The following is a 57671-nucleotide window of genomic DNA, read 5'->3' on the forward strand; positions in this document are numbered from 1 at the left end:
GCCGGGTGCCTTGCTGCGGTTTTCTTCCCGGCTTGCGCTGCGCTTAGCCGGGCTAAAGGTTCACAACCGTCTGCGGATCGGTAGCCCGGACAGGCGCAACGCGCCGCCTCCGGGGAAGGTGCGCTGCCTGGTGCCTTGCTGCGGTTTTCTTCCCGGTGGCGCTGCGCTTAGCCGGGCTACAGGTTCACAACCGCCTGCGGATCGGTAGCCCGGACAGGCGCAATGCGCCGCCTCCGGGAAAGGTGCGCTGCCGGATGCTTTGCTGCGGTTTTCTTCCCGGCTTGCGCTTAGCCGCGCTACGGGTTCACAACCGCCTGCGGATCGGTAGCCCGGACAGGCGCAACGCGCCGCCTCCGGGAAAGGTGCGCTGCCGGATGCTTTGCTGCGGTTTTCTTCCCGGTGGCGCTGCGCTTAGCCGGGCTACGGGTTCACAACCGCCTGCGGGCCGGTAGCCCGGGCAAGGCGCTTGCGCCGCGGCCCGGGGAAATTGCCGCCTACAGCCGCACAACGCCCCTGGCCGCCGCCTCATCACGCCACGCCAGCAGGGGCTGATAGTCCGCGCGCCGCATATCGCTGTAGCCGCAGATAAACAGCGCTTCGCAAAGCGGCCGGTAGCGTTCATCGCTCACCAGCTGCTGCAATGCCTCTCTCAGCAGCCCCAGCGTCGCCGCGGACGTCGTCGCCGACGTAATCAGCGGCAGACCCGGGGCGAGCGGGCTGCGCGCAATCACCGCCAGCCCCGCCAGCGCCTCCGGCTGATGACGCTGCAGCAGCGCCCAGGTCACGCAATCAATAGCGGCAATATCCGCCGTCCCCTGCTGAAGTTCACGCAGCGACTGGCGATGGCTGCCGCTAAACGCGACCGCCGAGAAGAAACGCCCATCGCGCGACAGCGGCGCGACCATTTTTAACAGCACGTTATAGCCGGACTGGGAATCCGGCGAATTGCACACGACCCGGCGCCCGCGAAAATCCGCCAGCGTCTGACCACCGTCCGCCTCACGTACCGCCAGCAGGCTGCGGTAGTTCCGCCCTTCGCATCCGGGCGCGGAATAGTGAAAACAGCCGACCGTTTGCACTGCCGGCAGCCGCGTCATCAGCGGATAACCGCAGGTCTGGCTCAACAGCAGCGCCGGATGGCGCCAGTGCGTCAGCAGATCCTCAGGTACCTGATACGACAGCGTATCCTCCTCCACCACGCCGCGGGCCGCCAGCAGCTGCCGCACCGCCCGCCAGAGCGCCTGAGTATCCTCGTCATTCACCGCGTACATCGGAAACGCCAGCCTTTCACTCATGCTCTTCATCCGCCTTACCCTGCTGGTTGAAGCCGGGATGGGCATTCACCGCCACCGGCCTGGCAAAAAAATGCCGCAGCCATTCACCGTAGCCGCGCACCACAAACCCGGCGTTGCGCCGCTGATACTCCGCCTGATTATGCAGATAGATTTTTCGCAGCCCGTACCACGGTACCCCCGGCAAATCGTGATGCACTGAATGGTAGTTGAGATTGAGGAACAGCACCCGCCAGACCAGCCCCGCCTCGTTAATCACCGAACGGGCCAGCGGATCGTCCGCGGCGCGGTGTTCAAGGAAAGAGCGCACTTTGGTCAACGCCAGCGCCGGGTAGCTGATAGCCAGCACGAAGTAAAGCGGCGAAAAGCCGAGGTGATTCATCCACGCGAACAGCGCCGCCAGCAGCAGGCCGTGAACCAGCCACATCGCTATTGTGTTCACCCGCCGGTGTCGAAATGCCGCCAGCGCGCTGCCGAGCGTCTGGGCAATATCCAGCAGCGGCGCCACCAGCAGCCTGCCGATAAACGTATTGCGCAGATGAATAAGGCTACGCTGCCAGGGGGCAAAACGCTGCCAGCTCTGCGGCGTAAAATAGTAGGATTCCGGATCGTCAACCGGCTGCGTCAGCAAATGATGATGATGGTGCGCCAGGTGCGAGTCGCGGTACAGCCCGTAGGGATACCAGACCGCCAGCGGCAGGGTCCCCAGCAGCTGGTTAAACCATGGTCGCGACGTGGGGTGACCGTGAATAAGCTCATGCTGCAATGACATATACCAGGCGGTGAACCAGATGAGCAGCAGCGTGGCGGGGAAAATGCCCAGCTCGCGCCACCAGGCCAGCGAGGCAAACCAGCCGCCGTAGACGGCAACGATCAGTAGCCAGGTGGGCAGCTCGCTGCGCCACAGCCAGCTACGGGAAAACTGATGAATCCGCTCGCGCTGCTGCGGATGCAGATAGACCGACCTGCTTTTTGCCATTCCTGCCACTGCCTTTTCGCGTTATCGTTTGATCCTCCGAAGATGTGAGATAACGCGTTAAATAACAAAGAATTTAAATCGCTTAGCTTTGCCAGAAAATCACCTTAGCCCTCGTTGAGCACGATGATATAACGCCACCCGGCGAGCATACTCACGCCCGCGCACGCCAGCAGCGACGCACCCAGCGATTGCCCCCACCCGGCCGCCAGCAGACCGGCGCCAATCAGGACATAATAAAACAGGCCGAAAAAGGCGCCGGCGGTGCCCCGACAGTCGCCGTAGGCGCTCAGCGCCGACCCCAGCACCAGCGGGATCGCCATGGCCCAGGCAAGGGTGACCAGCGCAACCGGCGCCACAAACCAGATTGATTCCCGCAGCACGTACACCGCGACGCCGCCGGCTAAGTGCAGAATGCAGGCGATGGCGAGTATCCGCCCCAGCGAGACATTCCGACGCAGCAGCCGGTGGTTAAGCAGCGCGCCGAGCAGCGAACCCGCGGCAAGCGCCATACCGCTGTAGCCAAACGTCAGGGCATCAAGATCGAATCGGGCGAACAGAAACGGAGCCAGGCTGTAGTAGCTGAACAGGCTGACGTTAAATGCCGCCACCAGGATTGCCGCCAGGGCGATACGCGTATCGCCCACCATCCGCCGCAGCACGTGAAGAAACGGCCCTCTCCTGAGGTTTTGCGGACGCGTTTCCGGCATCAATGGCAGGCAGCCCAGCAGAAGCGCGGCGGCCAAAAGCGCCAGCGCGCTGAATACGCCGCGCATCCCCCAGAGGGCGGTCAACCCGCCGCCGATATAGACCCCGACGGCCGGGCTCACCGCCAGCGCCAGGCCGATAAACGAAAAAATTCCCGCCAGCTGCCGCCCGCGATAGCAGTCCCGCAGGACCGTCTGCGTCACCACTGAACCGGTTGCCGCGCCAGCGGCCGTGACGATCCGCGCCGCCAGCAGCAGCGAAAAATCCGTCGCCCACAGCGCCATCAGGCATCCCAATGCGTAAACCCCTAACCCCGCCAGCAGGGCCGGACGCCGGCCGTAGCGATCGCTGAATCCGCCCCACAGCAAAACGCCGACGGCAAAACCGATAAAGTACACGGAAAGGGTTAGCGCCGCCTGCGGCGCGCTCACGGAAAAACGGGCGCTGATATCGGTCAGCGCCGGGCTATAAATCGTTTCCGCTATTTGCGGAAACATCAGTAGCGCGGTCACCAGCACCAGCGCGGCACGTCCCAACATATCCACCTCCTGATTAACAAGAGGCGCTATTGTAGGGAAGCCGTTTATCGAACATTATAAACATAATGACTTTAAATATCGGAAATCAGACATTATGGCCTGGCTTGACGCTGACGCGGCATTCGATCCGGATGCGTTGAAAAGTAGCCTGATTGGCGTGCAGTCGGCGCTCGGTAACCACGACTCCGGCAGCCACCGGCATAAGATGGCGCAGATCCTGTTTACCCGTCAGGGATGCGTGCGTTTAACGCTCGACGATGGCGCCCTGCTGTGCCTGCTGCCGCCGGGGCGCGCGGCGTGGATCCCCGCTGAAGTCAGCCATCGCGCGGAGATGAAAAACATTGTCGACTATCGTTCCGTCTGGTTTCAGCCGCAGCGTTACCCTCAGTTGCCAACGCAGTCGGCGATACTCAACGTGGTGCCGCTGCTGCGCGAACTATTAGAGCGCATCAGCGCCAGCCCCTGGGATACCGACTGGGAGGCCGAGCAGGCACGGCATCTCGCCGCCCTGTGCCAGGCGGAAATTCGCGCCGCCGCGCGGGAGCCGATGATGCTCGCGCTGCCGCAGGATAAACGGCTGGCGATGGTTTGCGGCGACGCGCTGCCGCCGCCGCTTGGGACGCTCGCTGCCCGCTGCGGCGCCAGCGAAAAAACCATCAGCCGACTGTTTCGCCGCGATACCGGGATGTCCTACCAGCAGTGGCGTCAACAGTGGCGATTAATGAAAGCGGTCGAGATGCTGGCAACCGGGGAGCGGATTACCGATACGGCGCAGGCGCTCGACTTCGCCAGCGACAGCGCCTTTATCTACTTCTTCCGCACCATGACCGGCATGACGCCGGGGCGTTATTTTTCCGCCTGATTGTGGCCGCCCGGCGTGAACGGCGGCAGCTTCAGAAAGGTGCTCTGCAGCCCTTCGGACCACGCTTTGCGAATGGTATTGAAATAGGGATCGTTTTCGGTGATCCGATGCTGTTCGGCGCTGCTCAGGCTACCGCTGCGGTACAGCAGGGTGTCCAGCGGCAGCCCCACCGAAAGATTGCTGCGCAGGGTGGAGTCGATCGAAATCAGCGCGCAGCACATCGCCTGCTCCAGGGGGGTATCGATGGTCAGAACCCGGTCGATAATCGGCTTGCCGTATTTGCTCTCGCCAATCTGGAAATAGGGCGTGTCGCGCGTGGCTTCAATAAAGTTGCCTTCCGGATAGATATGAAACAGCCGGTGCGTTTCGCCGGCGATCTGCCCGCCGAGCAGCAGGTTGCAGTTGAAGTTGGTATTGCCGCAGTTCTGCTGGTTGCTGCTGTCGCGCTGAATCACCTCCTGTAAGGTTTTGCCGATCAGCATCGCCGCGTCGTATAGCGAGGTCACCTGCATCAGGTTAGGCTCCTGCTGGGTGCGAATGCGGGCGCTGAGCAGGCTAATCACGCTCTGAGTGGTGGCCAGGTTGCCCGCCGACTGCAGGACCATGACCCGTTCGCCATCCTGATGGAAAACGTGCAGTTTTTTAAACGTTGCAATATGGTCCACTCCCGCGTTGGTGCGGGAGTCTGAGGCAAATACCAGTCCATCTGACAAACACATGGCCACACAGTAGGTCATCGTTTTTTGTTCCTGCCGTTATTGCTGCTGCGCCTGCTGCGAATGCTCGCGCACTTCAGCGTTAGTTAACATGATTTCCCCCCCGCCGCCGAGGCGGGTGCCGCGTACCGGGCACGCATCAAGATAGTCCAGCCCGGTCGCCAGCCGCAAATGTTGATTCAGGCTGCGCGTGTTATTGGTGATATCAAACGACTGCCAGCGCTCGTTGAGCCACACTTCGGCCCAGGCGTGCATGGCGACGTGCTCGGCGTTATCGCTGTAAACGTAGCCGCTGACGTAGCGCGCCGGGATCTCTAGCGCCCGGCAGCAGGCGAGAAACACGTGGGTGTGATCCTGGCAAACCCCTTTCGCGCGCGCAAAGGCATCGGCGGCGGAGTCCTGCACCTGGGTGGCGCCCGGCGAATAGGGCATTCTCAGCAGCAGCTCGGCCATTAACCGGTTCAGGCTCTCCTCCTGCGCCTCCGGCTGATACCAGCGCTGGGCGAATTCGCGGATCGGGCCGTCGGCGCGGGTGAGCGGCGTACAGCGCAAGAAAACCAGCGGCGACAGCAGCTCCTGCGGCTCCGCGCCGATGTCGTCCCCCTCTTCCGCGATATCGACGATCCCGCTGGCGCGGATGGTAATCTCTTTATGCGGATTATCCAGCGTCAGCACGTGCAGCACGTTGCCCCAGGCGTCGGTGGTGGCGACGGCGGAACCGTCCGGCAGGGTTAATGTCCAGGCGGTGATCTTCTGCCGACCGCTGCTGCGCGGCGTCAGGCGCAGATACTGGGTCGAAAACTTCACTTCTTCATCGTAGCCGTAGCGGGTCAGGTGATCGATAACCAGTTTCATAACGCCTCCAGATAGGTTTGTCTGATGCTGTCGGAAAGCGCGTTAATCCGCGCCAGCAGTGCATTAAGGGTGACCTGTAAATCGGCCTGCGCCAGATCGTCGCGGGTGCTGAAACGCAGGTCGACGTTGAGCTGGTGCGCCAGCCGCAGCGGCAAGTGCGAGCGGTCGTTGGCAATCTGTTCCAGCTGCCCGACGAGGTCGGAAATACTCGCTCTCAGCGATCTCGGCACATCGTTGCGCAGGATCAGCAGCTCCATCACCGTTTCGCGGCTGACCGGCTGGCGGTAAATGCTGTTGTAGGCCTCGCGGGCGCTGACCGCATTAAGTAGCGTATCCAGCCGGTAGTACTCGCGTACCGGATCGGGATCGCTGTTCAACTGCTGATCCTTAATCAACAGCAGCTGCGCGGTGGCGGATGCCCGCTCGATCAGCGTCCCGATCCCGATAAAGCTCAGGGCGTCGTTACGCAGCAGCGTGCCGAGGATCGCCCCGCGAAACAGATGTACCCGCTCTTTTACCCACTCAAAGAAAGCGTCGTTGCCCAGCTCGCCGATCCCCTGCTGGCGCAGCTTTCGCAGCTCAATGCGCGTGGCGTTGATGCTTTCCCACACCTCCGCCGACAAGCTGCCGCGCACCGCATGGGCGTTGTTCCACGCCATCTCGACGCAGCTGAAAATGCTGTACGGGTTGTTGCCGTCGAGCGCGAAAAAATTAAGCAGGTTGCTCATAGTGAAACGCGCGTGCCGCGCCTGAAACAGCTCATGGGTCAGCGACAGATTCAGCGGCAGGGCTAAATCCCGCGACTGCTGGCTGTGACGGGGGATCATCGACAGCTTCCAGGTCACGTCCAGCACCCGGGCATAGCTTTCTGCGCGCTCAAGGTAGCGCGCCATCCAGAAGAGTTCACTCGCTGTGCGGCTTAACATGATTCATCATCCTCCATCACCCAGGTATCCTTGGTGCCGCCGCCCTGCGACGAGTTCACCACCAGCGAGCCTTCGGTTAGCGCCACCCGCGTCAGCCCGCCGGGAACCAGGCGGATCTCCTGGCCGGAAAGGACGAAGGGACGTAAATCGATATGGCGCGGCGCCAGCCCCTCATCGACAAAGGTTGGGCAGGTCGACAGCGCCAGGGTGTCCTGGGCGATATAGTTGGCCGGATTCGCCAGCAGGCGCTGGCGAAACGCGTCGCGCTCCTCTTTGGTCGAGCGCGGGCCAACCAGCATGCCGTAGCCGCCCGCGCCGTGAACCTCTTTCACGACCATCAGTTCAAGATTGCTCAGCACGTAGCTGAGATCTTCCGCCTTACGGCACTGCCAGGTGGGAATATTGCTCAGGATCGGCTGCTCGCCCAGATAGAAGCGGATCATCTCCGGTACGAAGGGGTAGATCGATTTATCGTCGGCGACGCCGGTACCGATGGCGTTGGCCAGCACCACGCCCCCGGCGCGATACACCGACAGCAGCCCCGGAACGCCTAGCATGGAGTCGGCGCGGAAGGCCAGCGGGTCAAGGTACGCGTCGTCGATACGCCGGTAAATGACGTCCACGCGCCGCGGTCCTTCGGTGGTGCGCATATACACCGCCCCGGTTTTAATAAACAGATCCGCGCTTTCCACCAGCTCAACGCCCATCTGCTGGGCCAAAAAGCTGTGTTCAAAATAGGCGCTGTTAAACCGCCCCGGGGTCATCACCACCACGCACGGATCGTCCACCGGCGAGCTTTCGCGCAGCGTTTGCAGCAGATAGCTGGGGTAGCGTTCTACCGGCGCAATATGGTGCTGTTCGAACATTTCGGGATACAGCCGCATCATCATTTTGCGGTTTTCCAGCATATAGGAGACGCCGGAGGGGGTGCGCAGATTATCCTCCAGCACGTAGTACTGGCCGTCGCTGTTGCGCACCATATCGACTCCGGTGATATGGGCGTAGGTGTTATTGGGTAAATTTATCCCCTGCATACAGGGTTGATACTGTTCGTTCGCCAGCACCTGTTCGGCCGGGATCAGCCCCGCGCGAAGGATATTTTGATCGTGGTAGATATCGTAAAGAAAAGCGTTGAGCGCTTTCACCCGCTGGCGGATGCCGCGGTCAATTCGCTGCCACTCGCCGGCGGGAATAATACGCGGCACGCTGTCGAAAGGGATCAGTCGTTCGGTGCCCTCATCCTCGCCGTAGACGTTAAAGGTGATGCCGATGCGGTGAAAGAGCAGCTCCGCCTGCTCTTTCTTCTGCCGGATAGAGAATTGATCGGTACTGCGAAACCATTGCCACCAGGCGTTATAGTGCTGACGCTGCTCTCCCTGTGCGGTAAGCATCTCATCATAATAATGCCCGTCAGGAAGCGTTATTTTTATCATGGCCGTCTCCTCCGGTTGTACTCACTTTGAGGTAATCCCGGTAAGAGATAAGCATTAATTATGCCAGGTAACGCAGCGCGGCGGCGCGGCGTTACGCTGTTATGCCATGGCGCTGAATTGAATAAAAAACAATCAGACGCTTTGCTTATTTATGGCCTGTTTTTCGCTTAAAGCGCACCAATTTGGGGCAAGTCGATTCACGCGATACTAACGCGCCGCGAGCCACGCAGCGTAGCGCTCGGGCCACTCGACGCTAGGCGTACCGGCCCGGCCCAGCGCAAAACCGTGACCGCCGCTGGCGTAACGATACAGGGTGACCGGGACCTGATGCTGACGGCAGGCGGCGGCCATTATCAACGTATTGTGCGGATCGGAGACATTATCGTCCTCCGCCTGAACCAGAAAACAGGGCGGCGTCCGCGCGCTGACCCAGGTTTGTACCGACCAGGCGCGATCGACCGCCTCCGCGGCGTGAGGCCCGGCGAGGAGCCGATGGGTGGCGGTATGGGTGTACGGAGGTTCGAGGGAAATCACCGGATAAATCAGCGCGGCGCCGTCGGCCCGGGGCGGGGTGTCGTCCACGCCGTCGATCGGCGGGTAAGAGGCAAAATCGGCGCGACAGGCAGCCATTCCCGACAAATGTCCGCCGGCGGAAAACCCCAGAAGGCTGACTTTGGCTTCCCGCTGACGAATCAGGCGCAGCGCCCGCTGAGCGTCCTGCAGCGGAGCAAGGCCGCCCGCTTGCCACCCCTCCCCGGGAAGACGATAGGTCAGCACGTACGCGGTATAGCCGCGCATCGTTAGCCAGCGCGCGGCGGGCCAGGCCTCCTTCGCCATTTCAATGCGTCGATAGCCGCCGCCGGCAGCAATTAATACGCCGTGGCCGCGTGGCGCTGCGGGACGCCATACCGTCAGTTCAGGCTGGACGATATGGCTTAGCGCGCCGCGTGCCGATAAGCGAACGGGGCCGTCCGGTCCGCCGCCGCCGGGAGGCACGCCAGGCCACAGGCGGATCGTTTGCTGGCTTTCAGCGGCGCGAAGACGACCGCCCGCCAGCAGCGCGGCGGCGCTTAAAAACAAAAAATGGCGTCGGTTCATCGGCGGCTCCTGAGACGGAAATTAGTCATTAACGAGCCTGAGCTCCAGCCAGTCCACCACCAGACCCGGCTTGATAAAATCAAAGTCTACGCGATATTTCCCCGACTGTAGCTCAATCCGACACAGCTTCTGCACAATCTCACGACCGAGCGTACCGTTGGTCTGGATCGTCGCCACAAATTGTTCATTAAGCAGCAGGTTGCAGGCGGTTTGTGCGAGCGGCGCACCGTTAGCGTGAACGCTCACCAGCACGTCATATACCGCTGTTCGCTCAACGCTCAGCACCAGCTCCTCGTCGTAGCGCAGCCGCGACTGCTCGGCAATTTTAATTGCGCCAGGACAGGCCCCATCGCTCACAGGATCCGCCGCCAGGCGAATAATCCCCGCCCGCGGCATCTCCCCGCGCTTAAAGACCTGCGTCTGCATCATAAAGTCGAGGATGTTTATCGCGCAGCGCTGAAGCTCACCGAGCGTTAGCTCGCCTGTCGCCAGCGCCGCCAGGGTATTATCTCCCCCCGCATTAACTTCCGCGCCGTTATTATTGACCACCATATAAAGGTCGTTCTGCGCGCGGATCATCGCCGCGGTGTTGTGGGTGCTCGCCGCGCCGCCATCGATGGGATCGTTCATCGTTGCCCACCAGTCGGTCATCACGATCCCGCGAAAGCCCCACTCCTCGCGCAGTACGGTGGTGGTGAGATCGTAGTTGGATGCGGCATGGTGGCCGTTGACCGGGTTATAAGCGGTCATTACCGCATTTGCGCCGCCGGATTTCACCGCATACTCAAAACCTTTGAGATAGATTTCACGCAGCGCGCGCTCTGACACCACCGAATCCGCTTTGGCTCTGGCGAACTCCTGATTGTTGCAGGCAAAGTGCTTGAGGGTGGCAATCCCGCCGCCGCTGCGAATGCCGCGAACCACCGCCGCCGCCATCATCCCGGTGAGCAGCGGATCTTCGGAAAAGTACTCAAAATTACGCCCGTTCAGCGGATGGCGCTGGATGTTCATCCCCGGCCCTAACAGCAGGTCGATACCGTTGCGCAGCAGCTCTTTGCCTTCCATCACGTATAAGCGTTCCACGAGGATCGGGTCCCAGCTGGAGGCCAATAATGTACCGCTGGGAAGCAAAGTGGCCTTCGCGCCGTTATCCATGCGAATCCCGGATGGGCCGTCGGCGGTCGATGCCAGAGGAATGCCTTTTTCCAGCAGGCTGTCGGCTACGCCGCCAAAAGCCGATGCGACGCCGGGCGTCACTTTGTGGCTACACATGCCTTCTCCGCGCACCAGGCAGGCCAGTTCCTCAACAGACAGCTGAGCAACAAAGGCATTCATCGTGGTACGCCCTTCAGCCACGTCGTTGAGCGTCAGTCCCTGGTTACCGGTAAGGGTGATAGCCTCTGGCAAACGCTCCTCAATGCGCGCGCGCAGATTAATCTCCCGCCGCGGCACGTCCTCCCACTCGATCTGATAGCGCCCATCATCGCCGTCCGCGACCGGTTTTATACGTACGAAAGGCACCGTCGGCGCCAGCACCTGCTGATGGCAGGAGAGGATCCGCAGCGTTTTCTGCGCGTACCCCGCCTCGCCGTCAACCGGCAGCGGCTGTAAATCGCGCACGCTGTTACCAAGCAGCAAGCGATAAAGCCCTGGCTCCATCACATAACAGTGTGGATGCCCGGTCGCCCCGCTATCGTCCAGAGAAGCAAAGCGTTCCAGCGGAATTGATAACGTTAAGGTCTCGCTTTCCCCCGGTTGCAGCAGGCGAGTTTTGGCAAAAGCCACCAGCGCTTTGGCCGGTTTGCCGAGCGCCCCCTGCGGCGCCTGGAGGTAGATTTGCACCACTTCTTTTCCCGCGAAGCGCTCCCCGCGATTGGTCACGGTGACGGTCGCCTTGATCAGGTCGCCAAAGGTCTCCGCCCGCGCCGATTGCAGGGTGAAAGAGGTGTATGAGAGACCAAAGCCAAAGGGGAACTGCAGGCTCTGCGCAGAGAAGGTTTCGAAATAGCGATAGCCAACGTAGATATCTTCCTGGTAGAGATTTTTTTCTTCCGCACCCCAGCAGGGGGATGCCGGATGATCGTCCAGCGATATCACAATGCTGCCAACCAGCTTACCTGAAGGGGTCACATCACCGTATAGCAACGAGGCTGCGGCCTGTGCGCCGTGCGCGCCACCGTGCCAGACATACAGAAGCGCGCGAATGCGTTGACGCAGCAGCGGATCGTCAGCCCATGAGAGATCGATAAGCCCGGCGGTATTCAACACGACTGCCACTTCATCAAACTCTCGGCATACCTGGTGTAGCATGTGCTTCTCATCGGCCGTGAGCCGGTACCCGCCTTCAACATCGGCATTATCCTGATCTTCACCCGCGGTACGACCGAGGACAATAACCGCCTGGGTCGAGACGGCGCGGGCCTGACGAATCTGCTCATCGCTCAGCGGCATCTCCTGCTGGTACCAGGGTTCCGCTGCCCAGCCCCCTCCGCCGTTGTCGAAGGGATGTTGTTCAATCCAGCTTTCGTAAAGCGCAGCCAGTTGCTCATTGAGCCTGCCCCTGCTTCGCTCCCGCATCGCCTGCAGCAAGGTTGTGCTGCTCACCACGTTAACCGCCCCGCCGGAACCGGTACCGCTGCGATAGTAGTCAATCTGCGTACGGCCAAATAGTGAAACCGGCTGCAGAGGATTAAGTGGGAGCATTCCGCGATCGTTTCTCAGCAATACCGCGCCTTCGGCGGCAGCGGCAGTGGCAAATTCGGCAAACCCTTCCAGCGGAGTGCCCGCTTTACTGTCAAACATGGTGTAGTCCTGTTAACTCGAGCCTCCGCAGGAGGCGTAATGGCATAATGAACAGAGCCCGCACAATGCGGGCTCTGCTTTGATCAGAAGAAATATTTGAAACGTAGACGGCCGCCGTAGCGGGAGTCTTCATGTTTGTCGCCATCCGTTGGTTTCGCTTCAATCCACGAGGCGTAAGCGCCAAGGTAGATGTTGAAGTTCTTCATATCCATGACATTGGGGAACAGGTACGATGCGTGAATGGTGTGGATATCGTAGTCACCCACGTTGGAGATCCAGCAGCCATCGTCGCAGGTAGAGACATAATTAGCCGAGTTAAACTTGTCGATTTTGTTGTGGGCGTAGATGTAACCCAGTTCAAAACGATGCCAGAGGGAGTTAATAGCTGCGGTGAAATCCTTCTCATCGGAGGCATCCATATAGGCCACGTTCAGGTTAGTGGTGACCCCATCTTCCGGATCGGTTTTTTGTCCATTCCATGACATCGTCAAGCCATAGCCGGTACGGTCCGACTGGTCGACCCAACTGCCGCGATTGTCGTAATAACCGTAAGCATTCTTCACGACGTTCTTTTCCATCGCTACTGCGGTAGAGAAGCGACCGCTATTCCACGCAATCACCGGACGTAAATAGGCGACGTTTTTCTCATTTTCCAGGGTATTGCCGTGATAGCTGGAGTCCTGGAACAGCGTACTGCCGTTTTCCACCAGGTTATTAAGTTCGAAATACCAGTTATCTATCGTTTTACTGAGCAGGAAGTTGCCGCCGCTGCTGCTACGGCCGCGGCCCTCTTTCATCATGTAAATATAGCCGTAGCCATCGCTATAGAGGTCGTTAGCCGTGTTGCCGGAATATTCGATAAACGTATCCTGATTCAGCGGGAACATATCGTAGGCCTCGAAACGACCAACTTTTACCTTCCAGTCATCTTCCCTGCCAAAGAAGAATACCGCATCGTCAAGGTTCATTTTACCGGTCATATCAGCCAGCGGCTGGGCGGAGAAACCGGCAAAATTGCCGTTATCCATTTTGCGCATACCATCGAAGCCCAGCAGAATACGGCCGTTAATATCCCAACGTTCTTTAGTACCCGGCGCCCAGTTTTTATTCGAAGAGGTTTTTACCGACGTCAGGCTACCGCTACCGCTGGCACCATCCATATTGAATTCCACATCACCATAAAACTTCAGGTCGCCATAGCCTGAGAGCGTAAGTTTCGTAGGAGTCGCGCCGGGAACGACCGGCTCAGCGGCATCGACTTTCACCGCCGGCGCGGTTTTTGCTGGCGTTGTTTGCTGTTGTTTAAGCGTTTGTATCTGCGCTTCAGCGTCCGCGGCGCGCTGTTCAGCGTTAATTAATCTTTGCTCCAGTTGCGCAAGGCGCTGGTCAATATCGGCAGAGGTATTATTTTTTGCTGCTATCACATTAGAGGACATAATGGCGCCAATAGCCAAAGCCATATATTTTATTTTCATTTGAATATCCCTAAATTAATTATTGTTTATTTCATTCAGGATACACCTGTGGCTATGTGAAGATGAATTCACAACGCCACAAGTGTTATTCTGTTATTTTCAGGACTCGGCAAAAGTTCCTTTTTTCAAATCATCAACAATGCCATTCATTCTATTTTCTGTTAAGCCATAGAATTTAATAGAGACTGCGGTAAGAACATAGAAAATTGACGGTACCAGGGTGAACAATAGCACTACGCCATGTACCGCAGAGGCTGGTTGCACCGTGGTGTTAGCCGCGTAATGGTAGTAAGCCAGCACCCATCCAAGAATCGCACCACCAACGGCTACGCCGAGCTTAATCACAAAAATATTCGCCGCGACGTTCATTCCAGTGATACGACGCTGGGTTTTCCATTCACCATAGTTATTCACGTCGGTAATCATCGACCACTGCAGCGCGCCGTTGCCGCCCTGAATAATAGAGATCAGAATATGCACGCCGAGCACCAGCACCCAATATTGTACCGGCACCATAAAGCATACGACGCCCAGCGCAGCGGTGACGAGATTTATCCAGAAAGAGAGTCTGACCTTACAGAAACGCGTACCAAACGGTTTTGCCAGCACCGAACCCAGCATGGAGGCAAACATCCCGCCGAGCATGAATATTGTAATAACGTCCGCACCTTTATTCAGCACGCTATTGACGTAATATACCACCGCCCCGCCGCGAATCACCACGGCAACCAGCATCATAAAGTTGTAAACGGAGAGAATACGCCACTGATCGTTGCGGAAAAGAATTTTCACATCTCGGGCAATATTCAGATTTTCTTCTTTGATCGGCTGGACGCGCTCTTTAGTGGTCGCGAAACAGACGACAAACATCAGGCAGCCGATAACGCCAAATATCGCCATGGAGACCTGAATACCCGTCGCCCGATCGCCAGGATAAAGAAGATCAGCCAGCGGTAAAATAAACGCGGTACCCAGCGCGCCGCCAATCGGCGTGATGGCAAAACGCCAGGATTGCAGAGAGAGGCTTTCACGCGGATCGGAAGTCAGCGCCGCACCCAGCGAGCAGTAAGGAATATTAATGGCGGTGTACATCAACGTCATAAATATATATGCCGCAACCGCATAAACCACTTTCCCCGAGTCGGAGAAAGACGGTATGGAGTAAACCAGCACGCAGCTCACGGCAAAAGGTACGCAGATAGCCAGCAGCCACGGACGGAAGCGCCCCCAGCGGGTTGAGGTGGCATCCGCAATCGCCCCCATAATCGGATCGGTAATCGCATCCAGCAGACGAACCAGCAAAAACATCGTCCCCATCACGGCGGGCGGTAGACCATAAATATCGGTATAGAAGTAGGCTAAGATGGCAACGGAGGAGTCAAATACAATATGGCTCGCTGCGTCCCCCAGGCTGTAACCTACTTTTTCTCTGACAGAAATTTTGTCGCCAGCAGACATACATCACTCCTTTACGAAAAAATGAAACCGGTTTCTGTAATGTCTGCATTTTTTACTTTTCTCTCCTACAGATGCCATTATGTTTTTTTATTAATTATTTATGTTTTTTTATTTATGTGATCCTGTCAGCCTTCAATGGTATTAGAACCCGTTTTTTTGTTTGGCAGATCACATGTTTTAATACTTCGCTAACTTTTTTCAGGCGACAGGGATGAGCAGATAAAAATGCCATATAGGAATACCATGCCGCTTGTCTATTTATTTTTCTTATTCGCGGATTATGTTTTTTATCAATTGCCAGATATTCAGCGAAAATATCCCCCGAAGTACCCTACAAGACAGCGCTGTTTTAACCGCCAATATTTTGTCGGTGCGGAACAGAGCAGCGCCCGGTAAATACTCTGTTTTCGCGTAAAATGTTACCTCGGACACGCGCAGCGGCGGATATTCGTCTAAGGTTTTCTGATGGCCGAATGCAGTGGCACATAGTCTGCAATGATAAGGAGAACAATCTATGACGAGCCCCGTTTCCCGTCGCCCCGCTACCCTGCCTTTTGCTCTTCGTCTGGCGCTAGGAGGCGCGTTTGTCGCCCTGGCGACGTTGACGGCTCAGGCTGAAGAAACCCGTCCCACCCCGCAATCACCCGATATCCTGCTCGGTCCGCTATTTAACGATGTGCAAAGCGCGAAACTTTTTTCTGACCAGAAAACGTTTGCTGACGCCATTCCGAACGGCGACCCGCTGATGATCCTTGCCGATTATCGTATGCAGAAAAGCCAGACCAGCTTTGATTTGCGGCACTTCGTCGAACTCAACTTTACCCTGCCTCGCGAAAACGACCAGTACGTTCCGCCAAAAGGACAAACGCTGCGCCAGCATATCAACGGATTATGGCCCGTACTGACCCGCAGTACCGTCGACGTCGAAAAATGGGATTCGCTGCTGCCGCTGCCAAAGCCCTACGTGGTGCCCGGCGGACGCTTTCGCGAAGTCTATTACTGGGACAGCTACTTCACCATGCTCGGTCTCGCTGAGAGCGGCCACTGGGATAAAATTGAAGATATGGTGACCAACTTCGCCGCGGAGATCGACGCCTGGGGCCATATTCCCAACGGCAACCGCACCTACTATCTGAGCCGCTCGCAGCCGCCGTTCTTCCCGTTTATGGTTGAACTGCTGGCCACGCACGAGGGCGATGAGGCGCTCAAAAAATGGCTGCCGCAGATGGAGAAAGAGTACCAGTACTGGATGGATGGCGCTGAGGCGCTTGAGCCCGGCAGCGCCAGTAAGCGCGTGGTGCGGATGGCCGACGGCGCCCTGCTCAACCGCTACTGGGACGATAACGACACGCCGCGTCCGGAATCCTGGCTGGACGACGTCACAACCGCCAAAAACAATCCCAACCGCCCGGCCACTGAAATCTACCGCGATCTGCGCTCCGCCGCGGCATCCGGCTGGGACTTCAGCTCCCGCTGGATGGATAACCCGCAGCAGCTCGGCACCATCCGCACCACCTCGATTGTTCCGGTCGATCTGAACTCGCTGATGTTCCACATGGAAAAAACCATCGCCCGCGCCAGTAAAGCGGCAGGGGATAGCGCTAAATCCGCGCAGTATGACGCATTAGCCAACGCCCGTCAGAAAGCGCTGGAGAAATATCTGTGGAACGATAAAGAGGGCTGGTACGCCGATTACGATCTGAAAAGTCATAAGGTGCGCAATCAGCTGACCGCCGCGGCGCTGTTCCCGCTGTACGTCAACGCCGCCTCCAGCGAACGCGCCGCGAAGGTCGCCGCCGCCACCGAAGCGCGACTGCTCAAGCCCGGCGGCCTGACCACCACGACCGTCAATAGCGGCCAGCAGTGGGATGCGCCGAACGGCTGGGCGCCGCTGCAGTGGGTCGCCGCTGAAGGCCTGCAAAAGTATGGCCAGCAGAAAATCGCAATGGAGGTGAGCTGGCGGTTCCTCAGCAACGTTCAGCACACCTACAACAGCGAACAGAAGCTGGTGGAAAAATATGATGTCAGCTCGACCGGAACCGGCGGCGGTGGCGGAGAGTATCCGCTACAGGACGGCTTTGGCTGGACCAACGGCGTCACCCTGAAGATGCTGGACCTGGTGTGTCCGAAAGAGAAGCCGTGTGACTCCGTCCCCACCGCGCGCCCGGCGGCGAATGACGACAACGGCAAAGCAGCGGACGCCTCGGCGCAGCCTGCCGCTCAGCAGCCGGCTGCGGTAGAGGAGAAAAAAGTCGCGCCGTAAACCTCCGCGCGGCGGGGGCCCGCCGCGCGTCTTTATCAATGTGCAGTTCCAGAATCGGCCGGGCCGATGGCTCCCCGGCAAGCTGAGCCTGCGGGGAGCGCCCTTTACATGGCGTCCAGCGCCTTCTGCAGCTTCCAGATATAGCGCGGCGCCTGCGGTGCCGGGTGCTTTTTCACCACGTGCTCAAAGAAATCATCGGCGTCCATATCGTTAATCTCTTCAATCGCATCCTGGCGATTGGACGAGAACGTCCGCAGCAGCGCGCCCGCGCCGTTGGCATAGGACACCACCACCGCATAGCGCATCACCTGCGGGTCTTTAATCCCCGCCAGCGGACCGTTTTCGAGGATGCTGAGGTAGGCCGCCCCCATCGAAATATTGCGCTCGGGATTCTTCAGCTCGCTCACCGAAGGATCTCCGCTCCAGCCCATCCGCCGGTAAACATCGCGACCGGAGGTCGAGGGCTTCAGCTGCATCAGGCCAACCGCGCCGGATTTGCTAACCACCGTCGGGTTACCGCCGGATTCAATGGCGATGATGGCGGTAATCAGCTGGGGATCGACGCCCCACGCCGCACCGGCTTTTTCGCTGATTGGCATCCACTGCATCGCCCGCTTAACCGGGACTTCCGGGTTCCACGGCGGGTTACGATAATCGTGTTTTGAACTACAACCGGCCAACAATACACATAAAAAAACACACCATCTCAATTTCACACATCTATCCTTATTGGCTGAAGTTTGCCGCACGGAGATGACAATAAACGCTCCAGGCGGCATGATAACCCTTTCATTCTTAGCAAGGAATTGTCATGTCTCAGTTTTATCTCGTCGCCCCTTCCGGTTACTGCATCAACCAAGAGGCGGCGTATCGCGGCGTGCAGCGTCTGCAGGAGGCCGGGCACCAGGTCGCGCACCAGGAAGTCATTCCCCGCCGGGCGCTGCGCTTTGCCGGAACTGAGAATGAACGCCTTGCCGATATCAACCAGCTCGCCGCCCTCGCCGGTAAAAACCGCATCGTGCTGGCGGTACGCGGCGGCTACGGCGCGACTCGCCTGCTGCCGCAGATTGACTGGCAGGCGCTGATCGCCCGCCAGCAGCAGGATCCGCTGCTTATTTGCGGCCACAGCGATTTCACCGCCATCCAGCTGGGGCTGCTGGCAAAGGGTAGCATAATCACTTTTAGCGGGCCGATGCTGGCGGGAAACTTCGGCGCTGAAACGCTGAACGAATTTACCGAGCACCATTTCTGGCAGGCGCTGCGCAACCCGGCGTTTACGCTTGAATGGCACGGTGAAGGCCCGGACTGTCGCGCCGACGGCACGCTGTGGGGCGGCAACCTGGCGATGCTGACCTCGCTTATCGGCACCCCGTGGATGCCGCAGATTAGCGACGGAATTCTGGTGGTGGAAGATATTAACGAACACCCGTTCCGCGTCGAACGCATGCTATTACAGCTGCTCAACAGCGGTATTCTCGCGCGCCAGCGGGCGATTATCCTCGGCAGTTTTACCGGCGCAAACGCCAACGACTACGATGCCGGATACGATCTGCCGATGGTATACGACTACCTTCGCCAGCAGCTTAACATTCCGGTCATCAGCGGCCTGGATTTCGGTCACGAGCAGCGTACGGTCACCCTGCCGCTTGGCGCCAGAGCATTGCTGGTCAACAACGCATCCATCACCACGTTAAGCATCAGCGGCCACCCGGTTCTAGCGGAATAAAAATTCCTCTAACGCATATCCCGATCGGCGTCAGATTGTTAAAATGGTGTAGTTTTTAATTTATCTTCACGCCGGTAAGGAGTACGTCAACATTGGACGCCGCTGCGGTCATCAGTCTGTTTATCCTGGGTTCTGTTTTAGTAACCTGTAGTATTTTATTAAGTTCCTTTTCCTCACGCCTCGGCATCCCGATTCTGGTTATCTTCCTGGCGATTGGGATGCTGGCGGGCATTGACGGTATCGGCGGCATTCCGTTTGACAACTACCCTTTCGCCTACATGGTGAGCAACCTGGCGCTGGCGGTTATCCTGCTTGACGGCGGGATGCGCACTCAGGCCAGCTCTTTTCGCGTGGCGCTGTGGCCCGCCCTCTCGCTCGCCACGGTCGGGGTGCTGATCACCTCGGCTCTGACCGGACTGATGGCGGCCTGGCTGTTTCATCTCAACCTGATTGAAGGGCTGCTGATCGGCGCTATCGTCGGCTCAACCGATGCCGCGGCGGTGTTCTCACTCCTCGGCGGTAAAGGGCTGAACGAACGTGTCGGCTCGACGCTGGAAATTGAATCCGGCAGCAACGATCCGATGGCGGTGTTCCTGACCATTACCCTTATCGAGATGATTCAGCAGCACGAGACCGGCCTGAGCTGGATGTTCGCGGTGCATATCGTGCAGCAGTTCGGGTTGGGTATCGCTATTGGCCTCGGCGGCGGCTATCTGCTGCTGCAGATGATTAACCGCATTGTGCTGCCGGCCGGGCTTTATCCTCTGCTGGCGCTGAGCGGCGGGATCATGATTTTCGCCGCCACCACCTCGCTGGACGGCAGCGGCATCCTCGCGGTCTACCTGTGCGGATTCCTGCTCGGCAACCGGCCGATTCGCAACCGCCACGGTATCCTGCAAAACTTCGACGGCCTGGCGTGGCTGGCGCAGATCGCCATGTTCCTGGTGCTCGGCCTGCTGGTCACCCCGTCCGACCTGTGGCCTATCGCCATCCCGGCGCTCATTCTGTCGATGTGGATGATCTTTATCGCCCGTCCGCTGTCGGTGTTTGCCGGTCTGCTGCCGTTTCGCGGCTTCAACCTGCGCGAGCGGATATTTATCAGTTGGGTGGGCCTGCGCGGCGCGGTGCCGATTATTCTCGCCGTCTTCCCGATGATGGCGGGCCTGGAGAATGCGCGGTTGTTCTTTAACGTGGCCTTCTTCGTGGTGCTGGTCTCGCTGCTGTTACAGGGGACCTCGCTCTCCTGGGCGGCGAAGAAAGCCAAAGTGGTGGTGCCGCCGGTCGGCTCGCCCATCTCCCGCGTCGGGCTGGATATCCATCCGGAAAACCCGTGGGAGCAGTTCGTGTACCAGCTTAGCGCCGAAAAATGGTGCGTCGGCGCGGCGCTGCGCGACCTGCATATGCCGCCGGAGACGCGGATTGCCGCGCTGTTTCGCGACAACGTACTCCTGCACCCTACCGGCAGTACCCGGCTGCTGGAAGGCGATATTCTCTGCGTGATTGGCCGCGAGCGCGACCTGCCCGCGCTGGGTAAACTGTTCAGCCAGTCGCCGCCGGTGGCGCTGGATCAGCGCTTCTTCGGTGATTTTATTCTCGATGCCAGTGCCAGATTTGCCGACGTCGCGCAGATTTACGGCATTGACGGGGGAGAAGAGTTTCGCGATCGCCAGCAGTCTCTGGGTGACGTCATACAGCACCTGTTAGGCGCCGCCCCGGTGGTCGGCGACCAGGTGGAATTTGCCGGGATGGTGTGGACGGTGGCGGAAAAAGAAGAGGATCACGTTCTGCGGGTCGGCGTACGGATGGCGGAAGATGAGGCGGAGTGATCCGCCTCAGGCTAAGTTACACCGTCACAACCGGTACGCGCGGCGCGAGCGCGCACATTAATTCATATCCGACGGTGCCGCAGGCGGCCGCGACATCGTCAATTTTGATCTCTTTGCCCCACAGCTCAACCGGCGCGCCGATCCCTGCCTGCGGGCATGGGGTTAAATCCACGGCCAGCATATCCATTGAGATGCGCCCGACCGTCACGGTGCGTACGCCGTCAACCAGCACCGGCGTACCGCTCGGCGCCAGCCGCGGATAGCCATCGGCATAGCCGCAGGCAACGATGCCGATACGCCGCTCCTCCGCCGTGCGCCAGGTTGCGCCGTAGCCGACCGCTTCACCGGCTTTCAGGTTCTGTACGGCAATAATTTCGCTGCTTAGCGTCATCACCGGTTTCAGCCCGGTGTTGGCCACGTCCTGCCACAGGCCGGAAGGCGAGGCGCCGTACAGCACGATCCCCGGCCTCACCCAGTTAAAATGCGACTCCGGATGCCACAAGGTTGCCGCCGAGTTCGCCAGCGAGCGCGGGCAATCCAGCCCTTCCGCCGCCTGCTCAATGCGCCGCATCGGCTCGACAATGCCGTCCGGGTTTTCCGCTTCGGCGAAATGCGACATTAACGTCATTTCGCTGACGTTACCGAGCGCTCGCAGCTGCTGCCAGACGATGTGCAAACGGTCCGGCATAAAACCCAGCCGATTCATCCCGCTATTCACCTTGACGTAAATATCGAGGGGCGCGTGCAGCTTCGCCTGCTGCAGCGCCTTGATTTGCCAGTTACTGTGCACGCTGGTAGTCAATCGGTATTTATCAAACAGCGCCAGCTCATCGGCATGGAAGAAACCTTCCAGCATCAGTATCGGCCCTTTCCAGCCGAGCTCGCGCAGCAGGATCGCCTCTTCAAGATTGAGCATCGCGAAACCGTCCGCGGCGCTAAGCGCGTTCCAGACCCTTGCCAGGCCGTGGCCATAAGCATTGGCTTTGACCACCGCCCACAGGCGCGAGCCGGGCGCCGCGCGGCGAACAATGTGTTGATTCTGGCGTAAGGCTGACATATCAATGCTGGCCTTTACAGGACGAGACATGAAAGCTCCTTGTTAATTGTGAACGCCATGCAGATGCTGAGCGCGGGCAGGCGTAAAGCCTCGGCTATAGCGGGCGACGGCAAGATCGTCATACGGGATCGCCGGCGTACGCCCGGAGATCAGATCGCTGATCAGCTGGCCTGAACCGCAGGCCATGGTCCATCCCAGCGTGCCGTGGCCGGTGTTGAGCCACAGATTTTTATACGCCGTGCGGCCCACCACCGGCGTACCGTCCGGGGTCATCGGACGCAGTCCGGTCCAGAAGGTTGCCTGTTCAACGTGGCCGCCGCGCGGGAACAGATCGCGCACCACCATCTCCAGGGTTTCACGCCGCGGCTGCAGCAGTTCTTTATTAAATCCAACAATTTCCGCCATTCCGCCAACGCGAATACGCCTGTCGAAACGGGTGATGGCGATTTTGTAGGTTTCATCAAGGATAGTCGAAACCGGCGCGCCGTCTTCTTCCGCGATCGGAATCGTTAGCGAATAGCCTTTCAGCGGGTAGACCGGAATATCCACCAGCCCTTTCAGCATGGCCGTCGAATATGATCCGAATGCCATCACGTAAGCGTCGGCTTTGATGATTTCAGCGCCGCACTTCACGCCGGAGATGAGATCCCCTTCATAGAGCAGTTCATCCACCGGTGTATTAAAACGGAAAGTCACGCCCGCCTGTTCCGCCATCAGGGCCAGACGCGTGGTGAAAAGCTGGCAGTCGCCGGTTTCATCATTAGGTAAACGTAAACCGCCCGTCAGTTTATGGCTCACTTCCGCCAGCGCCGGTTCAACGTCCAGCAGGCGGTTTGCCTCCAGCAGCTGGTAAGGCACGCCCGCCTCCTGCAGTACCGCGATATCGCGGGTCGCGTTTTCGAACTGCTTGTCGGTGCGGAAAAGCTGCAGCGTGCCGCCCTGCCGGCCTTCATACTGGATACCGGTGCTCTCGCGCAGCGCCTTCAGGCAGTCGCGGCTGTACTCCGCCAGGCGCACCATACGTCCTTTGTTTTCCATATAGTGGCGAGTGTCGCAGTTGCGCAGCATCTGCCACATCCATTTCAGCTGGAACGGCGTGCCATCCAGCCCAATAGCCAGCGGCGCGTGGCGCTGGAACATCCACTTAATCGCCTTCAACGGTACGCCCGGCGCCGCCCACGGCGCAGCGTAGCCGGGAGAGATCTGCCCGGCGTTAGCGGCGCTGGTCTCTTCGGCCGGCCCCGGCTGACGATCGATAACCGTCACTTCATGTCCTGCCTGGCTTAAGTACCAGGCGCTAGCGACTCCAACTACCCCACTTCCCAGTATGACGACGCGCATAGCGGCTCCGTAATCGTTAAAGAACAATCATCTGATTACAAATTGATAACTCAGATGAAAATATTATTCAACATACGCTTTATTTATGGTGACTTATCTCACAGGGTTCTGCGCCAGCACTGCCCCCGTCGGTTTACCATCTCCTGCTGCGCCTCATTTTTCTACAGAATAAAATCCTGTTTAAACCGTAAAACAACGCCTTTAAGATTGTGAAATCGCGAAGAAAAGAAAATGCGGATGCACGCAGTTTGCGACGCCGTGTTCTATGCTTGTTAAGAGGTTTTCCGTACAGAGAGAACCATCAACAACGAGGGCGCGCTAATGGCTACGATTGATTCCATGAACAAGGACACAACCCGTTTAAGCGATGGACCCGACTGGACTTTTGAGCTGCTGGAGACCTATCTGGCAGAAGTCGATCGGGTGGCGAAGCTGTATCGTCTTGACACCTATCCGCACCAAATCGAAGTCATTACTTCCGAACAGATGATGGATGCCTACTCCAGCGTCGGGATGCCGATTAACTATCCGCACTGGTCGTTTGGTAAAAAATTCATTGAGACCGAACAGGCCTATAAGCACGGGCAACAGGGGCTGGCCTATGAAATCGTCATTAACTCCAACCCCTGTATCGCCTATTTGATGGAAGAGAACACCATCACCATGCAGGCGCTGGTGATGGCGCACGCCTGCTACGGGCACAACTCGTTTTTCAAAAATAACTACCTCTTTCGCAGTTGGACCGACGCCAGCTCCATCATCGACTATCTCATCTTCGCGCGTAAATACATCACCGAATGTGAAGAGCGCTACGGCGTTGATGAAGTCGAGAAGCTGCTCGACTCCTGCCACGCCTTGATGAACTACGGCGTTGACCGCTATAAACGCCCGCAGAAAATCTCGCTGCAGGAGGAAAAAGCGCGGCAAAAAAGCCGGGAAGAGTATCTGCAAAGCCAGGTGAATATGCTGTGGCGCACCCTGCCGAAGCGCGAAGAGGAAAAGACCATTGAAGCGGCGCGCCGCTATCCCTCTGAGCCGCAGGAAAACCTGCTCTACTTTATGGAGAAAAACGCGCCCCTGCTGGAGCCATGGCAGCGTGAGATCCTGCGTATCGTGCGTAAGGTCAGCCAGTATTTTTATCCGCAGAAGCAGACTCAGGTGATGAACGAAGGCTGGGCGACCTTCTGGCACTACACCATCCTGAATCATCTTTATGATGAAGGAAAAGTCACCGAGCGCTTTATGCTGGAGTTTCTGCACAGCCACACCAACGTGGTGTTCCAGCCGCCCTATAACAGCCAGTGGTATAGCGGCATTAACCCCTATGCGCTGGGTTTCGCCATGTTCCAGGATATCAAACGTATTTGTCAGTCGCCGACGGAAGAGGACAGGTACTGGTTCCCGGATATTGCCGGATCCGACTGGCTCGAAACCCTGCACTTCGCCATGCGCGACTTCAAGGATGAAAGCTTTATCAGCCAGTTCCTGTCGCCGAAAATCATGCGCGATTTCCGCTTCTTTACCGTGCTCGATGACGATCACAACAACTATCTGGAAATATCCGCCATTCATAATGAAGAGGGATATCGTGAGATTCGTTCGAAGCTTTCAGCGCAGTACAACCTGAGCAACCTCGAGCCGAACATTCAGGTATGGAATGTGGATCTGCGCGGCGACCGTTCACTCACCCTGCGCTACGTGCCGCACAACCGCGTGCCGCTGGATAAAGGACGCCGCGAGGTGCTGAAGCACGTCCACCGCCTGTGGGGATTTGACGTTCTTCTGGAGCAGCAAAACGCCGATGGTAGCGTTGAGCTGCTGGAACGTACGCCGCCGCGGCCCAATCCGCTGTAGCGCGTAAACAGCAAAACGCCCGGTGACAGCACCGGGCGTTGTTTATTCGTGGGCGGGGTCTAGCGCATATTAATCGCCAGGTCACCCGGCAAATTCTTCTGCATACGATGCCAAATCTCCCCGCTGTCATGCCCGTAGCGGCGAACGATTTCATAAACCTGTTCATGAAGCCCTTCTTCACATACTTTCGCCAGCTGATGATAGAAGCCGAGCGCCAGGCTACGCGCTTCCGGGTTGGCAAAATAGTGACGACCTATGCGGGTGTACAGACCTTTCATCCCGTTGAGGATCAGGCCGTAGATGGGGTTACCTGAAGCAAAGGCCAGACCGCGGAAGATATTATAATCCAGCTCGGCAAACGCATCGGCGTGGTCTTCAATTTCACGCGCGCTCGCCAGAACCTCCAGCGCCTTATCCGGGTGCTGACGGAAAGCGGTGCGGATAAAAATAGTCGAAATATTGGTACGCACGGACAGCAGATTATCAATCAGCTGCGGAACGCTGTCGTGATCGAGACGCGCGAGGGTTTCGAGAATATTCAGACCTGACGTTTCCCAGAAGTTGTTCACTTTGGTAGGCTTACCGTGCTGAATGGTTAACCAGCCATCGCGGGCCAGACGCTGCAACACTTCACGTAAGGTTGTACGGGTAACACCAATCAGTTCAGAAAGTTCACGTTCAGCGGGAAGAATTGAACCAGGAGGGAAGCGGTTATTCCAGATACTTTCAATGATGTACTCTTCAGCGAAACCCGCAGGGCTTTGCGCCTTAATGACCATAATAAGATTTCCATTACACAGCGTTGCTATTCGACTCATCATACCAGAGCGGCCATAAGGCAGATAGCGCCAGAAAGTAATTAAAAAGGGATCGCCGTTTCATTTTCAACTTTTCATTTCACACTTTCTGTGGCTAAAGAACGTGATGCGAAGAAAGTTGCGTCTCGTTTTGCGCAACTGGTAATCTTGCGTATAGTTACGCATAAAATCATGTTTCAGAATTTGACGGAGAAAGGATGTCTGTCGTGGAAATGTCGTATGGCCGCGCCCTGTGGCGCAACTTTCTTGGTCAGTCCCCGGACTGGTACAAACTCACTCTCATCATTTTCCTGATCGTTAATCCGCTGGTCTTTTATCTTCATCCGTTTATTGCCGGATGGCTGCTGGTTATCGAATTTATCTTCACCCTGGCGATGGCGCTTAAATGTTATCCGCTGCTGCCGGGCGGCCTGCTGGCTATTGAAGCGGTATTTATCGGTATGACCACGCCCGGGCATATTCGCGAAGAAGTGGCCAGTAATCTTGAAGTCCTGCTGCTGCTGATGTTTATGGTGGCGGGTATCTACTTCATGAAGCAGCTGCTGCTGTTTATCTTCACCCGTTTGCTGCTCGGCATTCGCAGCAAGATGCTGCTGTCGCTGGCGTTTTGCGTCGCGTCCGCTTTCCTCTCCGCCTTCCTCGACGCGTTGACCGTTGTCGCCGTCGTGATCAGCGTAGCCGTTGGCTTCTACGGTATTTATCACAAAGCCGCTTCGGCGCGGCCGGACGATGACAACATGCTCGACGACAGCCATATCGAGCAGCACTATCGCGATGTTCTGGAGCAGTTTCGCGGCTTCTTGCGCAGCCTGATGATGCACGCCGGGGTCGGCACCGCGCTCGGCGGCGTAATGACGATGGTCGGCGAACCGCAGAACCTGATTATCGCCAAAGCCGCGGGCTGGCACTTCGGTGAATTCTTCATACGCATGCTGCCGGTAAGCTTACCGGTGCTGGTATGCGGCCTGCTCACCTGCCTGCTGCTGGAGAAATTCCGCCTGTTTGGCTACGGCGAACCGCTGCCGCCTACGGTGCGCAAAGTGCTACAGGATTTCGACGATCGTAGCCGTCAGAGCCGCAGCCGTCAGGATCGCCTGCGTCTTATCGCCCAGGGGGTTATTGGCGTCTGGCTGATCGTCGCGCTGGCGCTGCATCTGGCGGAAGTCGGCCTGATTGGCCTGTCGGTCATCATTCTGGCAACGACTTTTTCCGGCGTCACCGATGAACACGCCATCGGCAAAGCGTTTACCGAAGCGCTGCCGTTTACCGCGCTGCTGACGGTCTTTTTTGCCGTCGTGGCGGTGATCATCGATCAGCACCTGTTTGCCCCGGTGATCGAATTTGTTCTCCAGGCCTCGCCGCACGCCCAGCTATCGCTGTTCTATCTGTTTAACGGCCTGCTATCGTCGATTTCGGATAACGTCTTCGTCGGCACCGTGTACATCAACGAAGTGAAGACGGCCCTGGAGCATGGGACGATCGGCCTGCCGCAGTTTGAGCTGCTGGCGGTGGCCATTAATACCGGTACTAACCTGCCATCCGTCGCCACGCCGAACGGTCAGGCCGCGTTTCTGTTCCTGCTCACCTCCGCGCTGGCCCCGCTGATTCGCCTCTCCTATGGCCGTATGGTGTGGATGGCGCTGCCGTATACTCTCGTCCTGACCCTGGTGGGCCTGGCGTGCGTCGAGTTTACCTTGATGCCGGCGACCCAGTGGATGCTGGAGCAGGGTTGGCTGGTGACGCCTCAGCTGCTGAAATAAAAAAGCAATACCCGGATCAAAAATCCGGGTATTCCATATTCGCTTACGTAATATTTTCAGACTAGCTGCTGGCGTCGCTTCGGTTTTCGTTTACACTGCCATGATTTAGCATGTTCCAGGGAAATGATTATGTTGCGATATTTAAACCAGTGCTCAAGGGGACGCGGTGCCTGGCTCCTGATGGCGCTTACCGCGTTTGTTCTTGAATTGGTTGCTTTGTGGTTCCAGCACGTCATGCTGCTGCAACCCTGCGTACTCTGTATTTACGAACGCTGCGCGCTTTTTGGCATTATGGGTGCCGGTATTGTCGGCGCCATCGCGCCAAAATCGCCTCTGCGCTATGTGGCGATTATTATCTGGCTCTACAGCGCCCTGCGCGGGCTGCAGCTGGCATGGGAACACACCATGATTCAGCTTCACCCTTCCCCCTTCCAGACCTGCGATTTCGCCGCTCGTTTCCCCACGTGGCTGCCGCTGGATAAATGGCTGCCTCAGGTATTTGTCGCAACCGGTGACTGCTCCGTACGCCAGTGGGAATTCCTGACGCTGGAAATGCCGCAGTGGCTGGTCGGGATCTTCGCCGCCTATCTGGTTGTCGGCGCGCTGGTACTTATCGCACAGCCGTTTAAACCTAAAAAGCGCGATCTGTTTGGCCGCTAAGAACGATTGCTGATAAAGCGCTCCTCCGGGAGCGTTTTTTTTGCCTGCACGTTGACGTCGGTCACATAAAGCTGCATATTAAATGCAACTTATCGATGTTAACTAAGGAGCACATGATGTCTCATTTGCGTATTCCCGCTAGCTGGAAGGTAAAACGCTCCACCCCATTCTTTACCAAACAGAACGTCCCTGCCGCTCTGCTGACGCACCACAACACCGCTGCGGGTGTTTTCGGCCAGCTTTGCGTGATGGAAGGTACGGTAACCTATTATGGCTTCGCCGACGAACAGGCGACAGAGCCTGAAGCAAAGGTCGTTATCAACGCCGGACAGTTCGCGACCAGCCCGCCGCAGTACTGGCACCGCATTGAGCTTAGCGACGACGCGCAGTTCAATATTAACTTTTGGGTTGCAGATGACGCCGACGGTGAAAGCGGGCTATTCCACGCGAAGAAAGGCTAACTGAGCGCCTACTGCGCCCAGTCTGGTTTGTTCAGGATATGATCCTGCCAGTCAACCACCGTGGATTCTTTCACAGCAATATGGCGAACGGAGATGCGTTCGCCATGCATCGCCGCCTTCGAACCGGTTAACAGCGGGTGCCAGTGCGGCAGCGGTTGACCTTCCGCCAGCAGACGATAGGCGCAGGTCGGCGGCAGCCATTCAAACGTAGGCAGGTTGTCGCGGGTGAGCTTAATGCAGTCCGGTTCATATTCGAAACGGCGCTCATAGTTACGGCACTGGCAGGTTTTGATATTAAGCTGACGGCAGGCGACGTTGGTGAAGTAGATTTCGTCGGTATCCTCATCCATCAGCTTATGCAGGCAGCACTGTCCGCAGCCGTCGCAAAGTGATTCCCACTCCGCATCGCTCATTTCATCCAGTGTTTTGTGTTGCCAGAAAGGTTGTTCGCTCATTGGGATGTCCGTCATTGCAGTTCAGGGTGCACCTTATAACCAGTCTGGCACGCCGATGCAAGTTTTGCCGCCCGGAGAAGGCGGCAAGCGGTCGTTACAGCACGCGGGTGGTCAGCGAAAACCCGTTAAAACCGACTTCCAGCTCGTCGCCGCTGGCGAGCGGCCCCACGCCTTCCGGGGTGCCGGTCAGCACTACATCACCGGCTTTCAGGGTGAAGAAGCGCGACATATAGGCGATCAGCGGCACAATTTTATGAATCATGTCGGCCGTCGTGCCCTGCTGGCGCACCTCGCCGTTTACCTTCAGGCTCAGCGGCGTATTCTGCGCGTCGCCGTGAAATTCGCCGGCGGGAATAAACCCCGAAATCGGGCAGGAGTTATCAAAGCCTTTCGCCTTTTCCCACGGCTGCCCGGCTTTTTTCATTTTGCCCTGCAGATCGCGCAGAGTGAGGTCCAGCGCCACGCCATAGCCGGCGATGGCTTTGAGCACATGATCGTCCGTCGCCTGACGCAGCGTGCCGCCAATCAGCACCGCCAGCTCAACCTCGTGGTGCACCGACCCCAGCCCCTCAGGAAGCACCAACGGCTGGCGGATATCGCATAGCGCCGTCTCAGGTTTAATAAACAGCACCGGCTCTTCCGGCGTCGCACTGCCCATCTCCTTGATGTGTTTTGCGTAGTTGCTGCCCACGCACACCACTTTGCTTACCGGATAATCCAGTAGCGCACCCTGCCAGTTATGATGTTGGTACATTGTTTTCCCTCTGTGGGTTAATCAGATTTATTCCCCTGTTCCGCCAGGTGTTTCTTGAGTAAATTTTCAGACGGAGGAGGGAGCTGAAGGTAATAGCCCTGATCGGCCAGCGCCTGTTTCACTTTATCCAAATCGGCGTGGATGAGTTTTTTTCGCCCATCGAGCGGTAAAATCATTGCCAGTTTGGGCGTACCGAAGCTATACATTAATTCGTCAGGAACGCGGGAGAAATCGTCCTTTTTTTCGACATATAAATAGGTTTGCTCACGTTTAGTACTTCGATAGATCACACAAAACATAGTTTTACTCGGAATTAGACCTGTGGTCACTTGCCTCTATATATGAGTGACTATAACATGCCTTTTAGTCTTCGGAATATCACCGCACTTCAGCGAGTGATAAACAGCAAATTGAGTAAGGCCAGGATGTCAAATACGCCAATCGAACTTAAGGGCAGTAGCTTCACCTTATCTGTGATTCATTTGCACGATGCAAATCCCGAGGTTATTCGTCAGGCGTTAGAAGACAAAATCGCCCAGGCTCCCGCATTTTTACGTCATGCCCCCGTGGTGGTGAATATCAGCAGCATTGAAGATGACGTCGACTGGCGCCCTCTTCATGAGGCTATCGCGGCTACCGGTCTGCGTATTATGGGCGTAAGCGGATGTAAACTTCCTCGGCTGAAAACCGAAATTGACCGAGCCGGGATCCCTTTATTAACCGAAGGGAAAGAAAAAATTACCCGTCAGGCCGCGCCAGAACCCGTTGCCCCGCCGCCAGCTGTTAATCAGATCACAAAAACGCGCTTGATCGATCAGCCGGTACGTTCCGGTCAGCGTATTTATGCGCCACACTGTGATCTAATTGTTACAAACCATGTGAGTGCCGGGGCTGAACTTATTGCCGATGGTAATATCCATGTATATGGCATGATGCGGGGACGTGCGCTTGCCGGCGCCGGCGGCGACAGAGACGCCCAAATATTTTGCAGCAACCTCTCGGCGGAACTGGTTTCCATCGCCGGGGAATACTGGCTGAGTGATAACATTCCGGCCGAATTTTATGGCAAAGCGGCCCGTCTACGTTTAGACGACAGCGCTTTGACGATTCAATCGTTGAATTAATCCCTTTTTAACAAGGAATTTCTATGGCACGCATTATTGTTGTGACTTCGGGTAAAGGAGGCGTTGGCAAGACCACCTCCAGCGCGGCCATCGCTACTGGTTTGGCCCAGAAGGGAAAGAAAACGGTCGTTATCGACTTCGACATCGGCCTGCGTAACCTCGATCTGATCATGGGCTGTGAACGCCGGGTCGTTTATGACTTCGTCAACGTCATCCAGGGCGATGCCACGTTGAACCAGGCGCTGATTAAAGACAAGCGCACGGAGAACCTCTACATCCTTCCGGCCTCCCAGACGCGTGACAAAGACGCCCTGACCCGCGAAGGCGTAGACAAAGTTCTCGAAGAACTGAAAAAAATGGATTTTGATTTTATCGTCTGTGACTCCCCTGCAGGCATCGAAACCGGTGCGCTGATGGCGCTGTACTTCGCTGATGAAGCCATCATCACCACCAACCCGGAAGTCTCCTCCGTTCGCGACTCCGACCGTATCCTTGGCATCCTGGCCTCCAAATCCCGCCGCGCGGAAAGGGGCGAAGATCCGATTAAAGAGCATCTGCTGCTGACGCGCTATAACCCAGGCCGCGTGAACAAAGGTGACATGCTGAGCATGGAAGACGTGCTGGAAATTCTGCGCATCAATCTGGTGGGCGTGATTCCGGAAGATCAGTCCGTGCTGCGCGCGTCTAACCAGGGCGAACCGGTTATTCTGGATGACGCCTCGGATGCGGGTAAAGCCTATGCCGATACCGTTGAACGTCTGCTCGGAGAAGAACGCCCTTTCCGCTTCGTAGAAGAAGAGAAGAAAGGTTTCCTCAAACGCCTGTTCGGAGGATAAATTATGGCATTACTCGACTTTTTTCTCTCGCGGAAAAAGAACACGGCCAACATTGCGAAAGAGCGCCTGCAAATTATCGTCGCGGAGCGCCGCCGCGGCGACGCTGAACCGCACTATCTTCCGCAGCTGCGCAAAGACATTCTCGAAGTGATTTGCAAGTATGTGCAAATCGACCCGGAAATGGTCAGCGTACAGCTGGAGCAGAGGGACGGTGATATTTCGATTCTGGAGCTGAACGTGACCCTGCCGGAAACTGAAGAGTCGAAGTCCTGAGCCTGAAGGTATAAAAAAACCGGCAACGCTGCGCGAAGCCGGTTTTTCACTATGCCGCTCGGCGCTAGCGCGGGTAGTCGCTCAATAGCGCATTCAGGCGATCGGCCATCAATTCTCCGCGCCAGCCGGAAACCAGTTCAGGCTGCCCGTTGCCGTTTTTAAGCCCCCAGTGCCAGTTCAGCAGCTGGTTAATCTGTCTTCTTGAGGCCAGCAGCTCCGCGCTGACGCCCTTCTCGGCGCTCACGGTCTGCACAAGCGCTTTGATATCCTTAAACAGCTTGCGGTAGCCCGGCATGTCGATCAGGTTCTGCAGCGGCTCTGGCAGCGCCTCTTCCGGCAGCGCCTGCGCTTTCTCGACGAGGCCGATCAGCGTCTTGCCGTGGAAACGAATTTCGCTGCCCGAGAGTCCGAGGCTGTCAAGCTCCCCGAGGCTGGTGGGCATATAGCGCGCCACGTTCCACAAATGCTCTTCCCGGATCACAAAGTTGACGGCCAGATCGCGCTCGCGCGCTTTGCGCAGACGCCACTCCGCCAGCAGCTGCAGGCAGCCCAGCTGACGAGTACGCAGCTGCCAGGCATTACCGATATCGCGCCACGCCTCGGCGGGATCCTGAATCTCCTGACGCCGCTGCTGCATCAGCTGACATTCATCCAGGGCGGCGGAGAGCCAGCCTGCGCTGTCGGTTTCAGCCATCAGCTTTCCGGCAATCGGCAGCAGGTACCAGACGTCGGCGGCAGCATAAATGCACTGGCGTTCGGTCAGCGGGCGCGCCAGCCAGTCGGTGCGGGACTCGCTCTTGTCCAGCGCCACGCCGGTAAACTCTTCCACCATCGACGCAAAGCCCCACGACATCGGGCGGCCGCAAAAAGCGGCGAGAATTTGCGTGTCAATCAGCGGCTGCGGCATCAAATGAAAAGCATTGAGGAATACTTCCAGATCTTCACTGCCGGCGTGCAGAAATTTGGTCACATCTTTATTCAGCAGCAGTTCACGCATCGGTTCCCAGTCGGTGATGACCAGCGGGTCAATCAGCGAAACCTGGCTGCCGTCGAACAGCTGGAGCAAACCGAGCTGCGGGTAGTAGGTACGAGTACGGACAAATTCCGTATCCAGCGCGATGGCGGAAACCGCGCTTGCCGCGTCGCAGACGGCGCGAAGGCCATCGTTGGTGGTGATCATCTGATAGTTCAAATCATACTCTCTTAACTTGCGCCCATAAAAAACGCCGGCTTAGCCGGCGTCTGGCGATTCACTCTTAGCTCAGGCTTTATTGTCTACTTTAGCACGGGCTTCGTCACGCAGTTCTCGACGTAAAATTTTCCCGACGTTGGATTTCGGCAGCTCATCGCGAAACTCCACCAGCTTCGGCACCTTGTAGCCGGTTAGCTGGCGACGGCAGAAAGCGATCAGCATCTCTTCCGTCAGCGCCGGATCTTTCTTGACCACGAAAATCTTCACCGCTTCACCGCTGCTGCCGGACGGCACGCCGACCGCAGCCACTTCCTGAACCCCGGCGTGCTGCATCACCACATCTTCGATTTCATTCGGATAGACGTTGAAGCCCGAGACAAGAATCATATCTTTTTTGCGATCGACGATACGCAGGAAGCCCTCTTCATCCATCACCGCGATATCGCCGGTATGCAGCCAGCCGTCCTTGATAATTTCAGCGGTCGCGTCCGGACGCTGCCAGTAGCCCAGCATCACCTGCGGCCCTTTCACGCACAGCTCCCCCGGTTCTCCCGGCGCGACTTCATTATCGTCATCATCCACCAGCTTCGCTTCGGTGGAGGGCACCGGCAGGCCGATACTGCCGCTGTGATAATCGATATCGTGCGGATTGACGCTTACCAGCGGCGCGCACTCCGTCAGGCCATAGCCTTCCAGCAGATACTGCCCGGTCAGCTTAACCCAGCGCTCCGCCACCACCTGCTGTACCGGCATTCCGCCGCCGGCGGAGAGATGCAGTGAAGAGAAATCGAGCTGCTGAAACTCTTTGTTATTGAGCAGCGCGTTAAACAGGGTGTTGACCCCGGTCATCGCGGTGAAGGGATATTTCGCCAGTTCTTTGACCAGGCCTGGAATATCGCGCGGATTGGTGATCAGCAGGTTCTGCCCACCCAGCTCTATAAACAGCAGACAGTTCATGGTCAGGGCAAAAATGTGGTACAGCGGTAGCGCGGTAACAACCAGCTCTTTACCGCGGTGCAGCAGCGGCCCGTAGGTGCCGTTGACCTGCTCAAGGTTCGCCAGCATATTACGATGAGTCAGCATCGCCCCCTTCGCCACGCCGGTGGTCCCGCCGGTGTACTGGAGAAAAGCGAGATCCTGAGAGACGATTTCCGGCTTAATGTACTGCATACGGTAGCCGTGCTGCAGCGCGCTGCGAAACGAGATGGCGTCCGGCAGATGATATTTTGGCACCAGCCGTTTGATGTACTTCACCACAAAGTTAACCAGCGTCCCTTTCGCCGTGGAAAGCTGATCGCCCATGCGGGTTAAGATCACGTGCTTGACCTGGGTTTTATCAACCACCTTTTCAAGGGTATGGGCGAAGTTGGAAACGATCACAATGGCGGCGGCGCCGCTGTCGTTGAGCTGGTGCTCCAGTTCGCGCGGGGTGTAGAGCGGATTAACGTTCACCACGATCATACCGGCACGCAGGATACCAAACAGCGCCACCGGATACTGCAGCAGGTTAGGCATCATCAGGGCGACGCGGTCGCCTTTTTGCAGGCCTAACCCTTCCTGTAGATAAGCGGCGAACGCCCGACTGCGCTCCTCCAGCTTACGGTAGGTCATCACCTCGCCCATATTGATAAAGGCCGGCTGATCGGCATAGCGGCGGACGGCGTGTTCAAACAGTTCAACCAGGGATTGATAGCGGTCAGGGTTTATCTCCGCAGGAACGTCCGCGGGATAACGGTTTAGCCAAACCTTTTTCACTGCATCACCTCTGAAATAGTTATTCGTCGTCATCACAGCCCCTGATCAACAAACATTTTGTTAACATTATATTAACTCAGCGTACCAGTTTATTAATTAGCCGTTGTACAGGTTGCGAAGCGCGTCACTATTTATTTTTCTTATTTGACTGAAAACGAAGAAACAGCGGACCAGCCGCTGTTTCTTTTTGCTTACAAAGACTACAAAATCATTCGGTTACAACGTTTCTGACTTCGGCAGGACCGGGGTTATACCAGCCCCAGCCGCCGTACCCGTAGCCCCACGGGCGCGGGCCGAACATCCACGGGTCCATCATCGGCTGCGGCGGCATGACCACCTGCTGGACTACGTTCCAGCGTTTGTAGCCGGTGGCGTTCATCAGCATGAATTTATACGGCGTATTGCCCACTTTACCGTCGACGACGCCGACGATCGGGCCAACCACGGTAACCAGCTGTCCGCGAAAATCCACCGGGTCGATAAAGCCGTTCACGTCGGCAAAAATACGCCCGCGCGACGCTTCGCCCAGCTCCGGACGCGCGGCGTCGTCAAGCTGAACGGTGGCAATTTCCAGGCGAGTTTTACCCTGCTGATTTTGCACGCTGACAACCTTACCGCCAAAACGCGCCTCCTGGCCGACATACAGCTGCGGCGCGTTCATCACGCGGACTAAATCCTGCTGCGGCGTCGGGGTGGTGCCCTTAATGGCATCCGGCACCGAAGCGCACCCGCTCAGCGCAGCAACGACTGCTGCCGCGACTAACCAACGCACTACCCTTTTTTGACCCGCCATGACGCGACTCCTTCCTTCTTCTCAGACATATAGTTACTGAGATTCACTCGCGGCCAGGAAGTTTCTTCCACGCCACTTCATTACGTAAATAAACTGGCTCAGCGTGTTCGACGGCCACGGTTTTTCCCGCCGTAAACAGGTGGCAGGCCAGCGGCAGCATATCCTGCGCCTCAGGCAGCTGAATGTCGCCATCGACGAGCGTTAAACCGCAGTCGCGAGCCATATCCGGCCACGCCTGCCAGCCGGTGCCCACGGTGGCCCACTCGCCTTCCAGCCGCTGAAGCCGCTCGCGAACCGCTTCCGGCTTCAGCACCGCCTCGCTCTCTTCGCCGTGCCAGACGCCCTGTTCATCGCGCTGATATTCCGCCCAGTAGACTTCGCCCATCCTGGCGTCGATGGCCGCCAGCACGCGGGTGGCGCCGTTTTTCCGCCACGCGCCCTGCGCCATGGTCGCCAGCGTAGATACGCCGATCATCGGCAGCCCGGCCCCCAGCGCCAGCCCCTGCGCGATACCGATGCCGATACGCACGCCGGTGAAGCTCCCCGGCCCGCGGCCAAAGGCCAGCGCATCAAGCTCGGTCAATAGCGTTCCGCTTTCATTGAGGACATCCTGCACCAGGGGCAGGATACGTTGGGTATGTTCACGGGGGCAGATTTCAAAATGAGCACTGAGGGTGCCATCATTCCACAGCGCCGCGGAGCAGGCCTCCGTGGCGGTATCGATAGCTAAAATTCGCATGGGTTGTCGCGCTCTCGCTCTAGCAGATTGACAAAATGGCGCGCAGCTTACCACATTTTGCGCCGGATTACCTCGCCGGCGGCACCGCAAGAAAACGCACCGCCCGGCGGATATCGCGCGTGCGCGGCGCAGGCGGAAGGCTAGCGAGGAAGACCGCGCCGTAGGGACGCATCACCAGACGGTTGTCGCAGATAACCAGTACCCCGCGATCGTCGATGTCGCGAATCAGGCGCCCCACCCCCTGTTTAAGGGTAATCACCGCGTCCGGTAGCTGGACCTCGTCAAAAGGATCGCCGCCGCGCAGGCGACAATCCTCCATCCGCGCTTTGAGTAGCGGATCGTCCGGCGAGGTGAACGGCAGTTTGTCGATAATCACCAGCGAAAGCGCATCGCCGCGCACGTCCACCCCTTCCCAGAAGCTGCTGGTCGCCACCAGCAGCGCATTTCCGGCGCTGACGAACTGCTGCAAAAGCTGACCTTTGCTGGTTTCTCCCTGCAGGAGCACCGGCAGCGTCATGGTGGCGCGGAACTGTTCCGCCAGATCGCGCATCATGGCGTGCGAGGTGCAGAGCATAAAGCAGCGCCCGTCGTTGGCCTCAATCAGCGGTTTGAGCATCGCCGCCAGATGGCGCGCCGCGCCGGGCTGGTTCGGCAAAGGTAAATTGCGCGGTACGCACAGCAGCGCCTGATGGGCATAATCAAAGGGGCTGGGCAGCAGCAGGGTTTGCGCTTCGCCAATCCCCAGGCGATCGGTAAAGTGGTGCAAATCGTCATTGACCGAGAGCGTCGCCGAGGTAAAAATCCAGCTCCCCGATTTTTGCGCCATCACCTCTTTAAACTTATCCGCCACCGTCAGCGGGGTCAGCGCCAGAGTAAAATTACGCGAAGTGCACTCATACCAGTAGCTAAAGCCGGGCTGGTTGGTCTCTTTAAGCCGCTTCAGGCGGCCGCGGTAGACGGTGGCCCGCTCAAAGGCGGCGTCGAGCAGCGCCGAGCGGCCCAGCGACAGCTTTGCCACGTCGTAACAGAGTTCGAGCGCATCATCAAGCAGCAGCAGCGCGCGCTGAATGTTGTTATCCGCCAGCAGCTCGCGCAGGTTGCCGCGATAGCCGGGTTCCCCCAGCTGCAGGCGAAAATCCTGCGCGCTCTGGGCCAGGCGGTCGGCGCATTTCTGCAGCTGCTGGGTGTCTTTGAGTTCGGTGCGATAAGCAATGGTGATATCTTTCGCCAGGTCCAGCAGCTGGCGGCTGGAGAGCGACTGGCCGAAGTACTGGCTGGCGATGTCCGGTAGCTGATGCGCTTCGTCGAAGATCATCACTTCCGCTTCGGGAATCAGCTCAGCAAATCCGCTCTCTTTGACCACCATATCGGCGAGGAACAGATGGTGGTTGACGACGACCACGTCAGCATCCATCGCCTTTTTCCGCGCCTTCACCACAAAACAGTCTTTATATAACGGGCAGTCGCTGCCGAGGCAGTTATCGTTGGTACTGGTGACCAGCGGCCAGGCCTGGGAATCTTCGGCCACGCTAACGCAGGTGCTGATATCGCCATCAACGGTCTGGTTAGACCACGAACGCAGCAGAATGACATCGCTGAGGGTTTGCACCGGCAGGTCGCCGCCGGCGAGCGCCTGCTGTTCCAGCCGCTCAAGGCACAGGTAGTTCGAACGCCCTTTCAGCAGGGCCAGCTTACCGGTGTACTTCAGCGCTTTGGCGACAGTGGGTAAATCCCGACTGTAGAGCTGATCCTGTAGCGCTTTCGAGCCGGTGGAGATAATGACTTTCTTATTGGCGCGGAGCGCAGGCGCCAGGTAGGCGTAGGTTTTCCCGGTCCCGGTCCCCGCCTCAACCACCAGCGGACGGGTTTCTTCAATCGCGCTGGCGACGGCGAAAGCCATCTGACGCTGCGGCTCGCGTGGTTTAAATCCCGCAATCGCGCTGGCCAGCTGGCCGTCTGCTGCAAAATCGTCGATCACATTACCCCCTGGTTATTTGGACAGTGATTATGTCAGGGTGGAGTCGTTTTCGCCAGTGCGGGTAGTGACGCAGGTGAAACATTATGGCAGTCTTGCCGCAGCTTAATGAACCGGAACAAAGAGGAAATAAACATGACCATTACGCGTATTGATGCCGAAGCCCGCTGGTCTGATGTGGTGATTCACAACCAGACGCTGTACTACACCGGCGTGCCGTCCAACCTTGACGCCGATGCCTGCGCGCAAACCGCCGATACCCTGGCGCAGATTGACGCCGTGCTGGAGAAACAGGGCAGCAGCAAGTCGCGTATTCTTGATGCGACGATTTTTCTTGCCGACGGCGCAGACTTTGCGGCGATGAACCAGGCCTGGGATGCGTGGGTCGTCGCCGGTCATGCCCCGGTGCGCTGTACGGTGCAGGCGAAGCTGATGAATCCGAAGTACAAAGTCGAGATTAAAATCATCGCCGCCGTGTAAGACAGCGTGGCCCCGTAGCCCGGGCAAGCGTAGCGCCGCCCGGGAAGAAGCCGCGCCAAAGCCGTTATCCGGCGCATTCCCCGGATAGCGGCGTAAACGCTTTATCCGGGCTACATAGCAGCCAGGCCGATCGGGCACAGCGCCGTCGGGAGGCAAGAAGCATTGTTCTATCAGCCCGGACACCACATCAGCTGTTCCTTCAGCTGCAGCGTCTCCTGCGGCACACATTTCAGCGCTTCACGATAGCTGGCAGATTGTTTTGCATAGCCCCGCACTGACTGCAACAGCACGCGCAGCGCGCTATCCCACACGATTCCCTGCAGGTCGCTGTAGGGCCAGAGATCCGGTTCCCGGATAAACGGCACCAGGTAATCAATCCCTTGCTTCACGCCTCGCCCATCGCGGATGGCGTTCCAGCGATCGAACTCAACGTGTTCGGCGTAGCGGTTGAGCAGCAGATGCGCCTCCAGATTAAACAGCGAGTAGTGGAACGGAATGGTACGTTCCAGCTCCATCGTCTGCCTGCCGTCCTGGTCAATCTGCGCCGCCATCCGCTGGGTGATCCCCTGCTCGATGATCCGCGCCGCCAGCCCTTTATCGCCATAAAATAGCGCGTTAACCGTCCGCTGAGCGTCGTACCAGGTGCCGTGGTTGTTGTGCCAGACGTACTCAGAGTGGCCGATGTCGCTGTAGTACATCCAGTGGTTAAAGTCGCGGAACCACTGGTGCAGGCCGATGATATCGTCGGTATCAAGCACGCTCGCCGCGTTAATCAAACCGATGGTGTCCACCACCATCCACATTAAGCGGGTATCGATAAGCCCGGTACCGCGACCGGAAACAATCCCCGGGATCGCCTGGCCATAGTTCAGATGCGGGTTCATCCGCGTTTCCGCATCAAGGAACCAGCAGCGGATCTGCGCAGCCGCCGCCTGCGCGTACTGACGCTGACCGGTGAAGTACCACGCCAGCCCGAGGGTCAGGCACCGTTCGCACATGCGGATAATGCGCGAGGTATCCGTGTCGTTGTTCTCACACTGCGGATTAATATGCCCGTCGCGGCGAATATAGGGCAGCCCGTTGGGCCGCCGCGGGTTTGGCCACCAGTAGGTCCCCAGGCTGTAGTAATCGTGCGCGTCGCCGCTCGCCGGGCGCAGCTTTTTATGTACCACGCTTTCCGGCGCTTCCCGACGCAGGATATCCGCCTCCGATACCAGCTTGCTTAGCGCCAGCTGCAGCGGCGAGAAGGGCTGCTTCAGGCCCGCCCGGGCGTTTTCCAGGCAGGTTTCGTCAAGGGTGTACAGCTTCATCGCCACCTTAATTTCCCTCCCGGCAGGCTATGCGCTGGCCGCTTTGCGCATCGAACAGGTGCACGCCGGCGAGCTTCGGCTGCAGCCAGATCTTATCGCCCTCTTTTACGGCCAGACGCTGTTTGAACACCGATGTAAACGCCCCGCCGCCGGTATCGCAGAAGAGCTGCATATCCGAGCCGGTGTTCTCCACCGCCGTCACCTTCGCCGCCAGCGCATCGTCCCGCGCTTCATGAACCACGTTGACCTGTTCGGGGCGAATGGCGTACACCACCTGCTGGCCATCGGTGACCCGTAAACCGGCGGGCAAAGCCAACAGGGAGCCATCTTTCAGACGCAGGCTGGCGGCGCTACCGTTCAAGACCACGACGCCCGGCAGCTGGTTAATCTCCGGCGAGCCGATAAACCCGGCGACAAACAGATTCGCCGGCCGGTCGTACAGTTCCAGCGGGGTCCCCGCCTGCTCTATTCGCCCGTCGCGCAGCACCACAATCATCTGCCCCATGGTCATGGCTTCAATCTGATCGTGGGTGACGTACACCGAGGTGGTTTTCAGCCGACGATGCAGTTCGCGGATCTCGCCGCGTACCTGGGTTCGCAGCTTGGCGTCAAGGTTGGAGAGCGGTTCATCGAACAAGAACACCTGCGGCTTACGCACGATCGCCCGCCCCATCGCCACGCGCTGGCGCTGGCCGCCGGAGAGATCTTTGGGCAGGCGCTCCAGCAGCGGCTCCAGCCCCAGTAGCGCCGCCGCTTCATTCACCTTCTGGCTGATTTCCGCTTTCGGCAGCTTAGCCATCTTCAGGGCAAAGCCCATATTTTCACGCACGGTCATCTGCGGGTAGAGCGCATAGCTCTGGAACACCATCGCAATGTCGCGCAGCTTCGGCTCCACCTCGGTAACGTTACGCTCGTTGATATGCACTTCGCCGCCGGAGATCTCCTCCAGCCCGGCAATCATGCGCAGCAGCGTGGATTTGCCGCAGCCGCTGGGGCCAACGAGGACGCAGAACTCGCCGTCCGGAATCGTCAGCGACACATCTTTAATGACGTGGGCATCCCCGTATGATTTGCGCACGCTATTTAATACAACCGATCCCATCGTTAACCCCTTATCCTTTGACCGCGCCGGACATAATCCCGCGATTGAAATGTTTTTGCAGACCCAGATAGACGATGATGCTGGGCAGCATCGCCAGCAGCGTAATGGCGATAAAAATGTTCGGCGTGATGCTCTCATCGGTACGCAGCGTACCGAGGATCACCGGAATGGTATTCAGGCTGTCCTGGTTGACCACAATCAGCGGCAGCAGGTACTGGTCCCAAATCATAATAAAGCCGAAGGTCACCACCGTGCCGAGCGCCGGTTTTACCAGCGGCAGAATGACGTGGAAGAAAATCTGCCATTCGTTGGCGCCGTCAATCCGCGCCGCCTCCTCCAGCTCTTTCGGTATCGCTGACATAAATTCGGTCAGGACAAAGATGGAGAACGCCCAGCCGACGACCGGTAAAATCATTCCGAGATAGCTGTTGTAGAGCGAGGCGTCGATCAGCGGCAGCCGCCAGTTGATAATCATGTACAGCGGAATGGCGATGACCTCTTCCGGCAGCATCATGGTGGACAAAATCACCAGGCTCACCAGCGCTACGCCGCGAAACTTCTTCCGCGCCAGGGCGTACGCCGCCAGCGCGCTGACCGACACCTGCAGAACGGTGCCGAAGAACACCACCAGAATGGAGTTCAGCAGATACTGCCAGACGCCGATATCCATCCACGCGAAGATGAAGTTTTCCAACGAGAACTGATGCGGCCAGGCCAGCAGCTCGCCCGGCTTCACCGGCGCGCCGCTGAATGCCGTGGCGACGATGCCCCAGAACGGCCCGACAAAGACAATCAGCAGCAGCGCGTAGATGCACCAGCGCCCTGCTGTATCCCAACGTTTGCTTAACATCGCGGCTCCTTAGTAACGGGCGATACGTTTTTTCAGCGTCAGATGACAGAGGGTTAAGATAACCGTGAAGGTGAACAGCAGGAACGACACCGCCGAAGCGTAGCCATAGTCAAACTGCTCAAAGCCCAGCTTGTAGATGTGGGTCATGACCATTTCCGTGGCGTTAGAAGGTCCCCCGCCGGTGGTGGCGTACACCTCGGCAAACACGCGGAAACCGCGAATGAAGGAGAGCATCAGTACCACCGAGAGCGCCGGGATCATGCCGGGCAGCGTGACGTAGCGCAGGCGGTTCCACCAGCTGGCGCCGTCGACGTTCGCCGCATCGTATAAATCGCGGCTGATTCCCGCCAGGCCGGCAATAAAGATCACCATGTTGTAGGGCACCGCTTTCCAGATATGCAGCAGCATGATGACGCCCAGCGCCTGATCGGAGCTGGCAAGAAAGCCCTGGTCGGCGACGCCAAACCAGCTGAGGATGTGGTTAACCACGCCGTTGGGCGTCGGGTTAAACAAAATGCGCCACATTTCGGCGACGATCGCCGCGCTGGTAACCGCCGGTAAAAAGATGGCGGTTCGAATAAAGCGCAGATGGCGCGCCGGGCCTTCCAGCAGCATGGCGAGGAAAAACGCCAGGATAGCCGCGGCGAACATCGTTACCACCACGTAAAGCAGGGTATTCACCACCGCCGCGTGCAGCTCTGCGTCGGCAAAAGCGCGGGTGAAGTTATCGAGCCCCACCCACTCGTTGGGCTGATTAAAGTTAACCTTGTAAAAGCTCATCACCAGACCCTGAATCATCGGGATAAACTTAAACCAGCTAAAAATAATCAGCGCAGGCGCTAAAAACAGCCACGGGATCAGCGCCCGCTTACGCTTTGCGCTCAGCCATCCGGTCGAGTCAGGCGAAGCGGCCTGCTTTATCGGCGAGGACTTCGTCTCATGCAGCGTCATAACCTATGTCCTCAGTTAGCCAGCACATTTTGTTTTTTCAGCTCAGCGTTCACCTTGCCGTCGAGCGTCTTCAGCTCGCCGGGAATATCGCTGCCGCAGTCGGCAAAAATCCGGTTAAAACCGTCGGCAACCACCTGGCGCACCGGCGTCCAGTTGGGAATTTGCGGCACGTAGCGTCCCTGTTCATTGTAAAGTCTGGCGAAAGTTTCCCAGCGCGCGTCCTGATACACGGCTTTGACGTCGACGTTCTTATTCACCGGCAGACGCACTACCGGAATATGCTGGCTGCCTTTACCCATGCCGATCTCCTGGCCTTCCGCAGAGATCATAAATTCGATAAATTTTCGCGCCGCCTCTTTCTGTATGCTGCTCTTCATCATAAAGACCGTGGTGCCCTCGGCGAGGGTGGCTTCGCCTTTCGGCCCCGCCACCGGAATGACTTCGAAGTTGTCTTTACCGGGGTCTTTATCGAACAGCGCGATATGGTACGGCCCGCTGAAGAACATGCCGCTTTGCCCGGAGCGGAAGGAGGGAATAACGTCGGCGGTGGTGGCGTTAATCGCGCCCGGCTGGGTGACTTTGTCGCACATCATGGTGCGCATAAAGGTCATCGCCTGAGCCACTTCCGGCGTATTGAGCGAAGCGCTGAATTTTCCGCTCTCTTCTTTAACGAAATCACCACCCGCCTGCCAGATAAAGCTGCTCATAAACCAGCTGGCGTAGCCGCGCGTCGTGGAAGCGGGAACGATAAAGCCGTAGGTATCATTTTTGCCGTTACCATCGGGATCCTGAGTGGTGAAGGCTTTCGCCAGCGTCTGGATATCATCCCAGTTCTTAGGCTGCGGCAGCCCCAGTTTTTCACGCCAGTCTTTACGCACGAAGAGCGCGAAAGTTTGCGCCGAGGTCGGCACGCCGTAATACTTACCGTCGATATAGCGGGTACTCTTCCATGCCGTCTGGAATAGCTGGTCGCCGCCCGCGATCGCCTGCGGGTCAATTTCTTCGGCAATACCCAGCTGGATGAACTGCCCCAGCGACGCCGCATCGTTAAAAATCAAATCGGGTAAGGCGTTGCCCGCCGTGGCGCGCGCCAGCCGCTGTTCAAAGTCGGTGGTGGCGTTGAAATACGCGATTTTGATACCGGTTTTTTCTTCAAATTTTTCCGCCTCCTGTTTGTAGATATTCTTCGAGTCATTGCTGGCGCGGATCCAGACGTTGAGAGTGGTGGCGGCGTAACTTTGACTAACGCCGAGCCCGAGTGCGGTGAGAAGTAACAGTGAACGTAATTTACAGGCAGACATGATGGCATATCCTTTATTGTAGGGCACAAAGGTAATTAAATTCTCAATTAATACACGTAAAAGAATTTGAATATCGCTCAGGCGTTAATACAGCTGGCGCAAGAATTATTTCCATTCATTAGATAGAAATGTATTTCCCAATACAACCGTATAAAAAAGAAATTGCGTTTCAAAAACAAGAAAATTGAGACAGATCACACAGAGAAGTGACAAAAAAAGTGACAAAAAATAAATAATCATATAAATCAATTGATTATAATCTTACTAATTTTGTTAAAAGATTCAAAAAATAGAGAAAAATGGCAAAAAACGTGATGTACACTGCATTAAAAGCGTCATTATTTATCCAAAACGTTAAACTTGAAGGACATCACAAAAAAAATCACTTTGTCTTTTACACTGCTCGCCATCGAATATTTAAATATATTGTTTTTAATTACACCGCCTGTTTCACGCGTTCTTTAAATACGCGTCAGGTATAATTCTGTTGTTATCTTTTCTCATATTTGCAGAAGGGTTATCACGATGAACTCAATACCTCGCCGAGGTTTGTTAGGCATTGCGCTGTTTTGTTCCGGCCTGAGCGCCGCCTCGTATGCCGCCGAGCCGTACACGCTAGACGGAAAGGATTTAGCCTTTAGCCGGCAGCAGATCGCCGCGAAAGATCCGCTATTTGTTCAGGCGCAAGCGGCGCTGCTAAAAAAAGCCGATCTGGCGCTCAATCATCCGCTGTTCTCGGTGATGGATAAAACGCTGGTCGCCGCCAGCGGCAATAAGCACGACTACTACAGCTTTCCGCCTTACTGGTGGCCGAATCCCGATACCAAAGACGGGCTTCCTTATATTCGCAAAGATGGGCAAACCAACCCTGACGCCAATAGCGACGCCACCGATAAGAACCGGCTGGTGAAGATGAGTAACGACGTGTCAACGCTGGCGCTGGCGTGGTACTTCTCTCACGACGATCGCTACGCGCAAAAGGCGGCGGCGCAGTTAAAGACCTGGTTCCTCGATCCCAAAACGCGCATGACCCCCAACCTGCAGCATGCCCAGGCCATTCCCGGCATCAATACCGGACGCGGTATCGGCATTATTGATAGCCGCGCGCTGGTTGACGTCGTTGACGCCATCGCCCTGCTGCAATCCTCCGATGCGCTGAGCGAAAACGACGTTAGCGCATTGAAGCAGTGGTTTGGTGACTATTATCACTGGATGACCACCAGCCAGAACGGCTTTGAAGAAGAGAACTGGCATAACAATCACGGCAGCTATTTCGATATGCAGGCCGCCGCCTTCGCCCTGTTCAGCGGGAAAATCGACGAGGCGAAAAAGCGCCTGTACATCACCCAGCTGCGGCGTATTGCGGGACAATTTGATATTGAAGGCCGCCAGATGGCCGAACTGGAGCGCACGCGCCCGTGGCACTACAGCAATTTTAACCTTGAAGCCTACAACCGCCTGGGAAGGCTCGGCGAGAAGGCGGGCGTCGATATCTGGAACTTCACCCTCGACGACCATAGCCTGCGCAAAGGCTATCAATACATCGCCGGGTTTATTAACAGCGATACGCCGTGGCCCTGGAAGGACCTGGATAAAATGGATGACAAGAAAGCGCTGCGCAATATCGCCACCGCCGCGCACGCCTGGCCGGAAGATCCGCTGTTCCGTGACAAAGCGCAGTGGCTGCGGGCGAAATACCCCGACGATATCACTACGCTCATCGCCCCGCTTTCCGCATCGTCAGAGGTCAGGGATAACCGCTAATGAAACAATTCTCCGGGCTCTGGCCCGACATTGTCGGACGTGCAGCCGCGAATAGCGGACTGCTTGAACGGCTGGTGAAGGATGCTCAGCCGGTATTAGATGCAGCGGTTCGCATTCCGCAGTCAGGGATCGCCAGCTGGAATCTCTACTACTTTTGTCCGCACCACGGCGTGCGCCTGGCGTGGCGGGCGGATACGCCCCACCAGCATGCCTGCCCGGTCGATGGGGAAATATTTAGCGGTGAACCGTGGGATGGCGCATGGTGGCGCGAGATGAATGGCCGTAACGCCAGCGCCTGTCAGCAGCTTGGCCTGTTATGGCGGCTGACCGGCGAAACGGCGTATCGCGATAAAGTTCGCACGCTGCTGATGGGCTACGCGGATGTCTATCCCGGCTATGAGATCCACGGCGATATTCCCAACAACGGACCGGGCAAGATGAACGCCCAGACGCTGTGCGAAGCCAACTGCATTCTGGAAATGGCGCTGGGTTATGACTTCATTCGCGACAGCCTGGCGCCCGGCGAGCAGCGGCACATCAGTGAAAACCTGCTGCGCTGCGCGGCAGCGTTTTTGCGCGACCATCGTAGTCCGCAGATCCATAACCATGAGGTTAAAATCAGCGCGGCGCTTGGCGTACTGGGTTTCATCCTCGAAGATGAGACGCTGCTGGAGTTTGCCGTGAACCAGCCGTACGGCCTGCGCTGGCAGCTGGAAAATGGCCTGCTGGCGGAGGGGCTATGGTTTGAAGGCTCCGTTCACTATCACTACTACGCGCTGCAGGGCTTTCTGGCCTTTGAGAAGCTGGCGCGCGGCACCCGCTGGAGCCTGCTGGACGGCCCGTGGTATCAGGCGATGCTGACGTTCCCGCTGTCGCTGCTGCTGCCGGACGGCACCTTCCCGCGGCTTAATGACTGCCTCGCCGGGCAGGAGAAGCTCAACCATCGGGATCTTTACGAGTTCGCCTGGTTTATCTGGCGTGACCCGCAGTACGCCGCGGTGCTGCAGTTTACCGAAACGACGCCCGACGAGCGTGAAACCTTACTGTGGCGCGAACACCCCCTGCCGGAAACGCCCCTGCCGCTGATCCCGCAGCAGTCGCTGTTTGCGCCCGGCGCCGGCCTGACGTTATGGCGGCGACCGCAGCAGGCGCTGCTGATTAAGCACAGCCCCTGGGGCGGCGAGCACGACCATTACGACAGGCTGGGGCTGATGCTCTGGCATCGCGACGGCTGGCTGCTCACGGATATGGGCACCACCGGCTACGGTGCGAAAATGCACTATGACTATTACAAAAACAGCGCCACCCACAATACGCTTTCGGTCAATCAGACAAACCAGCCTCCGGCCAATCCGCAGGTGCTAGGCTGGCATATGGATAGCGACTCTCTGTGGCTGGATAGCGAGGTTGACTGGGGGAAGCCGCCGCCGGAGCTCAACAGCCATAGCCGCATCGAGTGGGACGCGGCGGCCTGGCGAGGCGTGCGCTTTCGCCGTCGCCTGCTGTGGCTTGAAGAGGTACTGATCGATCTCTCTACCGTGGAAAATCCGCATCGCCAGCAGCTTGACTGGACACTGCACCTGGCGGCGCGGGCGCTGGACCAGAGCGGTACGCCGCAGCCTTTTTCGCTCAGCGGACCGCTGCGGCATATGGCCAATGCCACCATGACCCCGCTGAACGGCTGCCAGCCGCGCCACTTTGCGCGCGACAAAGACACCGTTGCGCTCTGGCTTTCCGGCGATGGTGAACTCTGGCAAGGGCTGGCGCCCGATAACCCGGCGATTCGCGATCTCAGCTATCTGGTGATGCGCAATCACCTGCCGCAGGCGCGTTTCGTCTGCCTGTGGGATTTCGCTAACCGCGCGCCGCTGACGGAGGTGAATGTGCATCATACGCCAGCCGGTACGCACATTACCTTCTGGCGCGGCGATCGCGTCACGCACGTAACGCTGTACGACGATCCCGGGAAACGACCTGATGCGATCCTTCCGCTCCCGGAAAGCGGCATCTGATCGCAACGGGGGATTTACTCGTCTTCATCCTCAAAGCGCGCCACAATCCGATCCCCGGTATGCGAGGCGCGCAGTTCATCCGCCACTAAAGCAATCGCCTGGCCGCTGCTCATGCCCTGCGACATCAGCTCCTGAATTCGTTCTACTGCTTTTTGCTGCTGCTCGTGGCTCAGCGAAGGTAAACCTGCAAACATGACTGACTCCTGCTACATTGTGGGGCGTAATTATTTCACGCCGTCCGCGCGTATACCAGCGGACGGTAACGATCAGGATTGAAGAAGACGATGTTGTCCCCCGCTATGATTTCCCTGCCCTGGCGTCCGGATGCCGCTGAATACTATTTTAGCCCGTTAAGTTCCCAGCCCTGGGCGATGCTGCTGCATTCCGGTTTTGCCGAACATGCGCATAACCGTTTTGACATCATTGTCGCCCAGCCGCGCACCACGCTGGTGACTCACGGTCAACTAACCACCCTATGCGAAGGGGAAACCGTCTCAACCTCCGCCGCCGATCCGCTTACGCTGGTGCATCAGCAGCTGGCGCACTGTAACCTGCAGCCGCAGCCTCATCCGCATCTGCCGTTTCTCGGCGGCGCGCTGGGACTGTTCGGCTACGATTTGGGTCGTCGTTTTGAACATCTGCCGGAGCGGGCCGATGCGGATATCGAACTGCCGGATATGGCGGTAGGTATTTATGACTGGGCGTTAATCGTCGATCATCAGCGCCGAGAGGTGTCGTTATTCAGCTATGACGATCCGCAGGCGCGCCTGGCGTGGCTGGAAGCACAGACTGCGCCTATCGCGGCAACCTTTACCCTGACCTCAGCGTGGCGCGCTAATATGAGCCGCGAGGAGTATGGCGAGAAGTTCCGCCAGATTCAGGCTTATCTGCACAGCGGCGACTGCTATCAGGTCAACCTGGCGCAGCGGTTTACGGCGAGCTATCGCGGGGATGAGTGGCAGGCCTTCCGTCAGCTTAACCGCGCCAATCGCGCGCCGTTCAGCGCCTTTATTCGCCTGGATGAAGGGGCCGTATTAAGCCTGTCGCCCGAGCGTTTTATTCAGCTCCGGCAAGGCGACATTCAGACCCGGCCCATCAAGGGGACATTACCCAGGCTGGCCGACCCTGAGCAGGACGCGCGGCAGGCGCAAAAGCTGGCGAACTCGCCAAAAGACCGCGCCGAAAATCTGATGATCGTCGATTTAATGCGTAACGATATTGGCCGGGTTGCGGTACCCGGTAGCGTTCGCGTTCCTGAGCTGTTTGTGGTGGAGCCCTTCCCCGCCGTGCATCATCTGGTAAGCACCGTCACCGCCAGGCTGCCCGCTCATCTGCACGCCGCCGACCTGCTGCGCGCGGCCTTTCCCGGCGGCTCAATCACCGGCGCGCCGAAGGTCAGAGCGATGGAGATCATCGATGAACTGGAACCGCAGCGGCGCAACGCGTGGTGCGGCAGCATCGGTTATATCAGCTTCTGCGGCAACATGGATACCAGCATTACTATCCGTACGCTGACGGCCTGGCAGGGACACCTCTACTGCTCCGCCGGCGGCGGAATTGTGGCCGATAGCGAAGAGGCAGCGGAATATCAGGAAACTTTTGATAAAGTTAATCGTATCCTGCATCAACTGGAGAGCTAGAACATGGCGGACAGCGCCCTCGAACTTGACGATTTCCTCTCGCGTTTTCAGCTTCTGCGTCCGCAGCCCACGCGCCACGCGCTCAACCAGCGCCAGGCCGCGGTGCTGGTACCGATAGTTCGCCGCCCGCAGCCGGGGCTGCTGCTGACCCAGCGTTCGCCGCTGATGCGCAAGCATGCGGGTCAGGTGGCCTTCCCCGGCGGCGCGGTAGATAACAGCGATGCAACGCTAATCGCCGCCGCGCTGCGTGAAGCGCAGGAAGAGGTGGCGATCCCGCCGGAGTCGGTTGAGGTGATTGGCGTTCTGCCGCCGGTCGATAGCGTGACCGGCTTTCAGGTCACCCCGGTGGTAGGGATTATTCCGCCTGACCTGCACTATCACGCCAGCCAGGATGAAGTGGCCGCGGTCTTCGAAATGCCGCTGGCCGAAGCGCTGCGCCTGGGGCGCTACCATCCTCTGGATATCCATCGCCGCGGCAATTCGCATCGCGTCTGGCTCTCCTGGTACCAGCATTATTTTGTCTGGGGAATGACCGCCGGCATTATTCGCGAGCTGGCGCTACAGATAGGCGCCCGTCCTTAGCTATACTCAAACTGAGACGGCGTTCTCAGCATTAGTAAATCCGGGGTTATCCATTAGTTTAATTCATGTGAATAGATAAGCTGATGACCCGGTTCCCTCTTACACTATGCGCAGTGATTACATCGTTGTCGCACCCGCGACAACCCTGTCAGGAGTGTTAGCGTGATTAGTATATTCGACATGTTCAAGGTGGGGATCGGCCCCTCATCTTCCCATACTGTAGGGCCGATGAAGGCCGGTAAACAGTTCGTCGATGACCTGGTCGAAAAGGGATTGCTTAATGAAGTGACGCGCGTGGCGGTTGACGTCTACGGCTCACTGTCATTAACCGGCAAAGGCCACCATACGGATATCGCCATTATTATGGGACTGGCGGGCAATCAGCCCGATACGGTCGATATTGACGCGATACCGGCATTTATCCGCGACGTTGAAACGCGCGGTCGCCTGCTGCTGGCCCAGGGGCAGCATGAGGTCGACTTCCCGCAGAATGACGGCATGCGTTTTCGCAGCGACAACCTGCCGCTGCATGAAAACGGCATGACCATTCATGCCTGGGCTGGCGAGAAAGAAATCTACAGCAAAACCTATTACTCCATCGGCGGCGGTTTTATCGTCGATGAAGAGCATTTCGGCAAAGAGAGCGCCAGCGAACTCGCCGTACCCTATCCGTTTAAATCCGCTCAGGAAATGCTGGGCTACTGTAAAGAGACCGGCATGTCGCTCTCCGGCATGGTGATGCAGAATGAGCTGGCGCTGCACAGCAAAAAAGAGATTGAAGACTATTTTGCCAATATCTGGCAGACCATGCGCGCCTGTATCGATCGCGGAATGAATACCGAAGGCGTTCTGCCCGGCCCGCTACGCGTGCCTCGTCGCGCCTCGGCGCTGCGGCGGATGCTGGTTGCCAGCGATAAGCTCTCCCACGATCCGATGAACGTGGTGGACTGGGTCAACATGTTCGCGCTGGCGGTCAACGAAGAAAACGCCGCCGGTGGACGCGTGGTGACGGCACCGACGAACGGCGCCTGCGGCATCGTGCCGGCGGTGCTGGCTTACTACGACCACTTTATCGAGTCCGTCAGCCCGGATATCTATATTCGTTACTTCCTGGCGTCAGGGGCTATCGGCACGCTGTATAAAATGAACGCGTCCATTTCCGGCGCGGAGGTGGGCTGTCAGGGCGAAGTGGGCGTGGCCTGCTCGATGGCTGCTGCGGGCCTGGCGGAAATCCTTGGCGCCAGCCCCGAGCAGGTCTGCGTGGCGGCGGAAATCGGCATGGAGCACAATCTTGGCCTCACCTGCGACCCGGTGGCCGGCCAGGTACAGGTGCCGTGCATCGAACGTAACGCCATTGCCTCCGTCAAAGCGATCAACGCCAGCCGGATGGCCATGCGCCGCACCAGCGAGCCGCGCGTCTCGCTCGATAAAGTCATTGAGACCATGTACGAGACCGGTAAAGACATGAACGCCAAATACCGGGAAACGTCGCGCGGCGGCCTGGCGATTAAAGTTCAGTGCGACTAATCCGTATCCTACAGAATGCGCCCTCGGGCGCATTCTTCTTTTTCCACGCTATATTATTATCTGCGCCCACTACACTTGCTCTATAACGGCTGTTACTCTCATTAACACTTTTAGCCGACAGGGCGTCGCGCATGCAGACTGCACAAAAAGTTATCACAACCTACCGCAGGAAACGTATCCTGGTTTGCTTGCTGGTCGCGCTACTGACCCTGACGACAACATTAGTGATACGATTTATTTCGCAGCGTAGCTTAAATCAGCAGCGCGTCCAGCTCAGCACCAATAAAATGGTGGCCGCGATGGATAATATTCTGCGGCCCCTGGCGGCCCAGCACGCCACGCTGCTGCAACTTGTGAACCATCCCTGTCAGGACGTCCACCTCACGTTACGTAAGCTGGCGGCGTCGCTGCAAACGGTACGTTCTATCGCGCTGGTCCAGTCTGACCTGCTCTATTGCTCGAGTATTTTTGGCCAACGAAATATTCCGGTTCACCAGTTACAGCCGGCGCTCCCCACCAATCACGCCCTGCTCACCTTCAGCTACGACGCATCGCTGCTTAAAGGGACGCCGGTACTTATCCAGTGGTACCCCGCTTCGCTTAGCGGCGCCGACGGCGTGCTGCTGGTGATCAATATCGAGCTGCTGGGCGAGTTAATTTTTAACGCAAAATCGCCATTAATTACCGGCATTGGCCTCAGCATTGGCGATAAAAGCTTTATTAGCGGTTCCGGGCTGATTAAACAGGAATCCTTGCCGGGCGAGCAAATCATCTACCGCCAGTCGTCGACGCAGTTTCCCTTCACCATTAACGTCAGCGGGCCGGGCGCCTCAGCGGTGGCCCTCAATGAGCTACCGGCCGAACTGCCCCTGGCGCTGATAATTAGCCTGTTAATGACCGGCATCGCCTGGCTGGCGACCGCGGGAAGAATGAGCTTTTCCCGGGAAATTAATCTCGGTATTGCCGCCCACGAGTTCACGCTTTGGTGCCAGCCTCTACAGGACTTGCGCACCCGTCAGTGCTGCGGCGTTGAGATACTGCTGCGGTGGAATAATCCACGCAGAGGCGCTATTTCGCCGGAGGTATTTATCCCCATAGCCGAAGGTTATAATCTGATCGTTCCCCTCACCCGCTATGTCATCTCCCAGACGGCCCACAAATTAGCCCTTTTTCCGCAGGACAAACATTTTCACATCAGCATCAACGTCGCCGCCCGCCATTTCGCCAACGGCGAACTGCTGCGCGATCTGCATCACTACTGGTTCAGCGCCCATCCGGTACAGCAGCTGGTGGTGGAGCTCACCGAACGCGACGTGCTTCAGGATGGCGACCACCATATGGCCGAGCATCTGCATTTCAAAGGGGTGCAGCTGGCTATCGATGATTTCGGCACCGGCAACAGCTCCCTCTCCTGGCTGGAAAAGCTGCGTCCTGATGTATTGAAGATCGATAAATCCTTCACCAGCGCAATTGGGATTGATAGCGTCAACGCAACGGTGACCGACATGATCATTGCTCTCGCCCATCGGCTGAAGATTGTGACGGTCGCGGAAGGCGTAGAGACCCGGGATCAGGAAGAGTATCTGCGCGGCAACGGCGTCGATTTATTGCAGGGATTTTACTACGCCCGGCCGATGCCGGTAGAGGACTTTCCGCAGTGGCTGGCGGCGGAAAAGCGTCGGGAGCTGAACGCTTAAAAATGCCCGTCGGCCCGAGGGCCGACGGGCATCAGCCGTTACTCTTCTTCGTCGTTATACTGTCGCAGCTTGACGACGCGTACCAGATCGACGCGATAGTCGTTGGCTTCAACAATCGTGAACTGCAGAGGTGATAGCTCAAGCACGTCGCCCGGACGCGGAATATGGCCGTTGACGGCAATCACCAGGCCGGCAACCGTGGCAATATCTTCGTCCTCATCAACCAGATCGTCTACCCCCAACGCCTGCTGCAACGCATGCACGTCGGTTGAACCTTTCACCAGCCAGCCGTCGCCGTCGATGACAATTTCCGGCGTTTCGTCAGCGTCCGGGAACTCGCCGGCAATCGCCTCCAGTACGTCCAGCGGCGTAACCAGCCCCTGTACGACGCCAAACTCGTTAGTCACGATGACAAAGCTACCGCGGGCGCGGCGCAGCACGCCCAGCAGATTGATCGGGTCCAGCGTTTCCGGGACCACAATCGCCGGCGAGGCGGAAGCCAGAGCGGCAACATTGTCACCCGCTTCCAGCGCCACCAGCATCTCTTTCGCCCGCACGATACCGATGATTTCATCCAGCTCGCCGCGGCAGACCGGGAACAGGCTGTGCGGTGAAGAGAGCAGCTGACGGCGAATTTCCTCTTCGCTTTGCTCGGCGTTTACCCAGCTAATTTCCCCGCGCGGGGTCATAATGCTGCGCAACGAACGCTGGGCCAGGGTCAGCACGCCGTTAATCATATAGCGTTCTTCTTCCGCAAACGCGCCTTCGGGGATCGGCACGACGGACGCGCTATCGCTATCATGCGCCGCGGCGCTTTGCTTACGCCCGCCCATCAGACGGAGGATCGCATCGGCAGTGCGCGCGCGCAGAGGCAGGGTCGATTGATGACGAATAAAGTTACGGCGCGCAATCTGGTTAAAGAACTCGATGGTTATCGAGAAGCCAATCGCGGCGTACAGGTAACCTTTCGGTATATGGAAACCAAAACCTTCAGCCACCAGGCTCAGGCCGATCATCAGCAGGAAGCTCAGACAGAGCACTACCACCGTCGGATGCTGGTTGACAAAATTAGTCAACGGCTTCGAAGCCAGCAGCATCACCGCCATCGCGATCACCACCGCCGCCATCATCACCGGCAGGTGGTTAACCATCCCGACCGCGGTAATCACGGCGTCCAGCGAGAACACGGCGTCCAGTACCACGATTTGTAGTACCACCACCCAGAAGCTGGCATAGCCTTTACCATGACCGGAGTCATGCTGGCGGTTCTCCAGCCGTTCATGCAGTTCGGTGGTCGCCTTAAAGAGCAGGAATATCCCCCCGAGCAGCATGATCAGATCGCGTCCGGAAAACGAGAAATCGGCAACGCTGAAAAGCGGTTTCGTCAGGGTCACCATCCACGAAATAACCGACAGCAGACCCAGGCGCATAAACAGCGCCAGCGAGAGGCCGATCAGGCGCGCCTTGTCCCGCTGCTTTGGCGGCAGCTTGTCGGCAAGGATGGCGATAAACACCAGGTTGTCGATACCCAGTACGATTTCAAGGACGACAAGCGTCAGCAAACCGGCCCAAATAGAGGGATCCATTAAGAATTCCATGAGCAGCTCCAGTTAACGACAGGCGTAGTCATCGCTGTGTCATGCACAGACGAGACACTTGTTGCTGGTGAAAAGACGTAGCAGGTGGCGGCGGCAAACGCGTGCCGGAAGGTGAAAAGACGTCGGTGACGGTCCATATAGCGGGCTATGCCCTATACTCCTGAGTAATTAAACGGAACGTAAACATAGCAAAATATAGAGCATAATTGGAAAAAATTTACCTGTCTTTGCAATAGCTAAGACTATTTTTTGCGCTGCAAAATAATTACCAACAGATGCATAATTAGCGGAGCTTCATCACATTAATTATTTTTTCACTGTCTAAAATAATTCGCTGTAGTAATTACTTTATATCTTACACCCTTACTGAATCGATTTTGTTCGCAAGAGTGATTCAGGATGTATCAGAACAGATGATGCATTCACGATTATAAAGGAGGTAGCAAGTGACGATTGCTATTGTAATAGGCACACATGGTTGGGCTGCAGAACAGCTGTTAAAAACGGCAGAAATGCTGCTGGGCGAACAGGAAAACGTTGGCTGGATTGATTTCGTCCCTGGCGAAAACGCAGAAACGTTAATCGAAAAGTACAACGCTCAGCTGGCAAAGCTGGATACAGCAAAAGGCGTGTTATTTCTCGTCGATACATGGGGAGGCAGCCCGTTTAACGCGGCCAGCCGCATTGTCGTCGATAAAGAACATTATGAAGTCATCGCGGGCGTTAATATTCCGATGCTGGTTGAAACGCTGATGGCGCGTGACGACAACCCGTCGTTCGATGAGCTGGTTGCCCTGGCGGTAGAAACCGGTCGCGAGGGCGTTAAGGCGCTGAAAGCGAAGCCGGTGGAAAAGGCCGCCCCTGCTCCGGTTCAGGCGGCTGCCCCGAAAGCGGCTGCGCCATTGAAACCAATGGGTCCAAACGACTACATGGTTATCGGGCTTGCGCGTATCGATGACCGTTTAATCCACGGCCAGGTCGCCACTCGCTGGACTAAAGAAACCAACGTTTCCCGCATTATCGTCGTCAGCGACGAAGTTGCGGCGGATACCGTACGTAAAACGCTGCTGACTCAGGTTGCTCCTCCGGGCGTTACCGCCCACGTTGTAGACGTCGCGAAAATGATCCGCGTCTATAACAATCCCAAATACGCAGGCGAGCGCATTATGCTGCTGTTCACTAACCCAACGGACGTTGAACGCGTGGTTGAAGGCGGTGTGAAAATCACCAGCGTCAACATCGGCGGCATGGCTTTCCGCCAGGGTAAAACGCAGGTGAACAACGCCATTTCGGTCGATGAGAAAGATATCGAAGCGTTCAAAAAGCTGAATGCCCGCGGTATCGAACTGGAGGCCCGCAAAGTTTCCACCGACCAGAAACTGAAAATGATGGATCTGATCGCCAAGGTGAAATAAGTCACCCCGCGGATCGCAACGCAATTTTCAACTTAAGACTTAATCAACAGGAGAAGTACAATGGAGATTACCTTTCTTCAGATTGTGCTGGTGTTCATCGTCGCGTGTATTGCGGGTATGGAGTCGGTACTTGATGAATTTCAGTTCCACCGTCCTCTGGTGGCCTGTACGCTGATTGGCGCCGTTCTCGGGGATATGAAAACCGGTATTATTATCGGTGGTACCCTGGAAATGATCGCCCTGGGCTGGATGAACATCGGTGCGGCCGTTGCGCCGGATGCCGCCCTTGCTTCTATCATCTCTACCGTTCTGGTTATCGCCGGCCATCAAAGCATCGGTGCCGGTATCGCGCTGGCAATCCCGCTGGCCGCGGCAGGCCAGGTTCTGACCATTATCGTTCGTACCATCACCGTTGCCTTCCAGCACGCGGCGGATAAGGCCGCGGAGAATGGAAACCTGACGGCCATATCCTGGCTGCACGTTTCATCGCTGTTCCTGCAGGCCATGCGTATCGCTATCCCTGCCGTTATCGTGGCGATTTCCGTCGGCACCAGCGAAGTACAGGGTATGCTGAACGCCATTCCAGAAGTGGTTACCGGCGGTCTGAACATCGCGGGCGGCATGATCGTGGTCGTCGGTT

General features: G+C 57.5%; 51 protein-coding genes (1 of these 51 running past the window's edge). 21 read left to right on the top strand and 30 right to left on the bottom strand.

The features are described 5' to 3' along the window. On the top strand, nt 1-208 hold a 208-nt coding region (locus ABLU87_RS00005), incomplete at its 5' end, for a hypothetical protein (RefSeq protein WP_241183536.1). 286 nt (nt 209-494) lie between these two features. On the opposite strand, the gene ABLU87_RS00010 is transcribed toward ABLU87_RS00005, so the two are convergent. From ABLU87_RS00010 to ABLU87_RS00020, 3 genes are all read right to left on the bottom strand, one after another. Beyond that, entirely contained in the window at nt 495-1295 is an 801-nt protein-coding gene (locus ABLU87_RS00010) for a PhnD/SsuA/transferrin family substrate-binding protein (protein ID WP_109240576.1), read from the bottom strand. Then, the gene (locus ABLU87_RS00015) at nt 1288-2271 is read right to left on the bottom strand and encodes a fatty acid desaturase (protein ID WP_014229788.1); all 984 of its coding nucleotides are present in this window, start codon (nt 2269-2271) and stop codon (nt 1288-1290) included. Before ABLU87_RS00015 ends, ABLU87_RS00010 begins: the two co-directional genes overlap by 8 nt. Nucleotides 2272-2375: 104 nt before the next feature. Further along, entirely contained in the window at nt 2376-3515 is a 1140-nt protein-coding gene (locus tag ABLU87_RS00020) for a multidrug effflux MFS transporter (protein WP_122116764.1), read from the bottom strand. 94 nt (nt 3516-3609) lie between these two features. On the opposite strand from ABLU87_RS00020, the gene ABLU87_RS00025 reads away from it, so the two are divergent. Then, nucleotides 3610-4377 carry a helix-turn-helix transcriptional regulator gene (locus ABLU87_RS00025; protein ID WP_122116765.1) on the top strand — a complete coding sequence of 256 codons (768 nt, stop codon included), beginning with the start codon at nt 3610-3612 and terminating at the stop codon, nt 4375-4377. Here the strand turns inward: ABLU87_RS00025 and ABLU87_RS00030 are convergent. The 8 genes from ABLU87_RS00030 to ABLU87_RS00065 form a co-directional block, all read right to left on the bottom strand. After that, nucleotides 4362-5114, bottom strand: coding sequence for a proteasome-type protease (locus ABLU87_RS00030; RefSeq protein ID WP_038424660.1), 753 nt, complete (start codon nt 5112-5114; stop codon nt 4362-4364). The genes ABLU87_RS00025 and ABLU87_RS00030 overlap by 16 nt on opposite strands. An 18-nt stretch (nt 5115-5132) precedes the next feature. Beyond that, the gene (locus ABLU87_RS00035; protein ID WP_014229792.1) at nt 5133-5948 is read right to left on the bottom strand and encodes a transglutaminase family protein; all 816 of its coding nucleotides are present in this window, start codon (nt 5946-5948) and stop codon (nt 5133-5135) included. After that, entirely contained in the window at nt 5945-6874 is a 930-nt protein-coding gene (locus tag ABLU87_RS00040) for an alpha-E domain-containing protein (protein WP_004103215.1), read from the bottom strand. The genes ABLU87_RS00035 and ABLU87_RS00040 overlap by 4 nt, the downstream gene beginning before the upstream one ends. Further along, on the bottom strand, nt 6868-8307 hold the full coding sequence (locus ABLU87_RS00045) for a circularly permuted type 2 ATP-grasp protein (protein WP_014229793.1): 1440 nt from the start codon (nt 8305-8307) through the stop codon (nt 6868-6870). Before ABLU87_RS00045 ends, ABLU87_RS00040 begins: the two co-directional genes overlap by 7 nt. A 207-nt stretch (nt 8308-8514) precedes the next feature. Next, nucleotides 8515-9405 carry an alpha/beta hydrolase gene (locus ABLU87_RS00050; RefSeq protein ID WP_122116766.1) on the bottom strand — a complete coding sequence of 297 codons (891 nt, stop codon included), beginning with the start codon at nt 9403-9405 and terminating at the stop codon, nt 8515-8517. A gap of 21 nt (nt 9406-9426) precedes the next feature. Then, the gene (locus tag ABLU87_RS00055) at nt 9427-12207 is read right to left on the bottom strand and encodes a glycoside hydrolase family 3 N-terminal domain-containing protein (protein WP_122116767.1); all 2781 of its coding nucleotides are present in this window, start codon (nt 12205-12207) and stop codon (nt 9427-9429) included. Between the two features lie 83 nt (nt 12208-12290). Continuing rightward, the gene (locus ABLU87_RS00060; RefSeq protein ID WP_122116768.1) at nt 12291-13682 is read right to left on the bottom strand and encodes a carbohydrate porin; all 1392 of its coding nucleotides are present in this window, start codon (nt 13680-13682) and stop codon (nt 12291-12293) included. A gap of 99 nt (nt 13683-13781) precedes the next feature. Next, complete coding sequence (locus ABLU87_RS00065) at nt 13782-15140, bottom strand: glycoside-pentoside-hexuronide (GPH):cation symporter (protein ID WP_025106155.1); 1359 nt, start codon at nt 15138-15140, stop codon at nt 13782-13784. A gap of 514 nt (nt 15141-15654) precedes the next feature. Here ABLU87_RS00065 and ABLU87_RS00070 point away from each other — a divergent pair. Next, on the top strand, nt 15655-17403 hold the full coding sequence (locus ABLU87_RS00070) for an alpha,alpha-trehalase (RefSeq protein WP_122116769.1): 1749 nt from the start codon (nt 15655-15657) through the stop codon (nt 17401-17403). 104 nt (nt 17404-17507) lie between these two features. Here the strand turns inward: ABLU87_RS00070 and emtA are convergent, their stop codons facing one another. Beyond that, nucleotides 17508-18119, bottom strand: coding sequence for a membrane-bound lytic murein transglycosylase EmtA (gene emtA / locus ABLU87_RS00075; protein ID WP_009651970.1), 612 nt, complete (start codon nt 18117-18119; stop codon nt 17508-17510). 95 nt (nt 18120-18214) lie between these two features. On the opposite strand from emtA, the gene ldcA reads away from it, so the two are divergent. Further along, nucleotides 18215-19129, top strand: coding sequence for a muramoyltetrapeptide carboxypeptidase (gene ldcA / locus ABLU87_RS00080; RefSeq protein WP_014229799.1), 915 nt, complete (start codon nt 18215-18217; stop codon nt 19127-19129). A gap of 92 nt (nt 19130-19221) precedes the next feature. Beyond that, nucleotides 19222-20955, top strand: a complete 1734-nt coding sequence (locus ABLU87_RS00085) for a potassium/proton antiporter (protein ID WP_004851981.1) — start codon at nt 19222-19224, stop codon at nt 20953-20955. 16 nt (nt 20956-20971) lie between these two features. Here ABLU87_RS00085 and dadX read toward each other — a convergent pair whose 3' ends face one another. Together dadX and ABLU87_RS00095 are read right to left on the bottom strand one after the other, a co-directional pair. Beyond that, nucleotides 20972-22042 carry a catabolic alanine racemase DadX gene (dadX, locus tag ABLU87_RS00090; protein WP_014229800.1) on the bottom strand — a complete coding sequence of 357 codons (1071 nt, stop codon included), beginning with the start codon at nt 22040-22042 and terminating at the stop codon, nt 20972-20974. A 12-nt stretch (nt 22043-22054) separates the two neighbouring features. Then, nucleotides 22055-23353 (bottom strand): D-amino acid dehydrogenase, encoded by a 1299-nt coding sequence (locus tag ABLU87_RS00095; RefSeq protein WP_025106152.1) that lies wholly within the window; start codon nt 23351-23353, stop codon nt 22055-22057. A 321-nt stretch (nt 23354-23674) separates the two neighbouring features. On the opposite strand from ABLU87_RS00095, the gene ABLU87_RS00100 reads away from it, so the two are divergent. Continuing rightward, on the top strand, nt 23675-25207 hold the full coding sequence (locus tag ABLU87_RS00100) for a SpoVR family protein (RefSeq protein WP_004138526.1): 1533 nt from the start codon (nt 23675-23677) through the stop codon (nt 25205-25207). 59 nt (nt 25208-25266) lie between these two features. Here ABLU87_RS00100 and fadR read toward each other — a convergent pair whose 3' ends face one another. Then, nucleotides 25267-25986, bottom strand: coding sequence for a fatty acid metabolism transcriptional regulator FadR (fadR, locus tag ABLU87_RS00105; protein ID WP_004851987.1), 720 nt, complete (start codon nt 25984-25986; stop codon nt 25267-25269). A gap of 245 nt (nt 25987-26231) precedes the next feature. On the opposite strand from fadR, the gene nhaB reads away from it, so the two are divergent. The 3 genes from nhaB to ABLU87_RS00120 all read left to right on the top strand — a co-directional run bounded on the left by nhaB (nt 26232) and on the right by ABLU87_RS00120 (nt 28906). Beyond that, nucleotides 26232-27785: a sodium/proton antiporter NhaB gene (nhaB, locus tag ABLU87_RS00110; RefSeq protein WP_025106151.1), complete on the top strand. Its 1554-nt coding sequence runs from the start codon at nt 26232-26234 to the stop codon at nt 27783-27785. A gap of 129 nt (nt 27786-27914) precedes the next feature. After that, complete coding sequence (gene dsbB, locus ABLU87_RS00115; protein ID WP_014229804.1) at nt 27915-28445, top strand: disulfide bond formation protein DsbB; 531 nt, start codon at nt 27915-27917, stop codon at nt 28443-28445. A gap of 116 nt (nt 28446-28561) precedes the next feature. Further along, on the top strand, nt 28562-28906 hold the full coding sequence (locus tag ABLU87_RS00120; protein WP_004103255.1) for a DUF1971 domain-containing protein: 345 nt from the start codon (nt 28562-28564) through the stop codon (nt 28904-28906). A gap of 8 nt (nt 28907-28914) precedes the next feature. On the opposite strand, the gene ABLU87_RS00125 is transcribed toward ABLU87_RS00120, so the two are convergent. From ABLU87_RS00125 to ABLU87_RS00135, 3 genes are all read right to left on the bottom strand, one after another. Then, nucleotides 28915-29361 (bottom strand): YcgN family cysteine cluster protein, encoded by a 447-nt coding sequence (locus tag ABLU87_RS00125; protein ID WP_004851995.1) that lies wholly within the window; start codon nt 29359-29361, stop codon nt 28915-28917. A gap of 94 nt (nt 29362-29455) precedes the next feature. Beyond that, the gene (locus ABLU87_RS00130) at nt 29456-30115 is read right to left on the bottom strand and encodes a fumarylacetoacetate hydrolase family protein (RefSeq protein ID WP_004851997.1); all 660 of its coding nucleotides are present in this window, start codon (nt 30113-30115) and stop codon (nt 29456-29458) included. Nucleotides 30116-30132: 17 nt separating this feature from the next. Continuing rightward, the gene (locus tag ABLU87_RS00135) at nt 30133-30414 is read right to left on the bottom strand and encodes a YcgL domain-containing protein (RefSeq protein ID WP_004138522.1); all 282 of its coding nucleotides are present in this window, start codon (nt 30412-30414) and stop codon (nt 30133-30135) included. A gap of 126 nt (nt 30415-30540) precedes the next feature. On the opposite strand from ABLU87_RS00135, the gene minC reads away from it, so the two are divergent. The 3 genes from minC to minE are packed head-to-tail and all read left to right on the top strand — an operon-like array spanning nt 30541 to nt 32348. Beyond that, nucleotides 30541-31239, top strand: coding sequence for a septum site-determining protein MinC (gene minC, locus ABLU87_RS00140; protein WP_004852000.1), 699 nt, complete (start codon nt 30541-30543; stop codon nt 31237-31239). A gap of 23 nt (nt 31240-31262) precedes the next feature. After that, nucleotides 31263-32075 (top strand): septum site-determining protein MinD, encoded by an 813-nt coding sequence (minD, locus tag ABLU87_RS00145; protein WP_004103267.1) that lies wholly within the window; start codon nt 31263-31265, stop codon nt 32073-32075. A 3-nt stretch (nt 32076-32078) separates the two neighbouring features. Next, nucleotides 32079-32348, top strand: coding sequence for a cell division topological specificity factor MinE (gene minE / locus ABLU87_RS00150; protein WP_002910902.1), 270 nt, complete (start codon nt 32079-32081; stop codon nt 32346-32348). 64 nt (nt 32349-32412) lie between these two features. On the opposite strand, the gene rnd is transcribed toward minE, so the two are convergent. The 5 genes from rnd to ABLU87_RS00175 form a co-directional block, all read right to left on the bottom strand. After that, the gene (gene rnd, locus ABLU87_RS00155; RefSeq protein ID WP_004852003.1) at nt 32413-33528 is read right to left on the bottom strand and encodes a ribonuclease D; all 1116 of its coding nucleotides are present in this window, start codon (nt 33526-33528) and stop codon (nt 32413-32415) included. An 81-nt stretch (nt 33529-33609) separates the two neighbouring features. Continuing rightward, nucleotides 33610-35295 (bottom strand): long-chain-fatty-acid--CoA ligase FadD, encoded by a 1686-nt coding sequence (gene fadD / locus ABLU87_RS00160; protein ID WP_014229806.1) that lies wholly within the window; start codon nt 35293-35295, stop codon nt 33610-33612. Nucleotides 35296-35503: 208 nt separating this feature from the next. Further along, complete coding sequence (locus ABLU87_RS00165; protein WP_004852007.1) at nt 35504-36088, bottom strand: Slp family lipoprotein; 585 nt, start codon at nt 36086-36088, stop codon at nt 35504-35506. A gap of 43 nt (nt 36089-36131) precedes the next feature. Further along, complete coding sequence (gene tsaB, locus ABLU87_RS00170) at nt 36132-36827, bottom strand: tRNA (adenosine(37)-N6)-threonylcarbamoyltransferase complex dimerization subunit type 1 TsaB (RefSeq protein WP_004852009.1); 696 nt, start codon at nt 36825-36827, stop codon at nt 36132-36134. 67 nt (nt 36828-36894) lie between these two features. Beyond that, nucleotides 36895-38805, bottom strand: a complete 1911-nt coding sequence (locus ABLU87_RS00175) for an ATP-dependent DNA helicase (protein ID WP_014229807.1) — start codon at nt 38803-38805, stop codon at nt 36895-36897. 132 nt (nt 38806-38937) lie between these two features. Between ABLU87_RS00175 and ABLU87_RS00180 the strand changes: the two genes are divergently transcribed. Next, nucleotides 38938-39282, top strand: a complete 345-nt coding sequence (locus tag ABLU87_RS00180; protein WP_004113724.1) for a RidA family protein — start codon at nt 38938-38940, stop codon at nt 39280-39282. A gap of 170 nt (nt 39283-39452) precedes the next feature. On the opposite strand, the gene ABLU87_RS00185 is transcribed toward ABLU87_RS00180, so the two are convergent. From ABLU87_RS00185 to ABLU87_RS00205, 5 genes are read right to left on the bottom strand one after another with little or no spacing between them, the layout of a single operon-like run. Continuing rightward, the gene (locus ABLU87_RS00185; protein WP_014229808.1) at nt 39453-40592 is read right to left on the bottom strand and encodes an alginate lyase family protein; all 1140 of its coding nucleotides are present in this window, start codon (nt 40590-40592) and stop codon (nt 39453-39455) included. A gap of 7 nt (nt 40593-40599) precedes the next feature. Then, on the bottom strand, nt 40600-41694 hold the full coding sequence (gene ugpC / locus ABLU87_RS00190; protein WP_049069062.1) for a sn-glycerol-3-phosphate ABC transporter ATP-binding protein UgpC: 1095 nt from the start codon (nt 41692-41694) through the stop codon (nt 40600-40602). A 10-nt stretch (nt 41695-41704) separates the two neighbouring features. Further along, complete coding sequence (locus tag ABLU87_RS00195) at nt 41705-42544, bottom strand: carbohydrate ABC transporter permease (protein ID WP_009651976.1); 840 nt, start codon at nt 42542-42544, stop codon at nt 41705-41707. Nucleotides 42545-42553: 9 nt separating this feature from the next. Beyond that, entirely contained in the window at nt 42554-43495 is a 942-nt protein-coding gene (locus tag ABLU87_RS00200; RefSeq protein ID WP_025106147.1) for a sugar ABC transporter permease, read from the bottom strand. Nucleotides 43496-43506: 11 nt separating this feature from the next. Beyond that, nucleotides 43507-44796, bottom strand: a complete 1290-nt coding sequence (locus ABLU87_RS00205) for a sugar ABC transporter substrate-binding protein (protein WP_048263761.1) — start codon at nt 44794-44796, stop codon at nt 43507-43509. 525 nt (nt 44797-45321) lie between these two features. Between ABLU87_RS00205 and ABLU87_RS00210 the strand changes: the two genes are divergently transcribed. Continuing rightward, a complete protein-coding gene (locus ABLU87_RS00210) occupies nt 45322-46560 on the top strand; it encodes an alginate lyase family protein (protein ID WP_025106145.1) in 1239 nt (412 codons plus the stop codon). After that, a complete protein-coding gene (locus ABLU87_RS00215; RefSeq protein ID WP_109241441.1) occupies nt 46560-48572 on the top strand; it encodes a heparinase II/III family protein in 2013 nt (670 codons plus the stop codon). The genes ABLU87_RS00210 and ABLU87_RS00215 overlap by 1 nt, the downstream gene beginning before the upstream one ends. A gap of 14 nt (nt 48573-48586) precedes the next feature. Here the strand turns inward: ABLU87_RS00215 and ABLU87_RS00220 are convergent, their stop codons facing one another. Next, on the bottom strand, nt 48587-48766 hold the full coding sequence (locus tag ABLU87_RS00220; protein WP_004103292.1) for a YoaH family protein: 180 nt from the start codon (nt 48764-48766) through the stop codon (nt 48587-48589). A gap of 90 nt (nt 48767-48856) precedes the next feature. Here ABLU87_RS00220 and pabB point away from each other — a divergent pair, with 90 nt between their 5' ends. From pabB to ABLU87_RS00240, 4 genes are all read left to right on the top strand, one after another. Continuing rightward, the gene (gene pabB / locus ABLU87_RS00225; RefSeq protein ID WP_122116770.1) at nt 48857-50212 is read left to right on the top strand and encodes an aminodeoxychorismate synthase component 1; all 1356 of its coding nucleotides are present in this window, start codon (nt 48857-48859) and stop codon (nt 50210-50212) included. 3 nt (nt 50213-50215) lie between these two features. Further along, entirely contained in the window at nt 50216-50794 is a 579-nt protein-coding gene (locus tag ABLU87_RS00230) for a CoA pyrophosphatase (RefSeq protein WP_122116771.1), read from the top strand. A 162-nt stretch (nt 50795-50956) separates the two neighbouring features. Next, nucleotides 50957-52321, top strand: a complete 1365-nt coding sequence (gene sdaA, locus ABLU87_RS00235) for an L-serine ammonia-lyase (RefSeq protein WP_014229814.1) — start codon at nt 50957-50959, stop codon at nt 52319-52321. Between the two features lie 131 nt (nt 52322-52452). Then, complete coding sequence (locus ABLU87_RS00240; RefSeq protein ID WP_064405631.1) at nt 52453-54018, top strand: EAL domain-containing protein; 1566 nt, start codon at nt 52453-52455, stop codon at nt 54016-54018. A 38-nt stretch (nt 54019-54056) separates the two neighbouring features. On the opposite strand, the gene yoaE is transcribed toward ABLU87_RS00240, so the two are convergent. Then, complete coding sequence (gene yoaE, locus ABLU87_RS00245) at nt 54057-55616, bottom strand: CNNM family cation transport protein YoaE (RefSeq protein ID WP_004852040.1); 1560 nt, start codon at nt 55614-55616, stop codon at nt 54057-54059. Nucleotides 55617-56062: 446 nt separating this feature from the next. Between yoaE and manX the strand changes: the two genes are divergently transcribed. Next, a complete protein-coding gene (gene manX / locus ABLU87_RS00250; protein WP_004103303.1) occupies nt 56063-57031 on the top strand; it encodes a PTS mannose transporter subunit IIAB in 969 nt (322 codons plus the stop codon). A gap of 60 nt (nt 57032-57091) precedes the next feature. After that, nucleotides 57092-57671 carry the 5' portion of a PTS mannose transporter subunit IIC gene (manY, locus tag ABLU87_RS00255; protein WP_004103305.1) on the top strand. The gene runs 221 nt beyond the window's last position, so 580 of the gene's 801 nt are visible here — the first part of the coding sequence; its start codon is at nt 57092-57094; its stop codon lies beyond the right edge, outside the window.

Source organism: Klebsiella sp. CB_Kp196, assembly GCF_040061575.1.
Taxonomy (GTDB): Bacteria; Pseudomonadota; Gammaproteobacteria; order Enterobacterales; family Enterobacteriaceae; genus Klebsiella; species Klebsiella michiganensis.

Excerpts from the sequence above, each read along its gene's own strand:
- ABLU87_RS00010 (WP_109240576.1), bottom strand. The coding sequence starts at position 1,295 with ATGAGTGAAAGGCTGGCGTTTCCGATGTACGCGGTGAATGACGAGGAT.
- ABLU87_RS00015 (WP_014229788.1), bottom strand. The coding sequence starts at position 2,271 with ATGGCAAAAAGCAGGTCGGTCTATCTGCATCCGCAGCAGCGCGAGCGG.
- ABLU87_RS00020 (WP_122116764.1), bottom strand. The coding sequence starts at position 3,515 with ATGTTGGGACGTGCCGCGCTGGTGCTGGTGACCGCGCTACTGATGTTT.
- ABLU87_RS00025 (WP_122116765.1), top strand. The coding sequence starts at position 3,610 with ATGGCCTGGCTTGACGCTGACGCGGCATTCGATCCGGATGCGTTGAAA.
- ABLU87_RS00030 (WP_038424660.1), bottom strand. The coding sequence starts at position 5,114 with ATGACCTACTGTGTGGCCATGTGTTTGTCAGATGGACTGGTATTTGCC.
- ABLU87_RS00035 (WP_014229792.1), bottom strand. The coding sequence starts at position 5,948 with ATGAAACTGGTTATCGATCACCTGACCCGCTACGGCTACGATGAAGAA.
- ABLU87_RS00040 (WP_004103215.1), bottom strand. The coding sequence starts at position 6,874 with ATGTTAAGCCGCACAGCGAGTGAACTCTTCTGGATGGCGCGCTACCTT.
- ABLU87_RS00045 (WP_014229793.1), bottom strand. The coding sequence starts at position 8,307 with ATGATAAAAATAACGCTTCCTGACGGGCATTATTATGATGAGATGCTT.
- ABLU87_RS00050 (WP_122116766.1), bottom strand. The coding sequence starts at position 9,405 with ATGAACCGACGCCATTTTTTGTTTTTAAGCGCCGCCGCGCTGCTGGCG.
- ABLU87_RS00055 (WP_122116767.1), bottom strand. The coding sequence starts at position 12,207 with ATGTTTGACAGTAAAGCGGGCACTCCGCTGGAAGGGTTTGCCGAATTT.
- ABLU87_RS00060 (WP_122116768.1), bottom strand. The coding sequence starts at position 13,682 with ATGAAAATAAAATATATGGCTTTGGCTATTGGCGCCATTATGTCCTCT.
- ABLU87_RS00065 (WP_025106155.1), bottom strand. The coding sequence starts at position 15,140 with ATGTCTGCTGGCGACAAAATTTCTGTCAGAGAAAAAGTAGGTTACAGC.
- ABLU87_RS00070 (WP_122116769.1), top strand. The coding sequence starts at position 15,655 with ATGACGAGCCCCGTTTCCCGTCGCCCCGCTACCCTGCCTTTTGCTCTT.
- ldcA (WP_014229799.1), top strand. The coding sequence starts at position 18,215 with ATGTCTCAGTTTTATCTCGTCGCCCCTTCCGGTTACTGCATCAACCAA.
- dadX (WP_014229800.1), bottom strand. The coding sequence starts at position 22,042 with ATGTCTCGTCCTGTAAAGGCCAGCATTGATATGTCAGCCTTACGCCAG.
- ABLU87_RS00095 (WP_025106152.1), bottom strand. The coding sequence starts at position 23,353 with ATGCGCGTCGTCATACTGGGAAGTGGGGTAGTTGGAGTCGCTAGCGCC.
- ABLU87_RS00100 (WP_004138526.1), top strand. The coding sequence starts at position 23,675 with ATGGCTACGATTGATTCCATGAACAAGGACACAACCCGTTTAAGCGAT.
- fadR (WP_004851987.1), bottom strand. The coding sequence starts at position 25,986 with ATGGTCATTAAGGCGCAAAGCCCTGCGGGTTTCGCTGAAGAGTACATC.
- dsbB (WP_014229804.1), top strand. The coding sequence starts at position 27,915 with ATGTTGCGATATTTAAACCAGTGCTCAAGGGGACGCGGTGCCTGGCTC.
- ABLU87_RS00120 (WP_004103255.1), top strand. The coding sequence starts at position 28,562 with ATGTCTCATTTGCGTATTCCCGCTAGCTGGAAGGTAAAACGCTCCACC.
- ABLU87_RS00125 (WP_004851995.1), bottom strand. The coding sequence starts at position 29,361 with ATGAGCGAACAACCTTTCTGGCAACACAAAACACTGGATGAAATGAGC.
- ABLU87_RS00130 (WP_004851997.1), bottom strand. The coding sequence starts at position 30,115 with ATGTACCAACATCATAACTGGCAGGGTGCGCTACTGGATTATCCGGTA.
- ABLU87_RS00135 (WP_004138522.1), bottom strand. The coding sequence starts at position 30,414 with ATGTTTTGTGTGATCTATCGAAGTACTAAACGTGAGCAAACCTATTTA.
- minC (WP_004852000.1), top strand. The coding sequence starts at position 30,541 with ATGTCAAATACGCCAATCGAACTTAAGGGCAGTAGCTTCACCTTATCT.
- minD (WP_004103267.1), top strand. The coding sequence starts at position 31,263 with ATGGCACGCATTATTGTTGTGACTTCGGGTAAAGGAGGCGTTGGCAAG.
- minE (WP_002910902.1), top strand. The coding sequence starts at position 32,079 with ATGGCATTACTCGACTTTTTTCTCTCGCGGAAAAAGAACACGGCCAAC.
- rnd (WP_004852003.1), bottom strand. The coding sequence starts at position 33,528 with ATGATCACCACCAACGATGGCCTTCGCGCCGTCTGCGACGCGGCAAGC.
- ABLU87_RS00165 (WP_004852007.1), bottom strand. The coding sequence starts at position 36,088 with ATGGCGGGTCAAAAAAGGGTAGTGCGTTGGTTAGTCGCGGCAGCAGTC.
- tsaB (WP_004852009.1), bottom strand. The coding sequence starts at position 36,827 with ATGCGAATTTTAGCTATCGATACCGCCACGGAGGCCTGCTCCGCGGCG.
- ABLU87_RS00180 (WP_004113724.1), top strand. The coding sequence starts at position 38,938 with ATGACCATTACGCGTATTGATGCCGAAGCCCGCTGGTCTGATGTGGTG.
- ABLU87_RS00185 (WP_014229808.1), bottom strand. The coding sequence starts at position 40,592 with ATGAAGCTGTACACCCTTGACGAAACCTGCCTGGAAAACGCCCGGGCG.
- ugpC (WP_049069062.1), bottom strand. The coding sequence starts at position 41,694 with ATGGGATCGGTTGTATTAAATAGCGTGCGCAAATCATACGGGGATGCC.
- ABLU87_RS00195 (WP_009651976.1), bottom strand. The coding sequence starts at position 42,544 with ATGTTAAGCAAACGTTGGGATACAGCAGGGCGCTGGTGCATCTACGCG.
- ABLU87_RS00200 (WP_025106147.1), bottom strand. The coding sequence starts at position 43,495 with ATGACGCTGCATGAGACGAAGTCCTCGCCGATAAAGCAGGCCGCTTCG.
- ABLU87_RS00205 (WP_048263761.1), bottom strand. The coding sequence starts at position 44,796 with ATGTCTGCCTGTAAATTACGTTCACTGTTACTTCTCACCGCACTCGGG.
- ABLU87_RS00210 (WP_025106145.1), top strand. The coding sequence starts at position 45,322 with ATGAACTCAATACCTCGCCGAGGTTTGTTAGGCATTGCGCTGTTTTGT.
- ABLU87_RS00215 (WP_109241441.1), top strand. The coding sequence starts at position 46,560 with ATGAAACAATTCTCCGGGCTCTGGCCCGACATTGTCGGACGTGCAGCC.
- ABLU87_RS00220 (WP_004103292.1), bottom strand. The coding sequence starts at position 48,766 with ATGTTTGCAGGTTTACCTTCGCTGAGCCACGAGCAGCAGCAAAAAGCA.
- pabB (WP_122116770.1), top strand. The coding sequence starts at position 48,857 with ATGTTGTCCCCCGCTATGATTTCCCTGCCCTGGCGTCCGGATGCCGCT.
- ABLU87_RS00230 (WP_122116771.1), top strand. The coding sequence starts at position 50,216 with ATGGCGGACAGCGCCCTCGAACTTGACGATTTCCTCTCGCGTTTTCAG.
- ABLU87_RS00240 (WP_064405631.1), top strand. The coding sequence starts at position 52,453 with ATGCAGACTGCACAAAAAGTTATCACAACCTACCGCAGGAAACGTATC.
- yoaE (WP_004852040.1), bottom strand. The coding sequence starts at position 55,616 with ATGGAATTCTTAATGGATCCCTCTATTTGGGCCGGTTTGCTGACGCTT.